52 protein-coding genes (2 of these 52 only partly in view) are annotated in these 57,671 nt (G+C 48.7%); 28 read left to right on the forward strand and 24 right to left on the reverse strand.

Features of this window, described 5'->3' with window-relative positions:
* Both leuC and leuD read left to right on the forward strand, forming a co-directional pair.
* Positions 1-304, forward strand: the 3' portion of a protein-coding gene (leuC, locus tag YWE_RS0104145; RefSeq protein ID WP_029093377.1) for a 3-isopropylmalate dehydratase large subunit. Its footprint begins 1,121 nt before the window's first position; 304 of the gene's 1,425 nt are visible here — the last part of the coding sequence; its start codon lies beyond the left edge, outside the window; it ends in the stop codon at positions 302-304.
* A complete protein-coding gene (gene leuD / locus YWE_RS0104150; RefSeq protein WP_029093378.1) occupies positions 304-921 on the forward strand; it encodes a 3-isopropylmalate dehydratase small subunit in 618 nt (205 codons plus the stop codon). Before leuC ends, leuD begins: the two co-directional genes overlap by 1 nt.
* Before the next feature lie 382 nt (positions 922-1,303).
* Here leuD and YWE_RS0104155 read toward each other — a convergent pair whose 3' ends face one another.
* Positions 1,304-2,212: a LysR substrate-binding domain-containing protein gene (locus YWE_RS0104155; RefSeq protein WP_029093379.1), complete on the reverse strand. Its 909-nt coding sequence runs from the start codon at positions 2,210-2,212 to the stop codon at positions 1,304-1,306.
* Between the two features lie 344 nt (positions 2,213-2,556).
* Here YWE_RS0104155 and YWE_RS26585 point away from each other — a divergent pair, with 344 nt between their 5' ends.
* Positions 2,557-3,159 carry a YgjV family protein gene (locus tag YWE_RS26585; RefSeq protein ID WP_051323183.1) on the forward strand — a complete coding sequence of 201 codons (603 nt, stop codon included), beginning with the start codon at positions 2,557-2,559 and terminating at the stop codon, positions 3,157-3,159.
* A 75-nt stretch (positions 3,160-3,234) separates the two neighbouring features.
* Here the strand turns inward: YWE_RS26585 and selB are convergent, their stop codons facing one another.
* A complete protein-coding gene (selB, locus tag YWE_RS0104165) occupies positions 3,235-5,115 on the reverse strand; it encodes a selenocysteine-specific translation elongation factor (RefSeq protein WP_029093380.1) in 1,881 nt (626 codons plus the stop codon).
* Positions 5,112-6,503, reverse strand: coding sequence for an L-seryl-tRNA(Sec) selenium transferase (selA, locus tag YWE_RS0104170; protein ID WP_029093381.1), 1,392 nt, complete (start codon positions 6,501-6,503; stop codon positions 5,112-5,114). Before selA ends, selB begins: the two co-directional genes overlap by 4 nt.
* Before the next feature lie 222 nt (positions 6,504-6,725).
* On the opposite strand from selA, the gene YWE_RS0104175 reads away from it, so the two are divergent.
* The 4 genes from YWE_RS0104175 to YWE_RS0104190 all read left to right on the forward strand — a co-directional run bounded on the left by YWE_RS0104175 (position 6,726) and on the right by YWE_RS0104190 (position 12,072).
* The gene (locus YWE_RS0104175) at positions 6,726-7,793 is read left to right on the forward strand and encodes an NAD(P)-dependent alcohol dehydrogenase (protein ID WP_029093382.1); all 1,068 of its coding nucleotides are present in this window, start codon (positions 6,726-6,728) and stop codon (positions 7,791-7,793) included.
* 284 nt (positions 7,794-8,077) lie between these two features.
* Positions 8,078-9,151 (forward strand): ABC transporter substrate-binding protein, encoded by a 1,074-nt coding sequence (locus YWE_RS0104180; protein WP_407641191.1) that lies wholly within the window; start codon positions 8,078-8,080, stop codon positions 9,149-9,151.
* Between the two features lie 85 nt (positions 9,152-9,236).
* Positions 9,237-11,006: an ABC transporter permease gene (locus YWE_RS0104185; protein WP_029093384.1), complete on the forward strand. Its 1,770-nt coding sequence runs from the start codon at positions 9,237-9,239 to the stop codon at positions 11,004-11,006.
* The gene (locus tag YWE_RS0104190) at positions 10,999-12,072 is read left to right on the forward strand and encodes an ABC transporter ATP-binding protein (protein ID WP_029093385.1); all 1,074 of its coding nucleotides are present in this window, start codon (positions 10,999-11,001) and stop codon (positions 12,070-12,072) included. The genes YWE_RS0104185 and YWE_RS0104190 overlap by 8 nt, the downstream gene beginning before the upstream one ends.
* A gap of 120 nt (positions 12,073-12,192) precedes the next feature.
* Here YWE_RS0104190 and fdhE (YWE_RS0104195) read toward each other — a convergent pair whose 3' ends face one another.
* From fdhE (YWE_RS0104195) to fdnG (YWE_RS0104210), 4 genes are read right to left on the reverse strand one after another with little or no spacing between them, the layout of a single operon-like run.
* Positions 12,193-13,110, reverse strand: coding sequence for a formate dehydrogenase accessory protein FdhE (gene fdhE, locus YWE_RS0104195; RefSeq protein WP_036014988.1), 918 nt, complete (start codon positions 13,108-13,110; stop codon positions 12,193-12,195).
* Positions 13,103-13,753, reverse strand: coding sequence for a formate dehydrogenase-N subunit gamma (fdnI, locus tag YWE_RS0104200; protein WP_321572721.1), 651 nt, complete (start codon positions 13,751-13,753; stop codon positions 13,103-13,105). Before fdnI (YWE_RS0104200) ends, fdhE (YWE_RS0104195) begins: the two co-directional genes overlap by 8 nt.
* Entirely contained in the window at positions 13,740-14,633 is an 894-nt protein-coding gene (fdxH, locus tag YWE_RS0104205; RefSeq protein ID WP_029093388.1) for a formate dehydrogenase subunit beta, read from the reverse strand. Before fdxH (YWE_RS0104205) ends, fdnI (YWE_RS0104200) begins: the two co-directional genes overlap by 14 nt.
* Before the next feature lie 12 nt (positions 14,634-14,645).
* A complete protein-coding gene (fdnG, locus tag YWE_RS0104210) occupies positions 14,646-17,699 on the reverse strand; it encodes a formate dehydrogenase-N subunit alpha (protein WP_084166973.1) in 3,054 nt (1,017 codons plus the stop codon).
* Between the two features lie 400 nt (positions 17,700-18,099).
* Here fdnG (YWE_RS0104210) and fdhD point away from each other — a divergent pair, with 400 nt between their 5' ends.
* Both fdhD and YWE_RS0104225 read left to right on the forward strand, forming a co-directional pair.
* Positions 18,100-18,888 carry a formate dehydrogenase accessory sulfurtransferase FdhD gene (gene fdhD / locus YWE_RS0104220; protein ID WP_407641192.1) on the forward strand — a complete coding sequence of 263 codons (789 nt, stop codon included), beginning with the start codon at positions 18,100-18,102 and terminating at the stop codon, positions 18,886-18,888.
* Positions 18,889-19,230: 342 nt separating this feature from the next.
* The gene (locus YWE_RS0104225) at positions 19,231-19,800 is read left to right on the forward strand and encodes a hypothetical protein (protein WP_029093392.1); all 570 of its coding nucleotides are present in this window, start codon (positions 19,231-19,233) and stop codon (positions 19,798-19,800) included.
* Here YWE_RS0104225 and YWE_RS0104230 read toward each other — a convergent pair.
* The 8 genes from YWE_RS0104230 to fdnG (YWE_RS0104265) all read right to left on the reverse strand — a co-directional run bounded on the left by YWE_RS0104230 (position 19,773) and on the right by fdnG (YWE_RS0104265) (position 28,441).
* On the reverse strand, positions 19,773-20,486 hold the full coding sequence (locus tag YWE_RS0104230; protein ID WP_029093393.1) for an ABC transporter ATP-binding protein: 714 nt from the start codon (positions 20,484-20,486) through the stop codon (positions 19,773-19,775). The two genes, YWE_RS0104225 and YWE_RS0104230, sit on opposite strands and share 28 nt — an antisense overlap.
* On the reverse strand, positions 20,483-21,697 hold the full coding sequence (locus YWE_RS0104235) for an ABC transporter permease (RefSeq protein ID WP_051323184.1): 1,215 nt from the start codon (positions 21,695-21,697) through the stop codon (positions 20,483-20,485). The genes YWE_RS0104230 and YWE_RS0104235 overlap by 4 nt, the downstream gene beginning before the upstream one ends.
* A 3-nt stretch (positions 21,698-21,700) precedes the next feature.
* Positions 21,701-22,120: a DUF4418 family protein gene (locus YWE_RS26590; protein WP_051323185.1), complete on the reverse strand. Its 420-nt coding sequence runs from the start codon at positions 22,118-22,120 to the stop codon at positions 21,701-21,703.
* An 18-nt stretch (positions 22,121-22,138) separates the two neighbouring features.
* Complete coding sequence (locus YWE_RS0104245; RefSeq protein WP_036014990.1) at positions 22,139-22,549, reverse strand: rhodanese-like domain-containing protein; 411 nt, start codon at positions 22,547-22,549, stop codon at positions 22,139-22,141.
* A gap of 382 nt (positions 22,550-22,931) precedes the next feature.
* The gene (fdhE, locus tag YWE_RS0104250) at positions 22,932-23,849 is read right to left on the reverse strand and encodes a formate dehydrogenase accessory protein FdhE (protein ID WP_036014992.1); all 918 of its coding nucleotides are present in this window, start codon (positions 23,847-23,849) and stop codon (positions 22,932-22,934) included.
* Positions 23,842-24,501, reverse strand: a complete 660-nt coding sequence (fdnI, locus tag YWE_RS0104255; protein WP_029093397.1) for a formate dehydrogenase-N subunit gamma — start codon at positions 24,499-24,501, stop codon at positions 23,842-23,844. The genes fdhE (YWE_RS0104250) and fdnI (YWE_RS0104255) overlap by 8 nt, the downstream gene beginning before the upstream one ends.
* A complete protein-coding gene (gene fdxH, locus YWE_RS0104260) occupies positions 24,485-25,378 on the reverse strand; it encodes a formate dehydrogenase subunit beta (protein ID WP_029093398.1) in 894 nt (297 codons plus the stop codon). The genes fdnI (YWE_RS0104255) and fdxH (YWE_RS0104260) overlap by 17 nt, the downstream gene beginning before the upstream one ends.
* A 12-nt stretch (positions 25,379-25,390) precedes the next feature.
* The gene (fdnG, locus tag YWE_RS0104265; RefSeq protein ID WP_099044005.1) at positions 25,391-28,441 is read right to left on the reverse strand and encodes a formate dehydrogenase-N subunit alpha; all 3,051 of its coding nucleotides are present in this window, start codon (positions 28,439-28,441) and stop codon (positions 25,391-25,393) included.
* 553 nt (positions 28,442-28,994) lie between these two features.
* Here fdnG (YWE_RS0104265) and sodA point away from each other — a divergent pair.
* From sodA to YWE_RS0104335, 12 genes are all read left to right on the forward strand, one after another.
* Positions 28,995-29,621, forward strand: a complete 627-nt coding sequence (sodA, locus tag YWE_RS0104275) for a superoxide dismutase [Mn] (RefSeq protein ID WP_029093401.1) — start codon at positions 28,995-28,997, stop codon at positions 29,619-29,621.
* 359 nt (positions 29,622-29,980) lie between these two features.
* Positions 29,981-30,319, forward strand: a complete 339-nt coding sequence (locus YWE_RS0104285) for a zinc ribbon domain-containing protein YjdM (protein ID WP_029093402.1) — start codon at positions 29,981-29,983, stop codon at positions 30,317-30,319.
* A 189-nt stretch (positions 30,320-30,508) separates the two neighbouring features.
* Positions 30,509-31,177 (forward strand): 6-hydroxyaminopurine reductase, encoded by a 669-nt coding sequence (gene yiiM / locus YWE_RS0104290; protein ID WP_029093403.1) that lies wholly within the window; start codon positions 30,509-30,511, stop codon positions 31,175-31,177.
* 59 nt (positions 31,178-31,236) lie between these two features.
* The gene (locus YWE_RS0104295; protein ID WP_227659903.1) at positions 31,237-32,025 is read left to right on the forward strand and encodes a FadR/GntR family transcriptional regulator; all 789 of its coding nucleotides are present in this window, start codon (positions 31,237-31,239) and stop codon (positions 32,023-32,025) included.
* A 161-nt stretch (positions 32,026-32,186) separates the two neighbouring features.
* A complete protein-coding gene (locus YWE_RS0104300) occupies positions 32,187-33,086 on the forward strand; it encodes a 2-dehydro-3-deoxygalactonokinase (protein WP_029093405.1) in 900 nt (299 codons plus the stop codon).
* Positions 33,083-33,733 (forward strand): 2-dehydro-3-deoxy-6-phosphogalactonate aldolase, encoded by a 651-nt coding sequence (locus YWE_RS0104305; protein WP_029093406.1) that lies wholly within the window; start codon positions 33,083-33,085, stop codon positions 33,731-33,733. The genes YWE_RS0104300 and YWE_RS0104305 overlap by 4 nt, the downstream gene beginning before the upstream one ends.
* Entirely contained in the window at positions 33,733-34,614 is an 882-nt protein-coding gene (locus tag YWE_RS26595; protein WP_051323186.1) for an SMP-30/gluconolactonase/LRE family protein, read from the forward strand. The genes YWE_RS0104305 and YWE_RS26595 overlap by 1 nt, the downstream gene beginning before the upstream one ends.
* A 29-nt stretch (positions 34,615-34,643) precedes the next feature.
* Positions 34,644-36,053, forward strand: a complete 1,410-nt coding sequence (locus YWE_RS0104315; protein ID WP_407641166.1) for a sugar porter family MFS transporter — start codon at positions 34,644-34,646, stop codon at positions 36,051-36,053.
* A 97-nt stretch (positions 36,054-36,150) separates the two neighbouring features.
* Positions 36,151-37,497 carry an MFS transporter gene (locus tag YWE_RS0104320; RefSeq protein ID WP_029093408.1) on the forward strand — a complete coding sequence of 449 codons (1,347 nt, stop codon included), beginning with the start codon at positions 36,151-36,153 and terminating at the stop codon, positions 37,495-37,497.
* An 81-nt stretch (positions 37,498-37,578) separates the two neighbouring features.
* Positions 37,579-39,285: a dihydroxy-acid dehydratase gene (ilvD, locus tag YWE_RS0104325; RefSeq protein ID WP_029093409.1), complete on the forward strand. Its 1,707-nt coding sequence runs from the start codon at positions 37,579-37,581 to the stop codon at positions 39,283-39,285.
* Positions 39,286-39,287: 2 nt separating this feature from the next.
* Positions 39,288-40,190, forward strand: coding sequence for a dihydrodipicolinate synthase family protein (locus YWE_RS0104330; RefSeq protein ID WP_036014995.1), 903 nt, complete (start codon positions 39,288-39,290; stop codon positions 40,188-40,190).
* A gap of 39 nt (positions 40,191-40,229) precedes the next feature.
* On the forward strand, positions 40,230-41,006 hold the full coding sequence (locus tag YWE_RS0104335) for an SDR family NAD(P)-dependent oxidoreductase (protein WP_029093411.1): 777 nt from the start codon (positions 40,230-40,232) through the stop codon (positions 41,004-41,006).
* A 101-nt stretch (positions 41,007-41,107) separates the two neighbouring features.
* On the opposite strand, the gene YWE_RS0104340 is transcribed toward YWE_RS0104335, so the two are convergent.
* From YWE_RS0104340 to glyQ, 5 genes are all read right to left on the reverse strand, one after another.
* Positions 41,108-41,467, reverse strand: coding sequence for a YibL family ribosome-associated protein (locus YWE_RS0104340; protein ID WP_029093412.1), 360 nt, complete (start codon positions 41,465-41,467; stop codon positions 41,108-41,110).
* Positions 41,468-41,672: 205 nt separating this feature from the next.
* Complete coding sequence (locus YWE_RS26600) at positions 41,673-42,389, reverse strand: DUF3053 family protein (protein ID WP_051323187.1); 717 nt, start codon at positions 42,387-42,389, stop codon at positions 41,673-41,675.
* A gap of 279 nt (positions 42,390-42,668) precedes the next feature.
* Entirely contained in the window at positions 42,669-44,459 is a 1,791-nt protein-coding gene (locus tag YWE_RS0104350; protein WP_029093413.1) for an aryl-sulfate sulfotransferase, read from the reverse strand.
* A 580-nt stretch (positions 44,460-45,039) separates the two neighbouring features.
* On the reverse strand, positions 45,040-47,109 hold the full coding sequence (glyS, locus tag YWE_RS0104355) for a glycine--tRNA ligase subunit beta (RefSeq protein WP_029093414.1): 2,070 nt from the start codon (positions 47,107-47,109) through the stop codon (positions 45,040-45,042).
* A gap of 9 nt (positions 47,110-47,118) precedes the next feature.
* On the reverse strand, positions 47,119-48,042 hold the full coding sequence (gene glyQ / locus YWE_RS0104360) for a glycine--tRNA ligase subunit alpha (protein ID WP_029093415.1): 924 nt from the start codon (positions 48,040-48,042) through the stop codon (positions 47,119-47,121).
* 122 nt (positions 48,043-48,164) lie between these two features.
* Here glyQ and YWE_RS0104365 point away from each other — a divergent pair, with 122 nt between their 5' ends.
* Both YWE_RS0104365 and YWE_RS0104370 read left to right on the forward strand, forming a co-directional pair.
* Positions 48,165-48,734, forward strand: coding sequence for a DNA-3-methyladenine glycosylase I (locus YWE_RS0104365; RefSeq protein WP_029093416.1), 570 nt, complete (start codon positions 48,165-48,167; stop codon positions 48,732-48,734).
* The gene (locus YWE_RS0104370; RefSeq protein WP_029093417.1) at positions 48,731-49,186 is read left to right on the forward strand and encodes an N-acetyltransferase; all 456 of its coding nucleotides are present in this window, start codon (positions 48,731-48,733) and stop codon (positions 49,184-49,186) included. Before YWE_RS0104365 ends, YWE_RS0104370 begins: the two co-directional genes overlap by 4 nt.
* A gap of 36 nt (positions 49,187-49,222) precedes the next feature.
* Here the strand turns inward: YWE_RS0104370 and YWE_RS0104375 are convergent, their stop codons facing one another.
* Positions 49,223-50,224, reverse strand: a complete 1,002-nt coding sequence (locus YWE_RS0104375) for a hypothetical protein (RefSeq protein ID WP_029093418.1) — start codon at positions 50,222-50,224, stop codon at positions 49,223-49,225.
* A 340-nt stretch (positions 50,225-50,564) separates the two neighbouring features.
* Between YWE_RS0104375 and YWE_RS0104380 the strand changes: the two genes are divergently transcribed.
* Positions 50,565-50,843, forward strand: a complete 279-nt coding sequence (locus YWE_RS0104380; RefSeq protein ID WP_029093419.1) for a glycine zipper 2TM domain-containing protein — start codon at positions 50,565-50,567, stop codon at positions 50,841-50,843.
* 9 nt (positions 50,844-50,852) lie between these two features.
* Complete coding sequence (locus tag YWE_RS0104385) at positions 50,853-51,512, forward strand: OmpA family lipoprotein (protein WP_029093420.1); 660 nt, start codon at positions 50,853-50,855, stop codon at positions 51,510-51,512.
* Between the two features lie 130 nt (positions 51,513-51,642).
* On the opposite strand, the gene YWE_RS0104390 is transcribed toward YWE_RS0104385, so the two are convergent.
* Both YWE_RS0104390 and YWE_RS0104395 read right to left on the reverse strand, forming a co-directional pair.
* Complete coding sequence (locus YWE_RS0104390; RefSeq protein ID WP_029093421.1) at positions 51,643-52,263, reverse strand: cysteine hydrolase family protein; 621 nt, start codon at positions 52,261-52,263, stop codon at positions 51,643-51,645.
* Positions 52,264-52,374: 111 nt separating this feature from the next.
* Positions 52,375-53,748: an MFS transporter gene (locus YWE_RS0104395; protein ID WP_029093422.1), complete on the reverse strand. Its 1,374-nt coding sequence runs from the start codon at positions 53,746-53,748 to the stop codon at positions 52,375-52,377.
* Between the two features lie 151 nt (positions 53,749-53,899).
* Here YWE_RS0104395 and YWE_RS0104400 point away from each other — a divergent pair, with 151 nt between their 5' ends.
* The 3 genes from YWE_RS0104400 (at position 53,900) to YWE_RS0104410 (ending at position 57,545) form a co-directional block, all read left to right on the forward strand.
* On the forward strand, positions 53,900-54,883 hold the full coding sequence (locus tag YWE_RS0104400; protein WP_036014999.1) for a GlxA family transcriptional regulator: 984 nt from the start codon (positions 53,900-53,902) through the stop codon (positions 54,881-54,883).
* A gap of 130 nt (positions 54,884-55,013) precedes the next feature.
* Entirely contained in the window at positions 55,014-55,988 is a 975-nt protein-coding gene (gene ghrB, locus YWE_RS0104405) for a glyoxylate/hydroxypyruvate reductase GhrB (RefSeq protein ID WP_029093424.1), read from the forward strand.
* 306 nt (positions 55,989-56,294) lie between these two features.
* A complete protein-coding gene (locus YWE_RS0104410) occupies positions 56,295-57,545 on the forward strand; it encodes a valine--pyruvate transaminase (RefSeq protein ID WP_029093425.1) in 1,251 nt (416 codons plus the stop codon).
* Positions 57,546-57,628: 83 nt separating this feature from the next.
* Here the strand turns inward: YWE_RS0104410 and ibpB are convergent, their stop codons facing one another.
* Positions 57,629-57,671, reverse strand: partial view of a small heat shock chaperone IbpB gene (ibpB, locus tag YWE_RS0104415; protein ID WP_029093426.1) — the end only. The gene runs 407 nt beyond the window's last position; the window shows 43 of its 450 coding nt (coding positions 408-450); its start codon lies beyond the right edge, outside the window; it ends in the stop codon at positions 57,629-57,631.

Consider the following 57,671-nt stretch of genomic DNA (forward strand, 5'->3'; position numbering starts at 1 on the left):
CGTCAGAGCCATGATTATTCCCGGCTCAACCTTAGTCAGACAGCAGGCTGAGCGGGAAGGTTTGGCAAAAATATTCACCGATGCCGGATTTGAGTGGCGTCAGTCAGGGTGTTCGATGTGTCTGGCGATGAACGAAGACGTACTCCAACCGGGCGACCGCTGTGCCTCCAGCACCAACCGCAACTTTGCCGGACGCCAAGGTGCCGGTTCTAAAACCCATCTGATGAGCCCGTCAATGGTGGCAGCCGCCGCAATCGCCGGCCATTTAGCCGACGTTCGCTTAATTAACGGTGGAGCAAAATAATGCACACATTTACCCGAGTACAAGCAAAGGCGGCACCAATGCTGGACGCCAATATCGATACAGACGTTATTATGCCAAAGCAGTTTCTGAAAGGCATTGACCGGCAAAACCTCGATCGCGGCCTGTTCTTCGATCAACGCACCCTGGCCGACGGCAGCCTTAACCCTGACTTTATTCTTAACCGCCCAGACTGGCAGGGCAGCCAATTCTTAGTGGTTGGTCCCAACTTCGGCTGCGGCTCAAGCCGTGAGCATGCGGTATGGGGTATGCAACAATCGGGCATCCGCGCGCTGATTGGCACTTCATTTGCCGGTATCTTTGGTGATAACTGCCAGCGCAACGGCGTATTGCTAATCCGATTATCTGAAGAACAGCTGGCCGAAATCGGCCGGGCGGCAAGCCAGCCACAAACCAATACGCTCACCATCGACCTACCGGAACAAAAAATCATCCTCAGCGAGGGTAAAACCATCGCCTTCCAGATCGATGACCGCAATAAAGAAGCCCTAATAAAAGGCCTCGACGCCATCGGCGTTACGATGGAATACAAACAGGATATAACAGAGTTCGAGAAAAATTACTTAGCGCAGAATCCGTGGCTGGTAGTGAATCAATAGCCTCCTTGGTCTTGTCCTTTTCAGTTGATCTTCTAATCGAGCGTACGAATATTGCCGAAAGAAGCACAAAAGTAGCACGGCCCGCATGGATGCGGGTCGAGGTACGGCTTCGTCGGAAAAAATTGTAGGAACAATTTTGAACAGCACTTCTGTGCTGGCCCTGAAAGGGCGAGTCTCATGGATGAGGCGAGTAAACCAATCCGTACCGGTGCGTTAAGCCTTTTTGCTGACTGAGGTTGCCGCTGCAAAGCAGCGGTCAATATTCGGGGCGGGGCCGCGGGGTGCGGGGTGCGGGGTGCGGGGTGCGGGGACTTAGTCTTACACTTCACCACTGACGGACGAAACCTATAGGCAAATCTATGCAGACAGACCGGCATCACCTTTATTTTTTGAAATATTCCTCTAAAAACTCCACACACACCTTCAACTTGGCCGAATTCGATAACCGCACCGGATACACCGCCCAAACATCCGCATCCTGCGCATAATCAGGTAATACCCTCACCAGCCTTCCCTCATCAATATGAGGCTTAGCATCCCAGTCAGAACGCAGAAATATACCGTGACCATCCAACCCCCATTTCATCACAATGGCACCGCTGTTAGATGAAAGCCGCCCGTCAACCCGCACGACCTGCTCTTTGTCACCTTTGGCGCTGAGCCGCCAGCTTCCAAACGGCGTATCCCGCTCTTTGATCACCAGACAATCGTGGTGAACTAAGTCATCCAGATTCTGCGGCATTCCCTTTTCGGCTAAATAGGCCGGTGAAGCACAGAGTATTCGGTTGTTATCCAGCAGCTTTTTAGCCCGATAGTGATTGGGTAAATCACTGCCGACCCGAATTTCCAGATCGTAACCTTCAGCCACCAGATCGACGACGTTGTCAGAGGTTACCAGCTGAATCGCTAACTGTGGGTAGCGTTTTGCCAACAGTGAAATCGCCGGAGCCACATAATGGCGACCAAAACCGAAAGAGCAGACAATTCGCAACGTTCCCTGAGGTGCACGACGGCTAGCAGACACGTCACTCAAGAAATCATCAACGTCATCTAAGATTCGGTCAGCCCAGCGTCGGGCCTTCTCGCCGTCTTCGGTCAGCACGATACTGCGCGTACTACGGTGAAACAGACGAACGTCTAACACCGCTTCCAGAATATTAATCCGCTTACTGATATAGGCCGGAGAAACGCCGAGTTCTACCGCTGCTTTAGCAAAACTGTGCTTTCTTACCACGGTAAGAAATACGCGTAAGTCTTCATTCAGAGGAAGCTGAGAGCGATTAATCCCCATATGGCGATGCCTTGCGTTCAGATAATTGTTTTAGCTTAACGATTTTCATTCCATACTCCGGTTTATTATCGGTTATGATTTCAGAATAAAGAAAACGGAAACACTATATAATCCAGAAACAGCCTGATATTTGACTTTATTTCCACCCTTCAACAGTCGGGTTATAGTCGGGTCAGATAAAGCATGATAAATTACCATACAAGTTGTCCTTCAATACAGCCACTCCCCATAATGACCTAATAGAGCATATTCTTTCCTAGCCTAGATGAATCGATTCATCTACCTCGTTACGCGTCTATAATCTATACAGAACGACACATCATTTACTACAAGGACATTTTGTCATGACAGTTTATTGGATTGCTCAGTCTCTTGGTGGCTTAGCATTTCTGGTCGGTATTACTATGTTTTTTAACCGCAACGAACGTGGTTTTAAATACCAGCTTTCAGGCTATTCGACCATTATGAGCATCCATTTTTTTATGATGGGCGCCAACGCCGCCGGCATGAGCGTATTACTCAGCGCAATCCGCACCGTCACATCAATTTGGTGGCGCAGTATTTGGGTCATGATGGTGTTTATCACCCTGACGCTGATCTTAGCCACGATTAACATCAAACATCCGATTGAAATTCTACCGATCGCCGGCACTATCGCCAGTACCTGGGCAATGTTTCGTACCCACGGTTTAAAAATGCGCAGCATCATGTGGTGTTCTACTGCCTGCTGGGTTACCCACAATATCTGGATTGGCTCCATCGGCGGTTCACTGATCGAGTCCAGCTTTTTAGTCATGAACGGCTTTAATATCATACGCTTCTATCGCATGCAAAAACGCGGCATTGATCCATTTGCGGTAGAAAGCCGGATAGTTAAAGCCAAAGAGGCTGAGGGGAAAGAAAGCGCTACGGCAGAGATAAAAGAAAATTCACAGGGTCAAAAATAGATAAATCCAGAGTCGCTGTCACATGTCCGGCAAGAATACCGGACATGACTGAAAATTCAGACTAATTGTGCTTCCTCAGTCCATAAATAGCCCGCTGTCTCGTAATACATGGTCATTGCCGCGCCGCCGGGTAAATCCGCTGCGGTCAAAAAACTCCAGTACCTGAATAGCCAGCTTACGCCCTACGCCGAGGCGATCGCGGAAGTCTGCGGCGCTGGTACTCCCCTGAGTTGCATGCATGGTGCGGATTAAGTCGGCAAATTGACGAATCCGACTGCTCAGATAGTAGCGATCCCGAACGACGGCGGTCACGTGCCCTAGCTGAGCCCCTTTGCGCAATACCGCCCTAACCTGTTGCTCATCCAGCCCCAGTTCAGTGGCCAGATCGCGAACCCAATAGGGGTCATCACCAAACTGCGCTTGCAGACGATCCCATACGGCCTGTTCGTCAGCGCTAAACGCCAGGCTGAACTCAGGCAGATGCAACCAGCCCCGACTGTTATTAATCAGCGAGTCACTGAGTAAACTATCAATCAGCGCAAAAACCAGCCCTTCCGGTTCAGAAGGCAATGCCATGCGCCGCAATCGGGCACGCCCTAAGCCAAGCTGGTCCAGATGCTGTTGATGGAATGTTCTTAGGGTGGCAATCAGATGTTGCCTAAACGCCTCAACGTTGCCCGGAGCCAGAGCCGTATCACCGACCACTTTAGCCTGCGCTCCGGCCAATAGATCGTTCAAACCGCTGTCGGTAAGCTGGCGCGCCCAGCCAAACTCGCTAAGAGACAGGCAGCCTTCGGCCAGACGTAAATCCAGCACCTGAGAATCCAGCGTTGCTTCACTTAATTGATGCAGCTTGCCCAAATATTCAGGCTGACGCTTGCCCCGGCGCGGAGGCTGAAGAGACAGAACCCGGGCTCCGCCTAAGGTTTCACGCGCATTGATATCGCGGACAATAATTCGATCGTTTTCAACTAACAGCAGAGGCTCATCAAGCACCAGTTCGACCAGCACATCACTACCGGCGCTGATAGCCCCTTCCTGTAACTGAGAAACACGGCCGGTGATATGATTGACTGAGTGATGAAGGTGCACCGACTGCCAGTGGCGTAAGGGTTTATCACAATGAAGCAGTGCCAGCACGCGATCGCTGCTTTCCGGCGGACGTTGCTCAAGCAGCCAATCGCCGCGATTCACTTCTTGTTTACTGATATCACCGGCAATATTCAACGCAATACGATCGCCGGCTCCCGCCTGTTCCGACGGCTGGTTCTGGGCGTGAATTCCCCTGACCCGTACCGGTCGGTTTGCGCCGGTCATCCACAGGGAATCTCCGACGCTGACCTTTCCGCTAAAGGCGGTACCGGTTACCACTAACCCACTGCCTTTGATGGTAAAAACCCGGTCGACCGCTAAGCGGAAACGGCTGCCGGTCGCCTGAATATCTTCAACTCGCTGTTGATAGAGAGCAATAAGATGGTCACGCAGCTCGTCAATACCGGTTCCTGCCGGAGCTGCGGTCACGAAGATCGGGCAATGGTGCCAGTTCTGAGCGGCCAGCTCATCGTTAATCTGTTGCCTGACCTGATCAACTCTTTCTGCCGTAACGCGGTCGGCTTTTGTCAGGGCAACGGTAATAGCCGGAATGCCAACCAGACGAAGAATAGCCAGATGCTCACGGGTCTGAGCCATAATGCCGTCATCGCAGGCAACCACTAATAAAGCATGTTGAACGCCGTCGACACCGGCCAGCATATTGGCTAAGAATTTTTCATGGCCGGGAACGTCGATAAAGCCTAAGACCTGACCGTCGGCCAATGGAAGATAGGCGTAGCCCAAATCGATAGTCATTCCCCGGCGTTTCTCTTCCGGTAGTCGATCTGTTTCTCCGCTGCCGGTAAGCGCCTGTAGCAAGGTAGATTTACCGTGGTCAACGTGTCCGGCGGTAGCAATAATCATGCGAGTAACATCTCCAGCAGCGAGCGTTCATCCTGAAGGCAGCGTAAATCCAGCCACAGTTTACCTTCCTGTAAGCGGCCAATCACCGGCACCGGCAATCCACGCCACCGTTCGGCCAGCGCTTCCAGCGTCCGACCGCGCCCGTCTTTAGGCGAGAAAGTTAAGGCGTAGCTCGGCAGACGGTCGACCGGCAAAGAACCACTGCCAATTTGTGACAGGCAAGGTTCCGCAGAAACATTGAATTCTTCGCCATATCTTTGCTGCAGCGGAGACAGCATGTCTGCCGCCATCCGTTTCATTTCTGATGTATCTCGGCTGAGCAAGCGCAGGGTCGGCAGGGCTGACTGTAATCGTTCTGGTTGCTGATAGAGCCTGAGCGTTGCCTCTAAAGCCGCCAACGTAATTTTGCCCGCGCGTAATGCCCGTTTCAGCGGATGGCGCTGTATTTTTTCAATCCAATGCTTAGCACCGACAATAATTCCCGCCTGAGGGCCACCGAGCAGTTTGTCACCGGAGAAGGTGACTAAATCTACGCCTGCAGCAATCAAGTTCTGAGGCATCGGTTCGGCCGGTAATCCGTACTGTTGTAAATCAATCAGCGAGCCACTGCCAAGATCGGTGGCAACCGGAAGATTGAGCTCACGACCTAACGCCACCAGCTCTTTTTCATCAACCGCCGCAGTAAACCCCTCAATGCTGTAGTTGCTGGTATGAACCTTCATTAACAGACCGGTATTGTCATTGGCAGCGTCGCGATAATCACGTAAATGAGTGCGATTGGTGGTGCCGACTTCAACCAGTTTGCAACCGGCCTGGCGCATAACGTCCGGCACGCGGAATGCACCACCAATCTCAACCAGTTCTCCACGCGAGACCACCACTTCTTTATCCGGCGCAACGGCGGCTAACATAAGCAGTACGGCCGCCGCATTATTATTAACGATGCAGGCGGCTTGCGCGCCGGTCAGCTCACACAACAGTTCAGAAATGACGTTATCCCGATGACCGCGCCCTGCGCCGTCCAGATCGTATTCCAACGTCACCGCGTTGCGCATAGCACTGGCAACGGCATCGATGGCCTCTTCGGCCAGCAATGCACGACCTAGATTAGTATGTAACACCGTACCGCTAAGATTAAACACCGGTTGCAGGCCGGCACGCTGTTTGATCATCAGATAACGACTAACTTCACTGGCCCAGTCGTGGCACCATTCCGGCAGGCTGGCACTGTGAGTAATTTGCTGTCGGGCCTGCTGTTGTAAATAACGCAGTGACTCAACCACTAAATGCTGACCGTACTCTACAACCAGCGCTGACATCGCAGGTTCATTAAGCAGGCGATCCACTGAGGGTATCTGGCTATAAAGAGATTGAGCTTGGTTATTCATTATCGGAGACCTGTTAAAAATCATGGTGCTAATATATCGGCAACCGGCCTTAAGGTGAAGTACGAGGTGCGCAGGTCGCGGCTGATATCAAGAAAATGGTGAAAATAAATAACACCGACTAAACTTAAAGGATGTAAATGCATTAGCCATCGTTGCCAACCTAGCCATTTTTATTATCCCCCATTCGTTAAATTTCATAAAAACCATAAGGTGAGTCTCATTATGTCTATCAACATTCGCAGCTTTGCTGCCACTTCTGAAACCACGCCGGTTGCCTTACACCATATTATCCGCCGGGATCCGCGTGAAAATGACGTCGTGATTAACATTGCCTACTGTGGCGTTTGCCACTCCGATATCCATCAGGCCCGCAACGAATGGCATAACACCATTTATCCGGTGGTACCGGGGCATGAGATTATCGGTCAGGTGACCTCCGTGGGCAAAAGCGTGACTAAATTTAAGCCGGGTGACTGGGTGGGCGTCGGCTGTATGGTTGATTCCTGCCAGCACTGTGCATCCTGTACTGAAGGGCTTGAACAGTTCTGTGAAAATGGCGCAACCTTTACTTATAACGGCAAAGACCGCCACGACGGCACCGTGACTTACGGTGGCTACTCTGAACAAATCGTCGTTTCAGATAAGTTTGTCTTATCCCTGCCGGAAAAACTCGATCCTAAATCTGCAGCACCGCTGCTGTGCGCCGGTATTACAACCTATTCCCCGCTTCGCCACTGGAATATTGGTCAAGGCCATAAAGTCGCGGTGGTTGGCCTGGGCGGCCTAGGTCATATGGGACTGAAATTTGCCAAAGCGATGGGCGCTGACGTTACCCTATTCACCCGCTCCGCCGGAAAAGAGCAAGAAGCATTGCGCTTAGGTGCCGACCATGTGGTGCTATCTACCAATCCAGACCAAATGAAGGCGGTTGCAAATCACTTCGATTTTATTCTCGATACCGTCCCTCAACAGCACGACCTCAATCCGTATATTGCCACGCTAAAACGCGATGGTGCACTGGTGCTGGTCGGGTTACTGGAACCGATTGAGCCTACGTTCCACAGCGGGCCATTGGTATTGGGCCGAAAAACTCTGGCGGGTTCACTGATTGGCGGAATTCCTGAGACCCAAGAAATGCTCGACTTTTGTGCGCAACACGGCATTACCTGTGATGTAGAGATGATTAATATTCAGGAAATTAATCAGGCCTATACCCGCATGCTAAACAGCGATGTGAGATACCGGTTTGTTATTGATATGAAGTCGATTGAAACGGAAGAGAAAGCCTAGTTCTCAACGTTATCAGCCCGAATGCTGCCATCCGTTCTCTATCGTGATGGCAGTATTATCCCTCCGCCTCGAACAAGATTAAGCCGCGTCTCCATTTGCTTCCCATAACGGTCATAACTTTGAATAATGTCACAATTAATTAACATTTTGTTATCATTTTCTTGTCATTGGTTGTTTTGTAATCATACTTACTGATCTACGGGTTGATAAACGTCCAAAATACCTGAGGCCACAACTTCAGGTACCAACGATATAAAAATGGGAACAAAAGCATGTCAAAAAAAATGAATCTCCTGATGATCAGTATGCTAGCCCTCAATATCGGTGCTGCAAGTGCTGCTCCTGACAACTATCCGGCCGACTACCAAAAAATTATCGATGCGGCTAAAAAAGAAGGCAAAGTGGTTATCTATTCCACCACAGATACCGCAGCAGCAGCCCCTATCATTAAAGGCTTTGAAGCGCTCTATCCGGGAATTTCAGTCGAATATAATGATATGAACAGTACTGAGTTATATAACCGCTATATCAGCGAGCAGGCATCGTCCAGCGGCAGCGGCGATGTAGTCTGGAGCTCAGCCATGGATACCGGGTTAAAGCTCGCCAAAGACTACGCTATGCCCTATAAATCACCGGAAGCTGACAAACTCCCTTCCTGGGCCGTCTGGAAAGAAACCGCCTACGGAACCACCTACGAACCGCTGGTCTTTATCTACAATAAACGCCTGATAAAAGAAGATGAAGTACCGAAATCTCACGCCGATTTAGCCACATTAATCAAATCACAGCCCGACCGATTCAAAAATAAAGTTACCACCTATGATATCGAAAAATCTGCTCTGGGCTTTATGCTGTCGGTCGAAGATATGAAAAACGATCCTAAATACTTTGATCACCTCAAAGATATCGCCAGTGCAGGCATGGTGGTTCAGTCATCGACCGGCACCATGCTAGAGCGCGTCTCTTCCGGTGAGAATCTGATTGGTTACAACATACTCGAGCCTTATGCCAAAAGCCGTGCGGTAAAAGATCCTTCTCTCGGCATTGCCTATCCTGAGGATTACACCTTAGTACTGTCGCGGGTAAGCTTTATCAGCGATCAGGCGGCCCATCCTAATGCGGCCAAGCTATGGCTGGACTATTTACTCTCGCAAAAAGGGCAGGATATTTTAGCCAATCAGGCCAATATCACCTCTATTCGTGACGATATCACCGGAGATAACGACGTAGCAGGTACAACAAAACTGCTCGGCAATGCATTAAAACCAATCCCGGTTAATGAAAGCCTGTTGGAATATCTGGAACAGAATAAGCGTCTGGATTACCTGAAAAAATGGCGGGCGACCACCGGAAAATAACCGCAAGCTGCTTTAGCCATAAAGGCTGTGGCCTTTATGGCTAACATCTTCCTTCTCAATTGGATTGAATAGGATTGGTTCGACTATGTATTCATTGCGCAAAATAAAGCAGAGCTTACCGCGCGGTGTCGTAGTGCTGCTAACGGCATTATTTATCTACGGACCACTGGCGCTTATTGTCACCCAGAGCTTTCTGTCCGCTCCATTTTTTGTGGCGGATAAAACCTTTAGCCTGGATGCCTACCGATTTGTTTTTGACGATCCTGATTTCTATAAAGCGTTAAAAAGCAGCTTTATCTTAGCAACCGGCCTGGTGGTTATTGTGATCCCTCTTGGCGGTATTCTGGCGTTTCTGATCGTCAGATGTGACCTTCCCGGTCGGCGCTGGATTGAACCGATGATATTGGTGCCGGTATTTGTTTCACCGATGGTTTTAGGTTTTGGCTATGTGGTCGCCGCCGGCCCGGTAGGATTTTTCTCACTGTGGGTACAGGATATTATTGGCTTTGTGCCATGGAATATCTATTCAATGACCAGCATTGTGATTATTGCCGGGCTGATGCACGTTCCTCATGCTTATCTGTATATCTCATCGGCACTGCGCAATATGGGGTCCGACGTTGAAGAAGCGGCCCGTATTTCCGGCGCATCACCGCTGCAGGTAATGGTGGCGGTCAGCCTGCCGATGGTCAGGCCGGCTATCTTATATGCCACCGTATTGCTGTTTTTCCTCGGGCTGGAAGTTTTCGGTTTAATGCTGGTATTAGGAGACCCGGAAGGCAATCTGGTACTGGCGACCTATTTATATAAATTAACCAATAAGCTGGGTATACCCTCTTACCACCTGATGGCGGTTGTCGCCGTGGTCTTAATCAGCATCACCGTGCCGTTAATTATGATTCAGCGCCGTTTAATGCGGACCAGCAACCGGTTTGTCACGGTAAAAGGCAAAGCATCAAAATCCCACGTATTGCCGCTAGGGAAGTGGCGTTGGGTCTCTTCCGGCATCGTTGTGTTTTGGCTGATTATTACCATATTTATTCCTCTGACCGGCATATTGCTGCGCGCATTTGTCTCTAATTGGGGGATCGGTGTTTCACTGTTTGACCATCTTTCTCTTGATACCTTCCGCACGGTATTCTCCCAGCCGAACTTAATCAGGGCGATTGTCAACTCGGTCGCTATCGGCGTGGTCGGTGGAGCCCTTGCGGTTATCTGCTACACCTTTATCGGCCTGGCCATGCATCGTAAACCGGACCGCGTAACTCAGTTCTTAGATTACAGCGTTTTGGTTCCGCGGGCCGTTCCGGGCATTCTGGCCGGTCTGGCATTTTTATGGGTATTCCTGTTCACCCCAATGTGGATGGATAAGTCTCTGGCTAATGGCTATATGTCGATCATTCCGGGCTCTGAATGGATACGGGAGAACGTTATTGTCTGGATGCGCAGCATACGTAACACCATCTTCAGCGTATGGCTGGCCTATACCGTGGTGTGGCTGGCTTACGGCCTGCGGCTTATTTCATCGGCGCTGTTACAGGTTGGCGCAGAGCTGGAAGAAGCGGCGCGCAGCACCGGCGCGCAGCGTGGTCAGGTTACCCGCCACATTACCGTTCCGCTGGCGCGCTATGGGCTAATCGGCTCGTGGTTACTGATGTTTCTCATCTTTGAGCGGGAATACTCTACCGGCGTCTATCTGTTATCTCCCGGCACGGAAACCATCGGCTCGATGTTGGTTTCCCTGTGGGCTACCGGCGCGGTAGATATCGTTGCTGCACTGTCGTTTATTAATATTGTGTTGGTTATGCTCGGATTAGGCATCGCCCTGCGTTTTGGAGTAAAACTTAATGACTGAACTTACTGTAGAGAACCTGCATCTGGACTACGGCACCAACCCGGTGCTGAAAGGGGTTTCGATGCAGTTGCACAAAGGCGAAGTTGTCACCTTATTGGGGCCTTCCGGTAGCGGAAAAACCACATTGTTACGCGCGGTAGCCGGGTTGGAAGGCCCGAGCAAAGGGCGTATCACTATCGGCAACCGCGTAGTATATGAAGGCACTACCGGCGAAGAGGTGCCGGTAGAAGAGCGTAACTTAGGCCTGGTATTCCAGTCTTATGCCCTTTGGCCCCATATGACGATTTCTGACAATATCGGTTACCCGCTAAAGCTGCGTAAAGTGCCGTCGGCAGAAATAAAACAGCGGGTTCAGGCAGTATTAGATCAATTGGGATTGGGCCATTTAGGCCAGCGTTATCCTCATCAGCTATCCGGCGGGCAGCAGCAACGGGTGGCTATCGGTCGCGGACTGGTCTATAACCCGCCCGTCCTGCTACTGGATGAACCGCTGTCTAATCTGGATGCCAAACTGCGCGAAGAGGCCAGAGTGTTTTTACGCCGTCTGATCGTCGATCTGGGGCTATCGGCGCTGATGGTCACGCACGACCAAAACGAAGCGATGGCGATTTCCGATCGAATTCTGCTGTTGAATAACGGAGTTATTGAGCAACAGGGCACGCCTCAGGAGATGTACGGCACGCCAAAGTCTCTGTTTACCGCCGAGTTTATGGGCAGCAACAATCGGCTTAATGGCCAGATTAGCGAATTAAAAGACGGCTATGCTCGCATTCAGGGCTCTAGCTGGACGCTATGGGGAAAACCGGTAGGTGATTTAAGCATTGGCCAAGAGGTCACCGCTATTATTCGGGTAGAACAGGTAAAACTTAACGAGACTAGTGAAGAGAATTATCTGGAACTACCGCTGTTGACCAAAATGTACCTTGGCAGCCACTGGGAATATCTGTTCCGCGAGTCTGATGATAACTCCCCGGTGCTGCGCGCGTTTGGTAGCCACCAACAGCACGACGGGCAGTGTCGATTATCGATGCCGATGGATCAGGTTTGGGTGTTTGCCAAGGAGTAATTCCTTGCTCGATGGTGTCACGCTCTGGTTATCCACGGGAGAAACAGAGCGTGACACCATCACCCCCTCAAGGCCGTCATCCCCGTGAAAACGGAGATGACGGAGAGTGACAGTAACGCTCTACTCACCGGACGGAAACAGGAAAGGATTCACGCCGCTTCTGGCGAAGTTTTCCCCTTCCATTTTAGCGTCCAGCACCAGCGAGGCTAGGTCATCGGCCACGGGTTCGACGTACTGGTCTTTATCCTGATACAAAATCTTCAGATAACTCCCACAGTCACCACAGCTTTCAGCTTTTATTGCGGCTTGTTCAGTATCCAGCGACCAGTAATCTAACTTACCGGTTTGCTCACAGTTACTGCACTTCACCCGTACCATATGCCATTCACTTTCACACAGGCTGCAATGCAAATAGCGAAGCCCGGTTTCGGTACCGATGTGCACCACGCTGGCAACCGGGGGGCTATCGCACACCGGACAGTTATGGCGCTCTTCGCCGTATTCAGCGCGCGCTTTTCCGGGAATCTGTGTCGCCATTTGTGCCCAGTAAAGAGACAGCGCAGCCCACAGGAACGGCGCCTTATCACTGCCCACTTTGGCAATATCACCGCTTAACAGCGCCGTGGCTAAATCTTCCAGTTCCTGAGAACCGGCCTTTTTCAGCACTTCAAGCACTGGTGCAACGTGTTCAGGCGCATCAGGCTCCAGCTCAGCAATGATAGACGTTAACAGCGTTTGCCAGTGCTTACTGCGGGGTAAATATTTGACGGACAGCGGTGCATGGTCGGTAACCGAAGAGGCCTTTAACACTTCGGCTAAATCAATAACTAGCGGATGGTCATGATGGGCATTCTGCTGAGCATCCACTACCGTAGCGGCAAATGTCAGATAATCACCCAGTGCGTGCTCTTTCGCCAACTGACGTAAACGTTCAGCACGGCGGGAATATAAGCTTTTTAAGTTGGCAAATAACAACGGCGGGATCGCTCCCGCCGTTTTTGCCACTTCGCCCGGAGGGACGATGCGGATACTACTCATCTTTTTTAGCTTCCTCAGCTTCTTCGGCGACAACTTCGCGATACCAGCGAGGGTGGTGGCGTTTAGCCCACTTACGGCTAACTTTACCCTCAACCATACCGGTAATCGATCCCTTCACCCAGAATGCCATATACATATGGATCAGGATGGCGTGAATCAACACAATCGCGGCTACCGCATGAACCATCAGCCCTAAGCGAATGGCCCAGATCGGGAAGAACTCGGCAAAGTACGGGCGCCAGATAATCACGCCGCTCACCAGCAGTACGAGAATTAAACTCATAATGCTCCAGAACATCGCTTTCTGACCCGGGTTATATTTGCCCACGTCAGCCACTTTATGTTCGTTGCCTTTCAGGACTTCAACAATGTGTACAAACCAGCCGATATCATCCCGTTTCGGGATGTTATGGCTAACAAAGCGGAAGAACATCACTACCAGCACACAGAAAATCAATACGCCAAAGAACGGGTGAAGAATACGTCCCATTTGTGGTGTACCGAAAGTCTGAGTCAGCCAGCTTAAGGTCGGGAAAAACATCGCAATGCCGGACAGCGCAACTAAAAAGAAGCAGATTACCACGGTCCAGTGGCAAGCCCGGTCAACAAACGAGTAACGCTTAATCATCTTATTTTGTTTCATGATGATCCTCCTCGTCATCGTCTTCATCCACTTTGTTCGGACCAACGCCGATATAGTGGTAGATCAGACCGGCGAAGCTGACAACAAATGCCGCGGCTGACAGTGGTTTTAATACGCCTTTCCAGAAGCCAACCACCGGACTGATGGATGGATCTTTCGGTAGGCCATGATAAAGCTCAGGGCGATCCGCATGATGCAGAACGTACATAACGTGAGTACCGCCAACGCCAGCCGGATTATACAGGCCTGCATTGGTGTAACCGCGCGTGTTCAGTTCAGCGACGCGTCCTTCCGCCAGTTCAATCATGTCTGCCTTAGTACCAAAATGAATGGCACCGGTCGGACAGGTTTTCACACAGGCGGGTTCCTGGCCTACGCTGACACGGTCAACGCACAGGGTGCACTTGTAAACCCGGTTGTCCTCTTTGTTCAGACGCGGAACGTCGAACGGACAGCCGGCGATACAATAGCCACAGCCGATACAGTGTTCCGACTGGAAATCAACGATACCGTTGGCATACTGAACGATAGCACCGGCAGACGGACAGGCCTTTAAGCAGCCCGGATCCGCACAGTGCATACAGCCGTCTTTACGGATCAGCCATTCCAGCTTGCCGTTCTCTTCAACTTCAGAGAAGCGCATGACGGTCCATGACTTGGCGGTCAGATCCGCCGGGTTGTCATACACCCCGACGTTGTGACCAATTTCATCACGAATATCATTCCACTCTGAACAGGCCACCTGACAGGCTTTACAGCCGATACAGGTGGTCACGTCAATCAGCTTTGCCACTTCTTCCTGATGATGACGCACCTGTGGAGGTGGCGTCAGGGCGTTGGTGGCGGAACTCTTGATAATGTCTTGAGATTGCATTGACATAATTTATCTCCGTTACACCTTTTCCACGTTAACCAGGAACGCCTTATATTCCGGCGTTTGCGTATTGGCATCACCGACAAACGGCGTCAGCGTATTGGCCAGATAGCCTTTACGGGCTACCCCTTCGTATCCCCAGTGAATAGGAATACCAATGGTTTCTACGTCCTGACCGTTGACCTTGAGCGTACGAATACGCTTAGTGACCACGGCTTTGGCTTCAATATAACCACGGTGGGAGCTCACTTTAACCGTATCACCGTTCTGGATGCCTTTTGCTTTAGCCAGGTTTTCGCCCATTTCAATGAACTGTTCCGGCTGAGTAATCGCATTCAGTACTGAGTGTTTAGTCCAGAAGTGGAAGTGCTCCGTTAAGCGGTAAGTGGTACCGACATAAGGGAAGTCTTTGGCATTGCCCAGATTAGCAATATCCGCTTTAAACATGCGCGCGGCAGGGTTAGAGATCACCTTGCTGTGCAGCGGGTTAGTGCTGATCGGCGTTTCAAAGGGTTCATAATGCTCAGGGAACGGACCTTCAGCCATTTTATCGGTAGCAAACAGGCGGCCCATGCCTTCGTTTTGCATGATAAACGGACCGACATCGCTACCCGGAGGGGCTGCGCCGTAGTCAGGAACATCAACACCGGTCCACTTGGTTCCATCCCACTCAATCAGAGTACGTTTTGGATCCCAAGGTTTACCCTGAACGTCAGCCGATGCACGGTTATACAGGATTCGACGGTTTAGAGGCCATGCCCATGCCCACGCCAGCGTATTACCCAGACCGGACGGGTCAGAGTTATCACGACGGGCCATTTGGTTACCGGCCTGAGTCCAGCTACCGGTAAAGATCCAGCAGGCGCTGGAGGTTGTACCGTCATCGCGCAACTGTGCGAAACTGTCCAAAAGCTGACCTTTCTTCAGAATCACTTTACCGGTGGCGTCAGTGATATCTTCCAGCGCATAGCCGTTAGACTCTTTAGCCATCTCTTCTGAAGCCGGATGCATTGGCACCAGATAATCCCAGCTCATGTTCATCAGCGGTTCTCTGCCAACGGCGTTATCGCCGTCCTGAGCGTAAAGCTCACGGATTTTGAACAGCAGACCTGCCAGAATTTGGCCATCGGTAATCGCATCACCCGGGCCATCAGCGCCCTTCCAGTGCCACTGTAACCAACGTCCTGAGTTGACGATAGAGCCGTCTTCTTCAGCAAAACAGGTACAAGGCAGGCGGAAGACTTCAGTCTGGATAGACGCCGTATCCACATCATTCTGTTTACCGTGATTTTGCCAGAAAGTCGCGGTTTCAGTATTCAGCGGATCGATAGTCACCAAGAACTTCAGTTTCGACAGTGAACGAACGATCTTGTTTTTATCCGGGAACGATGCAACCGGGTTAAAGCCCTGGCAGATATAGCCATTCACTTTGCCCTGATCCATCATTTCGAAGTATCTCAGAACGTCATAGCCCTGATCCCACTTCGGTAACCAGTCATAACCCCAGTCATTGCTTTTCTGAGCTTTATCACCGTAGAAGCTCTTCATCATGCTGACGAAGAATTTCGGGTAGTTACCCCAGTAGTTAACCTGATCGGCCAGCGCTTTTTTCGGCGTATTGGCATTCAGATAGGTTTCCAGCGTGGTTTGTTTTTCTGACGGTAAGGTCATATATCCCGGCAGAGACTGAGACAACAGGCCAAGGTCGGTTAACCCTTGAATATTGGAGTGTCCGCGCAGGGCGTTAACACCACCACCGGCCATACCCATGTTACCCAGCAGAAGCTGAATCATGGCCATAGTACGGATATTCTGAGCGCCGACTGAGTGTTGAGTCCAGCCAAGGGCATACAGGAATGAAGTGGTTTTATCCGGGGCGCTGGTTTCAGCAATCATTTCGCACACTTTCAGGAAGTCGTCCTGAGGTGTACCACAAATGTTACTAACAACTTCCGGAGTATAACGACTAACGTGTTTCTTCAATAAATTCCACACGCAGTTAGGATCGGTCAGAGTCGGATCGCGCTTGGCGAAGCCGTCTTCACCAACCTGATAGTTCCAGGTGGTTTTATCATATACACGTTTTTCTTCGTCATAGCCGCTGAACAGGCCATCATCGAAGGCAAAATCTTCGCGTACTAACAGGCTGGCGTTGGTATACGCTTTAACGTATTCAGCGTTAACCTTATTATTTTCCATCAGGTACAGAATAACCCCTGACAGGAAGGCAATGTCAGTACCGGAACGAATCGGGGTATAGAAATCGGCAACGGATGCCGTACGGGTAAATCGAGGATCGACTACCAGTAGCTTGGCATTGTTATGAATTTTAGCTTCCATCGCCCAGCGGAATCCCACCGGATGCGCTTCTGCCGCATTACCACCCATAACAACAACTAAGTTAGCGTTTTTGATGTCAACCCAATGGTTGGTCATCGCACCGCGGCCAAATGTTGGAGCAAGACTTGCTACCGTTGGTCCGTGTCAAACACGTGCTTGGTTGTCTACCGCGAGCATACCGAGCGCACGGGAGAATTTTTGAGTCAGTAAGCCATTTTCATTACTGGAAGCCGATGCGGCTAAAAGACCGGTGGTTAACCAACGGTTAACGGTGACGCCTTCAGCGGTGGTCTGCTGGAAGTTGGCATCACGGTCAGCCTTCATCAGCTTAGCGATACGGGTAAATGCTTCATCCCAGCTTAAACGTTGCCATTTATCTGAACCCGGCGCGCGGTATTCAGGATATTTGAGTCGACTGGCGCTATTAACATAATCGATGAGTCCTGCACCTTTAGGGCAAAGAGCACCGCGGTTTACCGGATGATCCGGATCCCCTTCGATATGAAAAATGCTAGCTTTGGCGTTTTTGGCGCCATCACCCATGCTGTACATTAACAGCCCACAACCTACGGAACAGTAAGTACAAGTATTACGGACTTCGCTTGCACGGAGTAGTTTATAACTCCGTGTCTCAGCCAGTGCTAATGAGGGAGCGAATCCCAACACTGCCGCCGTTGTACCTGCCATACCGCCAGCGCAGATTTTAAAAAACTGCCTTCTGCTGACCTGCATGGTTTTCTCCTTCTTATTATTAACTATCACATTGCTCGAAACTAAACGCGTGTGCCCTGTTACTCTTTTAATACCTTTAAATACTTTGTTTCTTAATTCATTTCTCAATAACGGAAAAATAAGGTTTATAATTCAAACAACTAAAAACTCACCTTTTTTACTGTTTGATAAGCCTGCTATTTATCACCGTTGAGTTAAAGACTTTGCAATTGTACGGATATAATATACCGATTAAATTGATCTTGATCCAAATGTTACAAAAATTAACTGATTGTTGGCGGTTTTTACCAGATTTGTACCTCTAATGTTAACGCGAAAAAAATAATCATCAAGAGTAGGTTTGCAAGGGTCTATAAACGTGAAAGAAATAACTTGTTCAGATAGCGATCGTAACCCATCGATTACCGGCGTTAAGCAGCTGACTATCCGGCGCCACAACGCTTTAAATTCACCAGAACAAGACTGGGTTGCTGAAGAAGTTCCCGTAGCCTTAAGCTACAACGGCATTTCTCACGTGGTGATGATGGCCACACCCAAAGAGTTGGAGGAGTTCGCCATTGGCTTCTCTTTGGCGGAAGGTATTATCGAATCGCCCAAAGAAATTTACGGTATTGATGTCCGTGAAAACTGCAACGGAATTGAAGTTGAAATCGAACTGGCGACCCGTCGTTTTGTCGGTCTGAAAGAGCGTCGCAGAGCGATGGAAGGCAGAACCGGCTGCGGGGTGTGCGGCGTTGAACAATTAGGTGAAGTTCTACGGCCAATTAAGCCTCTGCCGTTTACCCAAACCTTTGATCTCAGCCTGTTAGACGGTGTATTACCTCAGCTTAACCATGTACAAATCGTCGGCCAGCTCACCGGCTGTACTCATGCCGCAGGCTGGATATCCCCTGAAGGAAAAATGCTCGGCGGGTGCGAAGACGTAGGCCGTCACGTGGCATTAGATAAACTCCTTGGCGTGCGGGCACAGCAAGGCTGGCAGCAGGGAGCGGTGTTAGTCTCCAGCCGCGCCAGCTATGAGATGGTACAGAAAGCAGCAATGTGCGGCGTTGAGATACTGTTTGCCGTTTCGGCCACCACCACGCTGGCGGTGCAGGTGGCAGAGAAGTGTAACCTGACGCTGGTCGGGTTTAGTAAACCGGGCAGAGCGACGGTGTATACCCATCCGCAGCGGATTATTGGGGGTTAGGCATAATACCCCGCCGCCTGTTCGTCATCCCCGCGAAAGCGGGGACCCAGGTTTGAGCTCACAAATTATCGCTTAGCCCAAGGCCCGGAGCCCATTGAGCTTAAAAACATCGCCCCTCGGCCGCTAGAAAAAGATTATATTTCGACATTCTTTTTGCGGACGAAATTGACGATAAAACTAAATTGAATCATTTTGTCATCAATTGGTTGAAGTGGACTCTATTTATCCCGGACAGCAGTGGTTTTTCAACGGGATGACGGCCGGGGAAATTTCCTTACGCGATTACTGGCGTAGATGACATCGCTATACAATCCTATTCATAATATTTAACAATGGCTTACCATGGACGAAAGACAACAAAAATTAACCGACGAATTTCTCTATAGCAACTCAGGTCAACTCTCTGAGAAAACGTTTTTACAGCAGTTTCCTCAAGGGGAACAAAGCCTTTCTGAATGGGTATCAACCATACTGAATAACGCAGCCACTCAGTGTGTTTCCGGCTCACCAGCCGACTCTGAACGAGTGGAGACAGCGCTAAACCTTGGCTTTCGCTTTGGCTTTGCCCCGGCAGATAAAGGAACATTGATCAATCTATTAGATAATCCGTTGCATACCCGCCATGAAGACGTTATTTGGGCGCTGGAATCGCTTAAACTGGGAAAAGATGACGACCTGACTGAGGCATTTTACCGCTGTGCCTTATCTGAATTTGATTATCTGGATGATGAAAGAGGTGAAGACGGCAGCTATATGCTCAACTCAAACTCAATTTACGGACTGGCTAAAATTGCCACGTCGCTGGCGATTGAAAAACTGGCGTTAATATCTGCTTCAGAGATCCCGCAGATTCGGTCAAAGGTCGAAGAAGTGACAAAAATCTATCATCTTCCCTTAACCTGGCCGGATTGATTTCGCTCATAGGCCAGCGGAATCTCTTTCAATCTGCCGCCGGCCATCGTACATAGCCGGTTCCCCAGCGCAGCACTGTATTTTTCATGGGTTACCATCAGTACTGTCGCTCCCTGCTTTTGCAGGTCTTTCATCTGCCCGAGTATTTCTCCGGTGGTTTCAATATCCAGATCGCTGGTCGGCTCATCGGCAATCAGCAGCACCGGCTGGTTAATCATCGCTCTGGCGATCGCCACCCGGCGCATTTCCCCGCCGGAAAGGTGAGCCGGATACTGATGGTGGTAATTCGGTAAACCAACCCGCTCCAGTAATTCATAGGCTCGGTCCGTAGGGTCACCCTGCCTATCGGCCAAAAACCAAGGCAGGCGAACGTTATCCAATACCGTCAGGTTACTCAGCAGGCTGGCCCCTTGCGGAATATAACCGATGCAGCCATTTCGCAGCGCAGAAAGGTCAGAATCGTTTAAGGAAAATATATCGATACCGTTGAAGAATACCCGACCGGAAGTCGGTTTTAATAATCCGATAATCATATTCAGCAAGGTACTTTTTCCGCTGCCAGAGCGCCCTTCAATGCGTAAGAAGTCGCCGGTTTTAAGCGACAGGCTAACGTCCGATACCGCAACGAACCGACGCGTACCTCGCTGGTACTCTTTGCTTAGCTCTTTTATCTCCAGCAGCATCATTCATTCTCCCGTATCATCATATAAATATCGGAGCGCCCGAGGCGTATGGCTGAATAGACGCTGGCGATCGGCCCGACCAACAGCGATAACAAGCTACTGGTACCGGCAATCATCAGAATGGTTGATAGCGGAGGGTGCAGATAAGGCAGGCCGATCGCGGAGCCAATCAGCGTGCTGAATGAGAACACCACCAGCCCCGACATTCCGATGCCAATCAACGTGCCAAGCGTACTCACCATCAACGATTCACATAGTACCAGCGCCACCAGCTTACGTCGGGTTGCCCCCATGACTCTGAGCAGGCTGAACTCGCGTTTTCGTTCGTTAAACGAAACCGAGAACATAATGACTAATACCCCGACGGCAATGATCCAGAACACCAGCGACAGCCCGTAGATTAAATAGGTTAAGCGGCTCAATTTGGTTGAGATATCTCTCATGATGTTTTTCGCAATCACCACTCGAATATCAAACTCACTGGCGTACTTTTTAAGAATGCTGTAGGCGACAGCATCCACATCTTGGTCTTTAGGCACTTTGACCATCACGCTGGAGATCCAACTGTCGGAGGGTTCTGACGGGAAAGGTTTAATCTTATGGGCAGCCTGCATCATATGCAGCGCGGTAGACTGAGTCATAAATATCGAGGTATCAAACCCCATGCCCGTTCTGTCGAGCACCCCGACCACTTTAACCGGGCGACCAAAGAACGTCAGAGTTTCACCGGGCTTGCTCAGAATGTAACTGCCAACAATTACTTCATCCTCTTCAAGCGGGCGATTGATCTGCTTAGGCAACCATGAATGAATAACGAAGTCAGTACTCTGCTCATAGCCGATAAACTGGACCGGAAACACACAGCATTCAGCATCAATAGACGCCACAAATAGCTGACCGGAAGCCTGTTGAACCCCGGGTAAGGTGCGTATTTTTTCCGTTAAAGCACCGTCAAGATAGAAGGTGCTGGGTTCACCGCGCAGCAAAGCCCCTTCCATATTTTTAGTAAAGCCGCCGGGAACCACCAAAATATCGGCCCCCAGGCGTTTTGACAGGCTCTCAATTCCATTACTGAGGTTCTGTGCCAGCATCGAACCGCCAAACAGTGTAAAAGCAAACATTGCCACCATCATCGCCAGCCCGAAAGTGCGAAAAGGCCGGCGTTTTAAATTGCCAAGAGAAATAGTCACAATGGTAAGAGGCTTGTGCTGCATCATTTATTCCTTATGCCTTTTGGACAGAAAAAATAGATTTCCCAGCGAGAGTGCGGCAGTAAATGAACTGAGTATGACGAGCGCGGGCAAAGTACCTGCATGGCATGGCATTAGCGGTGACGGACATACTCCAATTAACCAGACCGGAAATAACAGGGCCAGAATGGCCGAAAACAGCGTCATCAGGCTGATACCTAAGCGGATGCCTGAATCTTTGAAAATCATTAACGATATTCCGCCAAGGCTAATCAGCCCGCCGGTACCCAGCTCTGCGATAGCCGTCCAGTGGCACTTCATCGGAATATGCTTACCGCTTATCGTTTCCAGCGTGCCATCACAAACCGGAAAAATGTACTGAGGAACAATGGCTATCAGAAACCCCAGCAGCAATATGCCGCCGCCGGGCCAGCGTTGCGGGTTCATTCCACTTCCCAAGGCACGTTATTCACCCCGCTCGACCGGCCGCCCGGAGGTGATCCAACCGTATACGCCTTCAGGCATCTGAAGAACATTGGTATAGCCTAAGCGAATAGCTTCTGTACCGGCCTCAATGCTGGCGTAGCACAGTCGGTTGACACAGTAGAACACCAGCGTTGCCGCTTTATTTTCCGGCAGCAGTGATTGCCAATCAGGCTTGTTGATAAATATCGCCCCCGGCAGATGACCTGAAGCCCAGATATCCGGGGTATTAGCATCAAAGAAATAAACGTCTTTTTGACCAAGCAGTTTATCGGCATATGACATGCTAATAGCGGTAGGTCCTACAGTCTCAGGTGATTCAGCCATTGCCGGGCCAGAGCCGATAAGAAAAACGCTTATAGCAAGGACGATGTAGATCAAAAATCTGCGCATAACTCTTTTTCCTATAAAGCTACACAACCGATGGTTATCGTTATCGAACCGGGATTCAGCGCGAAATATCACACTGACAACGGCTTTTGGGCTGTGTGTAATAGCTAATAGCCATAAAAAATTAATGGGTATGATTTAAGACAATACGTCAGAATGGCGGCAGAAAATGTGACCCTTCCCTGAAAAATCAATATGGTAGCTTTCAGGGCTATCATATTTCAGATTGTGGGAGTGTTGGTTTGATGCCTGTAGTTAAGGGGGGAGGCTAAGCGATAATTTGTTAGCTAAAACCGTGGATCCCCGCTTTCGCGGGGATAACAAAGAAATTAGAGGATGCGGGTGCCGGGACCAAAGGATGGCAAGGCGTAGCTAGAGGTAGCCATTACTCTCCGGATGGAAACAGAAAAGGATTTACACCGCTTCTGGCGAAGTTTTCCCCTTCCATCTTGGCATCTAATATCAGCGAGGCTAAGTCGTCAGCCACCGGCTCAACGTTTTGATCTTTATCCTGATACAGAATCTTCAGATAGCTGCCACAATCACCACAGCTCTCCGCTTTTACCGCGGCGTGTTCAGTATCCAGCGACCAGTAATTAAGATGACCGGTTTGTTCACAGTTACTGCACTTAACTCTCACCATGTGCCATTCGCTTTCACACAGGCTGCAATGTAAATAGCGCAGGCCGGTTTCAGTACCAATATGCACCACGCTGGCGACCGGCGGGCTGTCACACACCGGGCAGTTATAGCGTTCTTCCCCATACTCAGCGCGCGCCTTGCCGGGAATCTGAGTGGCTATTTGCGCCCAATAAATGGAGAGAGCAGCCCACAAGAACGGCGCTTTATCGCTACCGACCTGAGCAATTTCACCGGCCAGTAAGGCAGTTGCCAAGTCTTCCAGCTCCTGAGCGCTGGCTTTGCTCAATGACTCCAGAACCGGCTGAACATGTTCAGGTGCGTTAGGTTCCAGCTCAGCAATAATCGCCGCTAACAGCGTTTGCCAGTGGGGGCTGCGAGAGAAATACTTCACCGCCAGCGGAGCACGCCCCGATGAAGCCGAAGCCTCAAGTACGCCGGTTAAGTCGATAGTCAGCGGGTGGTCATGGTGAGCATTCTGCTGGGCTTCAACCACCGAAGCGGCGAACAGCAGGTAATCGCCTAACGGATGGCTTTCTGCCAGTTGGCGTAAGCGCTCAGCACGGCGGGAATATAAACTTTTTAAGTTGGCAAATAACAACGGCGGGATCGCTCCCGCCGTTTTTGCCACTTCGCCCGGAGGGACGATGCGGATGCTACTCATCTTTTTTGGCTTCCTCAGCTTTGGCTTCTTCAGCTTCAACCTGACGGGCCCAGCGCGGGTGATGCTTTCTGGCCCATTTACGGCTGACTTTACCTTCAATCATACCGGAAATTGATCCTTTCACCCAGAACGCCATATACATATGGATCAGGATGGCATGGATCAGCACGATAGCTGCCACGGCATGAACCAACAGGCTCAGGCGGATCGACCACATCGGGAAGAAGTGAGCAAAGTACGGGCGCCAGATAATTACACCGGTCACCAGCAATACCAGCGTTAAGCTCATAATGCTCCAGAACATCATCTTCTGACCCGGATTGTATTTACCCACGTCAGCGACTTTATGTTCGTTGCCTTTTAACACTTCAACAATGTGCAGGAACCAGCCAATATCGTTACGTTTCGGAATGTTATGTCCGACGAAGCGGAAGAACATCACGATCAGAACAAAGAAGATCACTACACCGAAGAACGGGTGCAGAATACGCCCCATTTGCGGTGTACCGAAAGTCTGAGTCAGCCAGTGCAGCGACGGGAAAAACATCGCAATACCGGACAGCGCAACCATAAAAAAGCAAATAACCACTGTCCAGTGACAGGCCCGATCGATAAACGAGTTCCGTTTAATCATCTTACTTTTCTTCATGATGATCTCCCTCGTCATCGTCTTCATCCACTTTATTCGGACCAACGCCCACATAGTGGAAAATAAGCCCGGTAAAGGTCGCCACGAAACCAATCGCGGATAACGGCTTCAGAATACCTTTCCAGAAGCCAACCACTGGATTAATCGCCGGATCTTTTGGTAATCCGTGATACAACTCAGGGCGGTCCGCATGATGCAGAACATACATTACGTGGGTACCACCGACGCCTTCCGGATTGTACAGGCCGGCATTGGCGTAACCGCGGGTATTCAGTTCAGCAACGCGTTCTTCCGCCATTTGAATCATGTCTTTCTTGGTGCCGAAATGAATAGCACCGGTAGGACAGGTTTTCACGCAGGCGGGTTCTTGGCCGACACTGACACGGTCTACGCACAGCGTACATTTGTAGACCCGGTTGTCTTCACTGTTCAGACGCGGAACGTCGAACGGGCAGCCAGCGATACAATAGCCACAACCGATACAGTGCTCTGACTGGAAATCAACGATACCGTTGGCATACTGAACAATAGCGCCGGCTGAAGGGCACGCCTTCAGACAGCCCGGTTCAGCACAGTGCATACAACCATCTTTGCGGATCAGCCATTCCAGCTTGCCGTTCTCTTCAACTTCAGAGAAGCGCATGACGGTCCATGACTTGGCGGTCAGGTCCGCCGGGTTGTCATACACCCCGACGTTGTGACCGATTTCATCACGCAGGTTGTTCCACTCTGAGCAAGCCACCTGACAGGCTTTACAGCCGATACAGGTGGTTACATCAATCAGCTTTGCCACTTCTTCCTGATGGTGACGTACCTGTGGAGGTGGCGTCAGGGCGTTGGTGGCGGAACTCTTGATAATGTCTTGAGATTGCATTGACATAATTTCTCTCCGTTACACCTTTTCCACGTTAACCAGGAACGCCTTAAACTCTGGCGTTTGTGAGTTAGCATCACCCACGGCCGGCGTCAGCGTATTGGCAATAAAGCCATTACGGGCAGTGCCTTTAAAGCCCCAGTGAATCGGAATACCCACGGTTTCCACATCCTGTCCGTTTACTTTCAGGGTACGGATACGCTTGGTCACCACCACTTTGGTTTTAATCTCGCCGCGCTTAGAGCTGACCTTAACCGTATCACCGTTCTGTACACCCACTTTCGCAGCCAGACCTTCACTGATTTCAATGAATTGCTCTGGCTGAGTAATCGCATTTAGCTTCGAGTGCTTAGTCCAGGTATGGAAATGCTCAGTTAACCGATAAGTTGTTCCCACATAAGGGAATTCCTCACTGGTACCCATCTGTTTCCTATCGCTTTCAAACAGGCGAATAACCGGGTTGGATATCACGTTAGGGTGCAGTGGGTTAGTACCGATCGGTGTTTCAACCGGTTCATAGTGCTCAGGGAACGGACCTTCAGCCAGTTTATTCAGTGCAAACAGGCGGCCAACGCCTTCCGGTTGCATAATAAACGGACCGGTTTCCGAGCCCGGAGCCGCCGTCAGGTTAAAGTCAGGCACGTCATTGCCGCCCCACTTTTTACCGTCCCACTCAATCAGCATCCGCTTCGGATCCCACGGCTTACCCTGCACATCGGCCGATGCGCGGTTATAGATAATGCGGCGGTTAACCGGCCATGCCCAGGTCCATTTTGGCGTTAAGCCTAAACCTGATGGGTCAGCATTATCCCGCAACGCCATTTGGTTACCGGCTTCGGTCCAGCTACCGGCATAAATCCAGCAGGCGCTTGCCGTAGTACCATCATCTTTAAGCTGAGCAAAAGTAGATAGCTGCTGGCCTTTCTTAAGGATAACGTTGCCATTGGCATCGATCACATCCTCAACGGCCCAACCATTCAGCTCTTTAGCCACTTCTTCTGAATCAGGATGCTTCGGACGACTGTAGTTCCACGTCATACTCATCAGAGGTTCAGGGGTATTTCCGCCCTCGGCCTGATAAAGCTCACGTAGCTTAAACAGTAATGCTGATAGCATTTCGCCGTCGGTTTTAGCTTCACCCGGTGGCTCTGCGCCTTTCCAGTGCCACTGTAGCCAGCGGCCTGAGTTGGCGATGGTTCCATCTTCTTCCGCAAAGCAGCTCGACGGTAAACGGAAGACCTCAGTTTGAATCGATGCGGTATCGACATCGTTAAACTCACCGTGGTTTTCCCAGAAACTGGCGGTTTCGGTCGCCAATGGATCCATGACCACCAGAAACTTCAGTTTTGCTAACGCACGCGCGGTCTTATTTCTGTTCGGTGATGACGCAAGGACGTTCACACCCTGACAAATAAAACCACCGACCAGGCCCTGTTCCATACGCTCGATATAGTTCATCCAGTCGTAAGGCTGATCCCATTTTGGTAACCAGTCATAGCCCCAGTCGTTGTCTTTTTGCGCTTTATCACCGTAGAAACTCTTCATCAGACTAACGAAGAATTTCGGATAGTTGCTCCAGTAGTTGACCTGACCCGGCAACATGCTTTTCGGCGTGCTGGCAGCCAGATAACTTTCCAGAGAGGTATGTTTCTCTGAAGGCAGCGTTAAGTATCCCGGCAGACTCTGGGATAACAATCCGATATCCGTGGTGCCCTGTACGTTAGAGTGACCGCGCAATGCATTCACGCCGCCGCCGGCCATACCAATATTGCCCAGCAATAGCTGGATCATCGCCATGGTGCGGATATTCTGTGAACCGACCGTATGTTCAGTCCAGCCTAACGCATATAAGAACGTTGTGGTTAAATCTGCGGCGCTGGTTTCAGCCAAGACTTCACACACCTTAGCGAAATCTTCCTGAGGCGTACCACAGATGTTTTCCACCACGTCAGGTGTATAGCGGCTAACGTGCTCTTTTAACAAATTCCACACGCAGCGCGGGTGAGTCAGGGTCGGGTCACGCAGTGGTTGACCTTGTTCATCAAACTGATAGTTCCAACTGGATTTATCATATTGACGTTTTTCTTCATCAAAGCCGCTGAATAAGCCGTCTTCAAAGCCGTAATCTTCCCGAATTAAATAACTGGCATTGGTGTAATGCTTAACGTACTCAGCATTAATCTTGTTGTTATTAATCAGGTGCAGGATAACGCCCGACAGGAAGGTAATGTCGGTACCGGAACGAATAGGGGCATAAATATCAGCCACCGCAGCCGTACGGGTGAAGCGCGGATCGACAACCACGATTTTCGCGTTGTTGTGCTTTTTCGCTTCAAGTGCCCAGCGGAACCCAACCGGATGTGCTTCAGCGGCGTTACCGCCCATCACCACAACAACGTTGGCGTTCTTTATATCAACCCAGTGGTTGGTCATCGCACCGCGACCAAATGTTGGAGCAAGACTTGCTACCGTTGGTCCGTGTCAGATACGCGCTACTTGGTCAATACCGAGCATGCCGAGCGCTCGGGTAAATTTTTGGGTTAATAAACCGGTTTCATTACTGGCCGCAGAGCCACACAACATACCGGTGCTCAGCCAGCGGTTAACCACGGTGCCATTGGCATTGATATGCTCGAAATTAGCATCGCGATCGTCTTTCATCAGTTTGGCAATGCGATTTAATGCATCATCCCAACTCAGACGCTGCCATTTATCGGAACCCGGCGCGCGGTATTCCGGATACTGCAGACGACCTTCACTATGGATATAGTCGATAAGGCCAGCCCCTTTAGGGCAAAGCGCACCGCGGTTTACCGGATGATCCGGATCCCCTTCAATATGAAAAATACTGCTTTTGGCATTTTTAGCTCCGTCGCCAAGGCTGTACATTAACAGCCCACAACCGACAGAACAGTAAGTGCAGGTATTACGCGTTTCACGGGCGTGTAATAATTTATAATTACGCGTCTGTGCCAGCGCCATCGCTGGCGCAAAGCCAAGTGCCGCTACTGTTGTACCCGCCATACCGCCAGCGCAGATTTTAAAAAACTGCCTTCTGCTGACCTGCATGGATTTCTCCTCTCCGTTATGCATTAGCTAAAATTTCTACGCGCGAATTATAGGGCCAACACATTGGAGAGATCTTGATCTCGATCCTATTGGTATCAATTTGTTTTTAATATTGATTTTACCCACTTATAGGTATAAATTTTAACAATTGACTATTTAATAGCATTATTATTTATGTGGTTATTATTCAATTTAGATATGCTTAGCATGATGGCTAATATCCAGCTGCAACGGTCAAAATTGGTTATTTTAAAGACATATAACCCTGATTAGGTAGTCTCATTACTTGCTGATAAAACGGTTATTTTTTTAAACAAAACAGATAACTACCTTTAATTCATTACAAAAAATAGCCAATTCGATATATTCATCTGACTCAGCAATTCAAATAACGTTATCTCAATGATCTTATTATTAATAATATGTTACAGAACGACTGATTAACCACACTAATGATAATGATTATCAATCTAGATTAGGTGTTATACTCTGGGGTGAAAAGAAAATGACCTATCGTTTATATAATTAGAATCGTTCATTGAGGAGTAATAATATGAGCTACACACTTCCTTCCCTGCCTTATGCTTACGACGCGCTAGAACCTCATTTTGATAAACAAACTATGGAAATCCACCATAGTAAGCACCACCAGGCTTATGTGAATAATTCCAACGCTGCGCTGGAAACTCTGTCTGACGATCTGAAAAACCTGTCGGCTGAAGAGCTGATTGCACAGTTAGATAAAGTACCTGCTGAAAAGCGCACCGTGTTAAGAAACAACGCCGGTGGTCATGCTAACCATAGCTTTTTCTGGAAAGGCCTGAAAAAGGGCACCACGTTAGCCGGCGACCTGAAAGCAGCGATTGAACGCGACTTCGGTAGCGTTGACAGCTTCAAAGAGAAATTTGAACAGGCTGCGGCAACCCGTTTTGGTTCAGGTTGGGCATGGCTAGTGATTAAAGATGGTAAGCTGGCGGTCGTTTCTACTGCAAACCAAGACAGCCCGTTGATGGGTGAAAGCGTTTCTGGTGCATCAGGCTTGCCGATTGTAGGCCTCGACGTGTGGGAACATGCTTACTACCTGAAGTTCCAAAACCGTCGCCCGGACTACATTAAAGAGTTCTGGAACGTGGTGAACTGGGACGAAGCCGCTAAGCATTTTGCCGAAGCGAATAAATAATACCGCGGATTAAACTTAATCCACATAACGGAGACAATCCGGCTACCGGCCTTGTCTCCGTGATAAATATCCATTTATCTTCCGTTCATTGTTTTTTATCCATTCTTTGAGTGAAAACACCACTATTCTTGCGATATATAGCCAAATTTCCGCCACCAAAAATGTAATTATTCTTGGTGAACATCATCGTTTATCCCTATCGTATTCATAACCCGACGGTTTATCCCTGTGATAAAAGTGGCTATTTGTAGTAGAATAGCGGCTTAACTTTATTTATGTTCTATACCCAATAGATTTTAATGGCGGCGAGTCATCATCGCTATTAGAAAGATAAAGGGTATATTTTTAGGGAAATTGACATGCATACTATTCCAGCTTGCCCGGTCTGTTCATCAGAGAATACCTACCCGGATGAATCGATGATCATCTGTCCTGATTGCGCCCACGAGTGGAATCCTGCAGAAGCAGCAAGCGCAGACAGTGAAGAAAGAGTCGTCAAAGACAGCAACGGTAACATCTTGGCCGACGGCGACTGCGTAACCCTGATTAAAGACCTTAAGCTAAAAGGTTCTTCAACCGTTCTGAAAGTGGGCAGCAAGAGCAAGCCAATCCGCTTAGTCGACGGTGACCATGAAATCGACTGCAAAATCGATAACACCAGCATCATGCTGAAGGCTTGCTTCGTTAAAAAAGCCTGATAACTGATTTCAGTAGTGACAAAGCCACGGGTTAAGCAATTAGCCGGTGGCTTTGTTTTATCTGCTGTTCGAAAACGCTTACGCGTCATAGTGAATAATCACCGATTGGTGGCATGACATCTGCTAGATTAACCCCTTAACTCCCAGTATGCTAAAACACCGATCTTCCATTCGTTATGCGAGGCTGCCATGCACTATCCAGAGGTTTATATCGGTAAAATTACGCCCTATGCCGGGCATTCACCCAGCGCAATTGAGAAGCGGGCTGTAAACGGTGAACTGATGCTGACTAGCCTGGGATTTGAAGGTGATGAGCAAGCGGAAACTCGCCACCACGGCGGGCCGGACCGCGCACTATGCCATTACCCGCGTGAACATTATGAATACTGGCGTCATCAATTCCCGGAACAGGCCGATCAATTTATTGCCCCGCTGTTCGGAGAGAATATTTCGACCACCGGCCTGACTGAACATGATGCATATATCGGTGATATTTATCGCTGGGGCAAAACCCTTATTCAAATAACTCAGCCGCGCTCTCCCTGCTACAAGCTTAATTTTCACTGCGATATCGATGACTTTGCCCGCACGATGCAGAATAACGGCCGCTGTGGCTGGTTATACCGAGTTATTGTTGCCGGTAATATTCATACCAAACAACCTCTGGAGCTGGTCAGCCGTAACAGTGATGTTTCGGTTGCAGAAGCAATATCGATTGCCTTCAACGCCCCCTTTGATGAAGAGCAGTATCGCCGACTGCTTGCCGCAGCAGGGCTCTCTGCCAGTTGGAGTAAGAATATGCAAATGCGCTTGCTGACTAAATCCATTGAAGACTTTGAGCGGCGGCTGGTTGGTTAGCTTAAAAAGCGATCGCCATGATTCGGCGCTGGCAGGATACGTGTTAAGATATCAGGCAGATGAATAACAGCAAAGCTGTTGCCCGAAACCTTGCCTCTATGATGGACATGTTGATGACAAAAACCACCGCGCCTTCTATAGCTGAATCCCTAACTCACGATCTGGCAATACGTATTATGCACGGTGACTTATCTGAGCATCAGTCGCTGCCGGGTGAGAATGAGCTGGCTTTGCAATATCAGGTATCGCGGACCTCCGTCAGGAATGCGCTACAGGCACTGGGTGCCAAAGGTATGCTGTCGATTCAGGCAAAGCGTCGTAGCGTCGTCACGCCGCGGGAGCAGTGGAACTTTCTCGACTCAGAAGTATTGCTGTGGCTAACCGAAAGCGGTATGGAAGAGAAGATGGTTGAGCAGCTGATTGTCGCCCGTCTGATTTTTGAACCTAACGTTGCCGCACTGGCTGCAGTTAACGCAACCGGCCACGATTTAGCCGCACTGGAAGATGCCTATCAATTGATGGCAGAAGGCCAGAGTCATAATCAGCGTGAGCTGTTTGAGCGCGGAGACCTGGCCTTTCACCTCGCGCTATTACGCGCCAGCCATAATCCATTTCTGCTTTCTTTAAGCAACGCATTGTCCTCTGCCATGTCATTGTCATTCAAGCAAACCCTTGAAGATGACGTGCGCCTGACCAAAGAAGCTCTCCAGCAGCACTTTGTCTTGCTGGATGCGATCCGCCTTAAGCAGGTTGATACGGCCCGCCAGCGAATGCGTGAAATACTGCTGAAAGCCGCCCAGAAGCGCTTACAAAACTATCAGCCGGAAATATTTAATCATATCGATTAACCTCGATATCCGCCATCTATGCGGCTTCAGGCCGGTTAACTACGCCTGCGGCTAAACATCGGTTAAATACAATTTTTGCATAATTCGATCTCCTTCACAGATCGAGGGCATTTTTTACCTTAGGATTCTTGTATTACAAGATACATAAGGTTGTATGACTAATGAATAATTGGATTGCTGTTGACTGGGGAACCACCAACTTTCGCGCGTTCCTGATGCAAGGTAAGCACTGCATCGAACAACAGTCTGAAGGGCTGGGATTATTGCAGGTAGAACCTCATCGATATCAAGAGACCCTTTACCAACAGCTAGAAACATGGCTAAAAGCGGGCCCGCTACCCATCGTCATGGCAGGAATGGTTGGTTCTCAACAAGGCTGGAAAGAAGCCCCTTATGTCAGCGCTCCTTGTTCTTTTGCCGATCTGGCTCAAAAGGCCATCTCATTGACCACATCCTGGCTAAGCCCGGTTTGGATTATTCCCGGCGTTAGCTGCCAGAGCCCATATCATCAGCCCGACGTTATGCGCGGTGAAGAAGTTCAGCTCGCCGGGCTTATTGCATTGAACGCTATTGAAAACTGTCGGGTAATTCTTCCCGGCACTCACAGCAAGCACGTCACCATCAGCCAGGGGGCGATTACCGGCTATGCCACCTATATGACCGGAGAGCTTTACTCTCTGCTGATTGAGCGCTCAATTTTAGGTAAGGCTCTGCCAGAGCAGCAAGAGAGCCAAAGCGCTTTCCTTTCCGGCGTTAGCATGGCCCAAAACGGAACGCCGCTTAGCCATTTGATCTTTTCTGCCCGCACCCGCCGCCTGAATAAACAGATCCCTGAAGCACATATTGCTGACTACTTGTCCGGTCTGATGATTGGGTCAGAAATGGCTGCGCTGACCGGTTGTACACACCCACTTTGGTGCGTCGGCTCACCAAAGCTGACACAGCGTTATATTCAGGCGGCTGAATATATTGGCCTCAAGCTCAATATAACCAACGGCGATGGCTGCTTTATTCACGGAATCACCCACCTGTATCAACACCTGTCCGGAGAAATCGCATGAACGCTGAAATATTTCTCAATCAACTGAAGCAAAGCCAGTTGCCACTCATCGCAATTCTTCGAGGAATTACGCCGAAGGATGCACAAGAAGCCGCACTGTTGCTGGTTGAATCAGGCTTCCGCTTTCTGGAAGTACCGCTTAACAGTCCAGAACCGTTAAAAACGTTACGCATTATGGCCGATACCGTTGGCGATCGGGCTCAGGTCGGAGCTGGCACCGTATTAACGACAACCCAAGTCAGTCAGGTTCGGGACGCCGGCGGCCAATTAATCATTTCTCCGAACTATTCTGAAGCGGTGGTAAAGGCCAGCGTGGCATTAGGGCTGACCAGCCTGCCGGGCATTGCTACACCGTCTGAAGCATTCGCAGCAATCCACGCCGGTGCCTGTGGGCTTAAGCTCTACCCGGCAGAAATGATTACGCCAGCGGCGACTAAAGCGATGCGCGCAGTATTACCCGCAACCATTGCTTGTTTACCGGTTGGCGGCATACAACCAAGTGCAGACCAAATGCGCGAATATTGCAATGCCGGAGCGTCCGGATTCGGTCTGGGTGGCGGCTTATATCAGGCAGGGATGTCGATGAAAACCTTGCATTCTAACGCATTACGCTATCGTGAGGCATGGCTGCAAAGCCTGTTAGCTTAATGAACACACTGCCATTAGCGTCAGGCACACCGATCGGCGACTATCGCGCTGAATTGGGAGAAACTCCAGTTTGGTGTCCGCGTAGCCAGTCATTGCTGTGGGTCGATATTCTGAACCATCGATTATTACGCTATTGGCCCGGGCAAGACAGAGCTATTGATATCCGGCCACTTCCGATATTCACCAGTGCTGTTTTGCTAACGGATAGGGCTGAGTCATTTCTTGTTGTCTCACAGCAGGGAATATTTGTTTATGACTATACGCACCAAACTCAGAAATTAATCTGTGATTATCCCGATGACAGTAACCAAACCAGAACCAATGAAGCTGCTATAGCGCCAGACGGTTCATTATGGTTTAGCACCATGGAACTGAATGCTCTGCACTCCGTGGGTAGCTGGTACAGGTATACCAGCGGTTCAGCACAACCCTCGCTATTACTGTCGGGAGTGAAAATCCCTAATACGCTCATTTGGTCCTCAGGAAAGGTCTGGTTTTCTGATAGCGCACTGTCTTCGCTTTTCAGCGCAGATTACTTTCCAAATGATGACCGACCACTATCTGATATTGATATTTATCCGTTACCCAAAACGACGCCTGACGGATCGGCGCTCAGCACCCAGCAGATCCTGATTAATGCCTGTTGGGGAGATAGTCGTTTAGCCTGCTATCAACTGGGAGCAGGAGGCCCCCGGCATATAAAAGACATTGCCCTACCCGTAACACAGCCAAGCAACTGTGTGTTTGGCGGTAAGAAACTTTCTGAACTTTATATCACTTCTGCAAAAACCGGTTTGACGTCCGGCAGCAGTTTGGAAGGAGCATTACTTCATATAGATATCGGTTGCTCTGGACCTGAACCCGACGAATTCAAACTATAAATCCTACTGAAAATAACAATAAAGGCTACATGATGAATACTCTTAATAGTTCATTAATCGATCGTTTGCCTCAAAAAACCAACCAGAAAACGCTACTTATTTGTTTTCTGGCTGCACTGGCCGGGCTATTGTTTGGTCTGGATATGGGCGTGATTGCCGGCGCGCTCCCTTTTCTTGCTCAAGAGTTTTCACTCACCAGCCACCAGCAAGAGATCGTCGTCAGCGTTATGATGTTAGGTGCAACGGTCGGTGCAATATGTACCGGACCAATGTCAACCCGCTTTGGGCGGAAAAAGAGCCTGCTGTTATCAGCCATACTGTTTGTTGCCGGCTCAATTGGCTGTGCCTTTGCCTACTCTCTAGAAATTTTAGTTATTTCTCGCTGGTTGCTCGGTATTGCCGTTGGCGTAGCATCGTTTACTGCCCCGCTCTACCTGTCAGAAATAGCGCCTGAGCGCATTCGTGGCAGTATGATTTCGCTTTACCAGTTGATGATCACTATTGGTATTCTGGCGGCATTTCTCTCTGATACGGCTTTCAGCGCCTCCGGGAACTGGCGGTGGATGTTAGGCATCATTACTTTTCCCGCGCTGATCCTATTCTTCGGCGTATTAACACTCCCCGAAAGTCCACGCTGGCTGGCGATGAAAGGGCATACGGTTAATGCTGAAAAAGTCTTAATATTATTACGCTCTAACGATGCTGAAGCTAAACGTGAACTCAATGAGATTCGGGAGAGCATTAAAGAAAAGCAGAAAGGATGGCAACTTTTCCGAGGTAACCATAATTTCAGACGTTCGGTATATCTCGGTGTTCTATTGCAGTTTATGCAGCAGTTCACCGGTATGACCGTTATTATGTACTATGCTCCAAAAATATTTGAGATTGCCGGCTTCGCGACCACCAGTGAACAAATGTGGGGCACCGTTATTGCCGGACTAACCAATGTATTAGCCACCTTTATTGCTATTGGCTTAGTCGACCGTTGGGGACGTAAACCTATTTTAAAGTTGGGCTTTTGCGTCATGGCTATTTGTATGGGCATTCTCAGCTATATGTTCTACACCGGAATTACCACCCCGGCTGAACAATATTTTTCCGTCAGTATATTATTGGTCTTTATCACCGGCTTCGCGATGAGCGCTGGACCACTAATCTGGGTTTTATGTTCAGAAATCCAACCCCTATCTGGCCGTGATTTTGGTATTACCTGTTCAACATCAGCCAACTGGATCGCCAATATGATTATTGGCGCCACCTTCCTGACGTTGATTGACTCTATTGGTAGCGCAAATACGTTTGCGCTATACGGATTATTAAATATTGGTTGTCTAATATTAACGCTGCTATTTATTCCTGAAACTAAGAATATTTCATTGGAACGAATAGAACATAACTTAATGAAAGGCCAGCCTTTGCGCTTAATTGGTCACTCTTAATCATTATTTATCCACTTCCGGTTATTTCTCAGCAAATAACCGGCTCTGACTGGTGGAATTATCATAGTTAACTTGGTTACATAGGATAATAATAACAATGTCTGAAATAATAATCGAACACAGCAAAGCCACTCAGGCAGAAAATAAGGTTTATAAAAAAATAACCACCAGGCTAATTCCATTTCTTATCCTATGTTATTTCTTTGCCTATCTTGATCGGGTAAATGTCGGCTTTGCTAAGCTGCATATGCAGGATGCATTAGGCTTTAGTAATACCGTTTATGGTTTAGGCGCCGGTATATTCTTTATTGGCTATTTTATTTTTGAATTACCCAGCAACCTGTTAATGCAGAAATTTGGCCCGCGCTTTTGGATTGCCCGAATTATGGTCACCTGGGCGGCATTATCAGCGGCGATGATGTTTGTTACCACGCCAACCTCATTTTACGTTTTGCGTTTTTTATTAGGCGTGGCCGAAGCGGGTTTCTTCCCTGGTATCGTGTTTTACCTCACGCTATGGTTTCCGTCATGGCGCTCAGCCAGAACTCTGGGCTTATTTATTCTGGTCACGCCGCTTTCCACCATTATTGGCAGCCCGCTATCCGGCCTGATTCTTAAACTTTTTGAAGACGTTGGCGGATTACATAACTGGCAATGGCTATTTCTAATTGAAGCGATTCCTTCATTTATTCTGGCGTTTGTGGTTCTTCGTTATCTGGATAATGATGTGAAATCAGCCAAATGGCTGACCGATGCAGAGAAAGATATTGTTATTCGCGATTTGGCTAAAGATTTAGAAAATAAGCGACTGGCCAATAACGGAAAAATTGACGGTAGCCTTAAAAGCATGCTGCGTAATCCTTATGTTTGGCTGCTATCGCTAATATTCTTCTGCTTTAACATCGGTTATTACGGCATTAACTTCTGGCTGCCGTCAATTATTAAAACCTCCGGCGTCAATGATGACTTCTTAATTGGTTTATTAGCCGCGCTACCCTATGTTTTCGGTGCTGCCGTAATGGTATGGAACAGTCGACATTCAGACTTAAAGCAAGAGCGCCGCTGGCATATTGCGATTCCGGCAATCATTGGCTGTATCGGGTTAGTGCTTAGCGCCTACTGTAGCGGTTCCACCTTCTGGATGATGGCTTGGATCTGTCTGGCGATGTGCGGCACCTTAGCCTTAATCCCAACCTATATCAGCCTGCCCGGCGCAATATTATCCGGCACCGCCGCCGCCGCGGGTATTGCCGTAGTGAACTCGATAGGTAACCTTGCGGGCTTCTTCGGCCCCACGGTACTTGGCTGGTTAAAAGACCAGACGGGTCGCACAGATATGGGGCTGTATATTCTAGCCGGCTTTATTTTGCTGTGCGCCCCGCTAATTTTCACGATACCGGCACGTTTAGCTAACCCACAAAAAAGCCCTGATTTAAAACAGTAAATATGACACGGCGGCACGCCGGTAAGGGCGTGCCTTTACCATCGCCATCGCGGTGAAATAAGTTAATACAGAGAGTTTGCTATGAGTGAATGTGGTGGATGTTCCAATTGTGGTTCCCATTTTAATCCGGTGCTGGAAGGTGATGACGGAGCACTAAAACGGGCACTGTATAAATCCATGGGCCATACCGATGAGCAATTACGTAAGCCCGTGATTGCCGTGGTCAATAGCTATACCAATGCAACGGCAGGTCATGCCAACCTTAACGAGCTGACTGCCAAAGTATTGGAAGGCATTGAGCAAGCGGGCGGTATTGGTATGGTTTTCGGTACTATTGCCCCGTGCGATGGTATTGCTGAAGGCCATTTAGGCATGCGCTATATTCTGGCAGCACGCGAAATTATCTGTGCCTCAATTGAAGTCATGATGCGCGCTCATCGTTTTGACGGCATGGTATTACTCGGTTCCTGCGATAAAATTGTTCCGGCGATGCTGATGGCCGCAGCCCGCTTAGATTTGCCCGCCATTCTGGTCAGCGGTGGGCCAATGTATCCGGCTGAGTACAAAGGCAAGCACTGGGACGGCAATATTGTCACTGAAGCCATCGGCTGGAAAAAACGCGGTGAGATCAGTGAAGAAGAGTTTGCCCATATTGAGAATATCGCCGAGCCGGGCGTAGGTTCATGCACCATGTACGGTACGGCAAACACCATGTGCTGCATTTCTGAAGTGCTTGGTATGAGCCTGCCGGGTAACGGGACTCATCCAGCCATATCACCGGCCCGTCGCGATATTTCAGTACAAACGGGCAAAACCATTGTTGATTTGGTTAAACGCGGAGTCAACGCCCGTCAGATTATTACCCCTGAATCAATCCGTAATGCCATGGTTTATCTGCTGGCTACCGGCGGCTCAACTAATGCCATTTTACATCTTCAGGCTATTTATTATGAAGCTGAACTGGGCCACCTGCCGCTGTCAGACTTTGACAAACTGAGTCATCATGTTCCGCTGGTCACCTCGCTCTATCCTGCCTCTGAATATGACATGATAGATTTTTGGGAAGCCGGTGGCGTACAGGCCGTCGAGTATGAAATTCGCCAGTTGCTAAACCAGAATACGCTGACCGTTAACGGCCAGACCAAAGAGCAAATATTGAGTGCAGCCAGTCGCAGCACGCGCCCGGAAGTCATTCACACGCTGGCAATACCGGTGCGAAATGAGGCGGGTATTGCCGTACTGCACGGTAATCTTTCTCCTCTCGGCTGCGTCGTTAAGCCTGCCGCCGTACCTGAAAACTTAATGACCTTCACAGGCCCCGCGGTGGTGTTTAACAGCGAACAAGAATCCGTTGATGCCATTATGTCCGGCGAAATTCATCCGGGCAGCGTTCTGGTTCTACGCTATGAAGGTCCTAAAGGCGGACCGGGCATGCCGGAGATGTATAAGCCAATGAAATCGCTGGAAGGAATGGGTTTATCTGATAGCTGTGCATTAATTACCGATGGCCGGTTCTCCGGTTCTAACCGTGGTTTATTTGTCGGCCATATCTCGCCGGAAGCCGTAGACGGTGGCGAACTGGCACTGGTGGAAAATGGCGACAAGATTTCGATCGATATTCCTCAGCGCACGCTCACTCTGCACGTTGAACAAGCCGTTTTAGACCAGCGTCAAAAGAGCTGGAAACCGGTCGAAAAACAGGTTCCACGCGGATTCTTACGCCTTTATCGCCGTTGGGCGCTTCCTGCTGCCCAAGGTGCCGTATTAGCCGACCGGGAGGATGACTAACGATGTCCATACTAAGCGCACAAGATATTTATGGTGTTAACCCCATCGCAGCGATGCCATTTACCGCTAGCGGCGAGGTTGATGAGGCTAGTTTTATCCGGATGCTGGAACATTTAGCCACGACCGGAGCACAGGGGCTGACGCTGTTTGGTATCGCCAGTGAATTTCCCAAACTGGAAGATGGTGAGCGCCAACGGGTTGCAGAGATATTTGTTTCAACGCTCAACGGCAGCCCGGTCTACCGGGCCATGTCAGTCACAGATCATTCAACAGAGGTGGCGGTTAAACGCGCCCGTGGGTATCAAAAACTGGGTGCCGATGCATTGATGCTGCTGCCGCCGTTCTTTTTACAGCCATCACCACAGGCTATACAGCACCATATTTTCAGCGTACTTGAAGCGGTAGATATTCCAGTATTAGTTCAATATGCTCCCGGAGAAACCGGCCTGGCGATTACCCCTCAGCAGCTGGCAGACGTTTGCGAACGTTATCCTCATGCGGTGTTTAAAATTGAATGTAATCCGCCGGTTGACTACACCAAACAGTTTCTACAGCTAGCTCCTCAGGCGTCAGTGCTTAACGGCTATGCCGGTTTATATATGCTAAACATGCTGGCCGCCGGAGGAAAAGGGGTTATGCCGGGGTGCTCATTTACTGAGGTTTATGTCCGTATTTATCAGCACTGGATTCAGGGCGAAATAGATAAAGCCGAAGCCCTGCACGGTGCATTACTGCCTTATATTCAGGTTTGGATGACGCACTGCGAATATATTATTCAGGCAGAAAAAACCCTTCTGAAGCAGAGAGGCATTATTGACAGTGATTATTGTCGACATCCCGGCTGGGCGCTGTCTGAAACAGACCACAGTTTAATAACTCAGTTTATCCAGCAATTTGAATTATAAGCCTATTTTTTCTCAAGCAACCTTGAGTGGAGTACTTTTATGCTAAATATAAAAACCGGGCGAATCGTCATCGTTACCGGAGCAAGTCAAGGAATTGGGTTGGCAATTGCCACTACGTTCTTAAACCATGGTGACACCGTGATTGGCTGTGCTTATTCTGATATTCAAAAAGCACCGCAAGCCCAGCAACTGTTACAACAATTCCCAGACCGCTTTGTTTACCATTCAGTTGATGTGACAAAAACCGAAGACATCAGCCGATTTGTTGAACTTGCCGAACATCAATTTGGCCGGATCGATATTGTGGTTTCCAACGCGGGAAAAAACGTATTTAAAGGGATTGATTGCGACGAAGAAGATTGGCAGCACAACTTCAATTTGAATCTGCGTTCCCACTGGCATTTGGCTAAGTGCTGCAGGCCAGCACTGACAAAAAGTCAGGGGGTTATTATTGTGATTACGTCTAATCACGCCTTTTCGACTATGCCTGGCTGCGCACCTTACAATATCAGCAAGCGAGCGTTATTATCATTAGTGCAAAGCCTGACCATTGAATGGGGGCCAGAGATTCGTACTGTCGGCATTGCACCAGGATTTATTGATACTGCGGGCAATCAGGCTTGGTTCGATTCACATCCAGATGCTGCGCTTAGCCGGGCTAAAACCATCGCCAAACATCCGGTGGGCCGTTTAGGTCGCTCAGAAGAAGTCGGGGATTTGTGTCTGTTTTTATCCAGTGATGCGGCTGGCTTTATTGCAGGAACAACTATCGTGATGGACGGCGGACGCAGCGCAATTATGCAAGATCCTGATTAAGCGTTGAGTTGTTCAATAATAAAATACCCGCAAAAGCGGGTATTTTAAACGGCCTGCCGATCGACCCTGTTTAAGGTCAGCACATTCAGCCAATTAAACTATCAGAACTTGCTGCGAGCAAATCCGGTCACTTCTTTCAGCCCCATTTCACGACCCAGGGCGGTCATTGGGTGTACCACTTCAAGGCCACGTACGGTTTTCTTCAGCGCACCCATATCGGCCTGCTCTGCTTTAGTAATCGGGCGGCTAAAGGCTAATTTCTGAATTTTTTGAGCCTGAGCGCTTAATACTTTGCTCTTTTCTTTTCTCAGTCTTTCAATTTCAGTGGTGATCGTTAACTTCTCAGCATCGATAGCGGCTAGGTCACCCTCAATACCGGTATTAATAATCTCTTTCTCTTTACGATTTAACGCATCAAGCTTATCACTTAAACGTTTAATTTCTGCTGTTTGCTGTTTCATAAACCTGACCTTAAAGAGGGAAGCGGCTCCCAAAAAACAAATTGTCTGCCTAAAGTATAAACGTAACGCAACCTCAGTACTAATGAAGAGAGCGCTTTACAGGAAAAGAGTTCCGGTATGGGTAAATCAGAGATAAAAAAAACGGGCCACATCGAATGATGCAGCCCGTTCTGTTATCTCTATTTCTAACGTAAACGTTAGGATATTACATTAGTTGAGCAATCTTCTGAGCAACGGCCATCAGCTGCTGTTGGTTGTTCTGTAGAGATTTGTTCATTTCGTTGAACTTGTCCAGAGCATCTTGCTCAGTGAACTGTACAACTTGTCCTTGATACTCAATCTTATCGCCCTGCGCTTTCAGGAAGTCAGAGATTTTTAGAATGTCATCAAAGGTTGAATCCAGCAGAACCAGAGTTTGCTTAGCTAAGTCACCCTGTTGAGTAACAATTTTGCCATATGCCTGCGCATAAACCGCTTTTAAATCGTCAGGTTGCTTAAGTGCGGCATAGCTGTCAGCCGTTTTCTTGATGATTTCATCCAGTTTAGTCTGAACCGCTTTAACTTCAGTCTGTGCTTTTTCTACTTTCTCACGACCATCAACCATCGCTTTCATGCTGTTCAGCGATCTTAATTCATTCATAGAAGACTGCATGGATTCTGAAAACGCAGTATTCAGTTGGTCGGAAAAGCCGGTTAATAACTCATAGTCTTTGGTGTAGTTACCGAAAGCTTTCTTCTGCTCTTCGGTCAGGGCAGGTAACTTAACCTTGGTGCCGTTGATAATAGAAGTCTGAAGATATTCAGTGAACGCTTTACGCTGTTCCGGTTCATTATCACCACAGCCTGCTAACTGAAATACCAGACCAAGTACAAATAAAGGCGCTAAAAAACGAGCCCATACTTTTTTGCTAGTTAAAAACATACTTACTCCAAAAGTGAGGTTCACTAAATCCATTAATGTTTGGCGTTAAAACAGACCAACCCGCGCTGCCACGCCACAGGAAAACACCGCATACGTTAACATTCAGCGTTAGCCGAATAAAGGCTTCAGTGAATAAATGAGGTATTTATAAAACTATAGACTAAATAATCGGGGAAACAATCGTTGAAAACTAATCAATACGTTGTTAATGATAAAAGTGCGCCTCAGCGGCGCACTTTTTAGTGGGTTAAAACGATTAAGGTGTAGTTTTAGTTTTGACTATTTTTTAAACATCACCGTAGGATCGATAATCGATGCGCGGTATCCCAGCATCGTAGCCCGGTTACTGTGTACTTTAAGCTCTAGCATAACGTCCTGAGTACCGTCTTTAACTTCATTGAGTACTGAGGTTAAAGGCGTGGTACCGCTCATGCCGGCCGTTGCCGAATACATAAACATGGTTTTTGTTTCAGGGCGGAATTGAGTCACCGATGTAATCGGGCTATACCACTCAAAGCCACGCTCTTTACCATATTCCCAGTTCTGTTGAACCGTCATATTTTTCTCATCGACCGTATACTCAACGCCGCGGGAATATTTCATGGTGGGTAACGCAGGTTGCTCCATGCCGCGAGCGTCGCCATTATCAAATACGCTGACTATCGATTTACCATTGGTGCTCTTAGACGGAACCAGATAGGCGGTATGTTGAGTCCAGGTCCAATCAAAATCACCTTCACACTGATGATTTTCACAGGTCAGTTTCTTGCCTGATTTATCTACCGGCGTCAGGACTTTCTTAGCTAACTCGCCCTTCCATCCGGTAGGATCGGAGATAATCCACTTAACCTGCTTATCACGACCAATCTTGATTACCGCAGACTGGTGGCGAGAACTGAGAATAATGCTGTCATCGCGCGGGTCATAGCTAATCGAGTTAACGTGCGCCCAGTTACGACCCGGACCGGATCCGGTCACATCACCAAATGGTAATCTGGCCAGCTCTTCCTTAGTAATGGTTTTACCCGAGCTGGCTTCATCAACGCTCAGACAAACGGCCCCTTGGTCCATGGCTAAAATCACATTATCCCGGAATGGATCGAGAATGGTGTTCAAATCCCAATAGTCGACGGTGTTACCATTTTTATCTACTTCAAGAATATGGTCACGTACGGTGTTAATGGTGTAGTTATCTTTTAGCGGGTAATCCTCTTTAGCCACCCGCAATAAATAGGTGTCATTCGGGGTTTCAATAATTTCATGGGAAAAATCGATAAAACCTTTAGGCAGGCGTTTTTCTGACAGTACGCGGCCCAGGAAGTCATATTTGAAATAACGCTGCCCCTGACCAAAAATCATATTGCCATCGCCAGTCTGATGAAAACTCATCATTGAGCCAATGCGGGTGATATCGGTCGGATTGCGCAGTTTGTCGATATTCATATACCAGCGAACGTCACCGTTAGTATCGCTTATCCAGTTAATGCTGGTGTAGTCCCAGTTCGCCGCCCCGCCTTTAACGTGCATCACATGGCCATTTTTTGGCGTGCCGACAATATGGTTGAACAGGTACAGCCGGTTAGCGAGAGACTTGTCGACTTTTACCGGCTCGACGTTGGGTAGAATGGAGGTTTGTCCGGCGGTTACAGGTAGCGAAACCGGCGGTGCATAAATAGACCAGGTATACGTCTGCGGCTTACCGCCTTCGGTCCAGTCGATTTTCACTTTATTCACATAATCCGGGTACAGCCCGAAGACCGGAATGCCGTTATGCGTATTCAACGCCTGAGGGCCGACATCATAACTAATAGTGACGCCTTTCTCCCCTTTGGGTAAAACGGTGACTTTTACCTTGCTGATATCATGATTAGCTTTATAGATAATGGCGGTTAGCGGAAATATACCGCTATATGCACCAACCTCCGTTACGCCTAATGGCCCTTCTTTAAACGGTACAATATCGGTGGTAGCGACTAGCGGGCGGTCTTGGTCTAACCCCCCGGCAGCCATAACTGAGCCCGATAGACATAAACCACAGAGCAAGGATAAAACCGTACGGGTTGCTTTCATAACCACTACCTCCTTGGTAGCAAAAAAGAAAAATGCATCATGCCGGTTATTAACAAAGATCTTAGTGGTACTTATGTAGTCGAGAGCCGCTGTTATTATTTAATAGGCCTTTCAGCTTTGTTCTACGCCGGCAAAGATTAAATACGGGGCACTACGAAAGTAAATTAACCCAGAAGCAAGGCATATATTAAAGCCCCGCTGGTTAATATAACTGCTCGCAATTAACTCTAATTAGTTAGGTTATTTAACCAATCTAAAGCAACGCTATCAGCAATTACTTGATCCGGTTCATATTTAGAAACATCCATTAATATCTGAACAAATATCAAGAAGGGATTAACACCAATAAAAAACAATAATGAATTGATATATAAAGAAATAATAATAACTTAATTACAATATCCCACCGTTATTCGATAAGTGGATTTAATTATTCCAGATTTGCATCCTAAATAATTTGAGGAACAAGAAAGCGACTAATTCATCTGTAATTGAATGAATAACGGGCCTATCATAATATAAAAAAAAGCCCACTAAGTGGGCTTCTAAATAGGGTTAAAATAACGCAGAAATATCGCTATCAGTGCAGTAAAGAAATATCCGCCACTTTCAAGAACAGATCGCGTAATTTACTCAGCAACGTTAAACGGTTAACCCGCAGGTTAACATCTTCGTCCATAACCATGACCTGATCGAAGAAGGCTTTAATGTGCTCATGCAGTTCAGCCAGCTCCATTAACCCTTCCTGATAGCGGCCTTCAGCAAAGATTGGCGCCAGCTTGTCACGCAGAACAACAATATGCGTTGCCAAGCGAACTTCTGCCGGTTCTTTCAGTAATGCGGCATTAATGGCATCATGCAGCCGATCTTCGGACTTAGACAGAATATTCGCTACCCGCTTATTGGCCTCAGCCAAAGCAGATGATTCGGCCAGGGTACGGAAGTGAGATACCGCCTTAACTCGGGCATCAAAGTCAGCAGGCTTGGTCGGGCGACGGGCCAGAACAGACAGAATCACGTCGATGCTGTAGCCTTCATCTAAATACCATGCGCGGAAGCGGCCGAGCATAAACTCAACAACCTCGTCAACAACCTTGGTATTAGTCAGCTTCTCACCATACAGACGAACGGCTTCTTCGGTTAAGGTGGTTAAATCTAATGGCAGATTCTTTTCAACGATAATACGTAGCACGCCAAGAGCCGCACGGCGCAGGGCAAACGGGTCTTTATCGCCTTTAGGGTGCTGACCGATACCAAAAATACCCGCGAGGGTATCCATCTTATCGGCAATAGCAACACAGCAAGAAACCAATGAGTCAGGTAAGTTATCACCGGCAAAACGCGGCATATACTGCTCGTTCAGGGCCAGTGCAACCTCTTCGTCTTCACCATCAAAGCGCGCATAGTGCATGCCCATCACGCCCTGAGTATCGGTGAATTCGAACACCATATTGGTCATCAGATCGCATTTAGACAGCAGGCCGGCACGCGTCGCTTTATTGACGTCTGCACCGATCTGACCGGCAACCCAACCCGCCAGTGCTTCAATACGATCGGTTTTATCACGCAGCGAACCCAGTTGCTGTTGGAACAGGACGGTATCTAAACGTGGTAAACGATCTTCCAGGCGGAGCTTGCGGTCAGTCTTGAAGAAAAATTCGGCATCAGCCAGACGAGGGCGAACAACTTTTTCATTGCCGGAAATAATCTGCTGAGGATCTTTAGAGACAATATTGGTCACAAAGATAAAGTTCGGCATCAGGTTGCCTTGCTTATCGTACACCGGGAAATACTTCTGATCCCCTTTCATGGTGTACACCAGCGCTTCAGAAGGCACGGCCAAGAACTTCTCTTCGAAGGTCGCGGTTAATACCACCGGCCATTCAACCAGAGACGTCACCTCTTCCAGCAGGCTATCACTGATATCAGCCACGCCGCCCAGCTTCTCGGCAGCGGCTTCTGCATCACGTTTGATCAGTAACTTACGCGAGTCGTAATCAGCAATAACCTTACCGCGCTCAATCAGAATTTGTGGGTACTGATCGGCATTATCAATAGTGAATTCCTGCTCGCCCATAAAGCGATGGCCGCGAATGGTGCGGGCAGACTCAATACCTAAAATAGTTCCGGCAATCAGCTCGCTACCAAACAGCATAGTCACCGTATGGACAGGTCGAATAAACTGAGTCTCTTTGTCACCCCAGCGCATTGGCTTTGGAATAGGCAGTTTAGCCAGTGACTGAGCGACTAAATCAGCAAGCAGAGCCTGAACCGGCTGGCCTTTAACGTTAGCACGGTATAAAAGCCATTCGCCTTTATCGGTAGCTAAACGTTCAGCCTGATCGACGGTAATACCACAGCCACGCGCCCAACCTTCGGCGGCTTTACTTGGTTTACCTTCTGCATCAAATGCTTGAGATACGGCAGGGCCGCGCTTTTCGACTTCACGATCGGGCTGAGAATCGTTTAATCCGACAACTTTAAGTGCCAGACGACGCGGCGCGGCAAACCATTCAACGCCACCGTAAACCAAATTAGCGCTGTCTAATTCAGCCTTGAAATTCGCAGCAAAAGATTCAGCAAGAGAACGAAGCGCCTTCGGTGGCAGCTCTTCCGTGCCGATTTCCACGAGGAAAGTTTGTTGAGTCATGGCGTCCTCTTAAACCTTTTTCTTATCTGATGAGTGACACATAGGGAAACCTAATGCTTCACGCGAAGCATAGTAAGCTTCGGCCACGCCTTTAGTCAGCGTACGAATACGCAGAATATAGCGCTGGCGCTCCGTTACAGAGATGGCTTTACGGGCATCCAGTAAGTTGAAGCTGTGTGCCGCTTTTAAAATACGCTCATAGGCAGGCAGAGGAAGCGGGGTTTCTAATGCCAGTAACTTCTGGGCTTCTTTTTCATACTGATCAAAGCAGGTGAACAAGAAGTCAGTGTCAGCATATTCAAAGTTATAGGTCGACTGTTCCACTTCATTTTGATGATAAATATCACCGTAAGTGGTTTTGCCCAGCGGGCCATCACACCATACCAGATCGTAAACGCTGTCTACGCCCTGAATGTACATAGCTAAGCGCTCAAGCCCGTAAGTGATCTCACCGGTAACCGGTTTACACTCAAGGCCACCAACCTGTTGGAAATAGGTGAACTGAGTGACTTCCATCCCGTTCAGCCAAACTTCCCAGCCAAGACCCCAGGCACCCAGCGTTGGGTTTTCCCAGTTATCTTCAACAAAGCGAATATCATGAATGGTCGGATCCACACCCAACTCTTTCAGGGAACCTAAATAAAGCTCCTGAATATTGTCCGGAGAGGGTTTGATAATCACCTGAAACTGGTAATAGTGCTGTAGGCGGTTAGGGTTTTCACCATATCGGCCATCCGTCGGACGACGAGAAGGCTGCACATAAGCAGCTGCAATAGGTTCAGGCCCTAAAGCCCGTAAACAGGTAATCGGGTGTGACGTACCGGCACCGACTTCCATATCCAATGGTTGGATAATGGTACAGCCCTGACGCGCCCAATAATCCTGTAGTGTTAGGATTAATCCTTGAAAGGTTTTATTATCGAACTTCTGCATGTTGGATCCGCACGCGATATTAAGTGGATTTAAATGTAGTGGATCAGTATACCTATAGACGGCTAGATATACAGCTCAAATCCATATTAGACGTAGGATTTCTTACATACCGGGGTGAAAAAATGCAGCGTTGTAGTTGGGTAAATCAGGATCCTCTTTATATTGATTACCATGATACTGAGTGGGGTAAACCTATTCACGATGGGCAAAAGCTATTTGAAAAGATTTGTCTTGAAGGCCAGCAGGCCGGCTTATCGTGGATTACCGTACTCAAAAAACGCGAAACCTATCGCCAGTGTTTCCACCACTTTGATCCGATAAAAGTGGCAGCGATGACGCCCGAAGATATCGATACGCTGATGCTAAACGCCGGATTAATCCGCCATAGAGGTAAGCTGGAAGCTATTGTAAATAATGCCAAAGCCTACCTCGCTATGCAGGAACAAGGCGACGATTTTGCTGAATTTATTTGGTCATTTGTCGATAACAAGCCGGTGATTAACCACCACTCGCTGAAAACGCCGGAAACGTTTCCGACCTCAACGCCCGCATCAGATGCTATGGCCAAGGCGCTAAAAAAACGCGGCTTTAAATTTGTCGGCACCACTATCTGTTACGCCTATATGCAATCAATGGGGTTAATCAATGACCATATGATTGAATGTTTCTGCCATCCGGATAACCTTAAATGATTCGTCTTTATCAACCGCAGGATCTCGAACCGCTGATGAGCCTGTGGTTAACCACCACCACTGAAGCCCATCCGTTTATTGACCAAAGCTATTGGCTGGACAGCGAGCCCTTAGTGCGCAACGTCTATATTCCTGATGCGACAACTTGGGTTTATAGCCGCAGCGGTGATATCGATGGATTTATCAGCGTGATGGAGCAGCAATTTATTGGCGCGCTGTTTGTCCGACAGTCAGAACAGGGAAAGGGAGTGGGAAAGACGCTGATGGCTCAAGCTCAAGAGCACTACCCTAAGCTACTGCTGGAAGTCTATCAGCAGAACCTGACTGCGGTCAGTTTTTATCAAAAAATGGGATTCACCACGGCCAGTGAACAGCCCCATCCTGAAACCAATCAAATCACATTAATTATGCAGTGGATGGCAGATTTATCGGGGTATAGTTCATCAGCCTAAAAAGAGAGTCCTTGCAGGCTGATGAACGGCTGATATTTAAATCACCGGCTTCCATTCTGGGTTAAGCGTTAGTTTGCCGATATTTTTATAACCTAATGAATTAGCTCTTTTTGCGTCCAACTCAGGCATCTTTTCTTTAACGATGCTTTCACATTGGCTGTGCAGCAAGCCACCTAAGTCATTGCCGCTAATCGGACCGGACTTAGCATCAGGAATGGCGCCAAAGCCTATCGTAATGCTGTCGGTTTCCAGATAATAGGCCTCAGACGCGCGCCTGCTGTATGGAATATGACGCATAAACTCATCACTAAACGTGATTTGGTTCGGGTAGTCCGGCTCCATCATCCTTAAGCCAATATTCAGAGATTCCCGAGAGTCATTTTCGGTTTCAATCAACTGGGCCAGCTGTTCTTTTGACATCTGACTGCGTTTATCATCAGGAATATCGGCCTCGGTCATTCTCGGCAATGGGCCTTTGATGACCAAGTCAGGCAAATCCTGAGTTAAAGGCACCTTAATCTGGCAATAAACCGTGTTATCACCATATGGCTTTTTTACCCCGGGAATATTCAGCGTCTGGGTATAAACCTGAACCTCTGTTCTTGCCCAATCTATTTGCGACGAATAGCTGCCTTGCTGACCCATACCCACCTGTTTAAGGGTCTCAAGTATCGACTTTTCATCTTCATCAGTCACATCATTGACATCAATGAAATTCACCGTCACGGTGGTGTTGAATGATGCCTGATATTCCTGAGTTTTAGCTAAAACCGTCTCTACCCACTCTTTAGAAGTGTCGTTGCTACCCAGCGTTACCTGAAAAACTTTATTACCGACAGGCCCGCTCAGACCAGAAACAGACACCGTTTGCCCGTTAAGTTCTTTTTGTGCACCGGAGAATAATGCCGCAACAGCGCTGGGTTTGAAGCTACTGTCCGATCCGTTCCATGTCCCCTGAATCTCGGGTTCTTTACAACCGGCGAGCAAAAATAATGTGGCCAACGGTAATATTACGCGTCTGACCCTAATGAATTCCATTTACCCATGTCCCTATAGCTTATCAACAGAAAATAGACGTTGAGTCTATTACATTAAACCCGATACAGAGAGCGTTTTTATTGGGAGATGAAACCCATCAAAAGCAGCAGAAACAACTGGTAACAGCATTATTTACCCTACTTTCCCTAGATGGGCTGTTATAATCAGTGCCGAAGTATGGCTTATAGCCGCATAAACACGGGTACAGAGAGGATTAACCACCGATTTTTTCGTTGTTAAAGAACTGTACCTCAAGTGAAAAATTTGTGTAAAGGAACTTCCATTCTGCCGTATTTGGTCTTTAATCTGCGTTATCGGACAGACGACGAATGAGGGTTTTATGATGAAAAAATTTATTGCTGTAATGACCATTGTTACTGCCTCGGCGATGACGCTGGCTGGTTGTTCAAACCCCTACGGTGGAAATTCCCAGTCAAGTAATCAGGCCGGAAATGTGGGTGTTGGGGCAGGCGTTGGTGCCGTAGTGGGAGCTGGCATTGGCGCACTATCGTCTTCACACAAAGATTACAAGAAAGGCGCACTGATTGGCGCTGCTGCTGGCGCAGCCGTTGGTGCAGCCTCCGGAGCTGCTTTGGGTAGTTCCGGTTCGCAACAGTAAGGAAATAGTATGAAAAAGCATATGATCGCCATCGCTCTGGTTATTAGCGGTACGTTGGCAGTATCCGGTTGTACCACTAACCCTTATACCGGTGAATCTGAAGCAGGAAAAGCAGGTATTGGTGCCGGAATTGGCGCCGCTGTAGGCGCCGGTATCGGAGCCCTGTCTTCATCTAAAAAAGACCGCGGTAAAGGTGCACTGATTGGTGCAGCGGCCGGTGCCGCATTAGGCGGTGGTGCTGGTTATTATATGGACGTACAAGAAGCTAAGTTACGTGAAAAAATGTCCGGAACGGGCGTCAGCGTAACCCGCCAGGGCGATCAAATCATTTTGAATATGCCAAACAATGTGACCTTCGACAGCAGCAGCAGCACGCTGAAACCTGCCGGAGCAAACACGCTGACTGGCGTCGCTATGGTACTCAAAGAGTACAATAAAACGGCGGTAAATATCGTTGGTCATACCGATAATACCGGTACCCGGGCACTGAATATGAATCTGTCTCAGCAACGTGCTGACAGCGTAGCCAGCTCATTAATTACTCAGGGTGTTGGCGCTAACCGCATTCGTACCGTGGGCGCAGGTCCGGACCAGCCAATAGCCTCTAACAGCACAGAGCAAGGCAAAGCACAGAACCGCCGGGTCACCATCACCTTAAGCCCGCTGTAATTCTGCGGCGCTATAACGTGAATTAAAAAAACAGAAAGCTGAAATACGTGGATCATATTGAAAAGCCGAAGCGATAAAACGCTTCGGCTTTTTTATGTTATCGCTCATTTTTCACCGCTAAGCCTGGGTACTAGATATGCGCCCGGCAATAAGAACGCCAAATACTATCCCGCTCAATGGCCTGATTGACGTTTACCGCATCAACCCACTCTTTAGTTGACACCACGCTGGCGAAACGGGAATGAAACACCACGCTGAATACCCGATGAATCTCTTCTGCACTGGCACTTCCGGCCTGATTCTTATAGCTAAGGCTCCCGCTGGCGTCAGCCAAAAACTCAACCTTAAACCCGGCATGGGCCGCATGATTAATCGTTGAAGCATCACAGTTATGAGTCATATAGCCCACTACGGTTAGCGTATCTATCTGACGTTCAGTTAACCATTCCATCAAATCCGTGGCGCTAAAAGCGCTGGGTAGCATTTTCTCAACATAATGCTGACAAGAACGGCTGGCGACTAAAGGGTGTAGCGCCCAACCATCGCTGCCTTTAGCAAAGATTGGTGACTCCTCCGGGGCGCTGTTCTGAACGATAACAACCGGAATTCCGCTGGCACTGGCCGTATCCATGGCCAGTAGAATATTACTCAGTGACCGTTCTGTCGGTGGATATTCAATGGGTAAACTTCCGATGAAATACTCATTTTGTACATCAATCACGATCAGGGCGCGTTTAGGTGATATTGGCATAATTTAATCCGGTGCGTTATTGAGTGTTTTTATTGTGCAGATCTGCGGAAAGTAAAAAAAGTGGCCTGAAATACCATTAACGAAAGTATCAGGCCAAAACATCATCCAACCTTATAGCCAGAAAATCGCAATTAACGCCCCCACAAAGCGGAGTATGGCCGAAATGCCAAAAGCGCCGGCAGCACCGGTCGCAATATCAATAACTTCGCCGCTGATAAATGAACCAAATACCGCAACGCCTATTGCGCTCCCCACCTGACGCGCCGTATTCAATATTGCCGATGCCGTCGCCGAACGTTGAGGCTCAACGCTCCCTATAATCATCGAAATCAGGGTCGGTGTGCCAATACCTGCGCCAAAGGCAAGTAATAGCAATGCTGGAAGAATCTGCCAGTAGGTGGTTGTGGCATTAATACCGTATAACATCACAAAAGCGAATGCCGACAGCATAAAGCCAACTAATACCGTGACTCTCGGGGTAAATCGCAGAGACAGCCGGGCACTAATTAAATTAGCCAGCATAATGATAGTAAAGGGTAAAAGTGCGAATCCGGCCATTACCGGCGTGTAATCTCTGGCCCGCTGAAAATAAATACTTAGCACAAAGATTGAGCCATAAAATGTCATATTCATGATCCCACCGAGCACAATGGTGGCGGTGAACCTCTTACGGCGAAATAACCCCAAGGGCAGCATCGGCTCGGTTACCAGCATTTCGTTAGCCATAAAGGCAACGACCAATATCGCGGCAAGTGCAAAACTCAATATAACCATTCGGTTATCCCAGCCCAGCGAGCCAGCCTCAATGATTGACCGGGTCAGAAAAAACAACGCCAATACGGCCAGAATCTGACCGGATAGATCGAATCTTCGGGACGACACCTTTACCGTTTCAGAAACATAAGTCCGACAAGCCCACAGCCCGAACAGGCAAATAGGTACATTGACCAGAAAAATAGCCCGCCAGCCAAACCAATCGGTTAGCGCCCCGCCAATAACCGGTCCCATAGCACTGACGACGCCCCCAATAGCGCTCCACCATCCGATAGCATGATGACGGGCATTCGCGTCGCCCGCGCTGGCATGAGAAAGCAATGAAAGTGAAGTGGGAAAGATAAGCGCAGCGCCAATACCTTGTAGTGCTCTGGCAATAACGAGTATCAGTATGTTAGGTGCAAAGGCACAGGCCGCAGAGGCGAAACCAAACAAGATTAATCCATAACAAAATATGCGCCGGCTACCAAAATAATCCCCCAGCGTACCCGCGGTCAGTAAAAAAGAGGCAAAGGTTAACGTATAAGCATTTACTAGCCATTGAAGACCCGCCATATCAGAATCCATACTGATACCGATTTGCGGCATCGCCACATTTACGATGGTGACATCCAGTTGTACAACCACAAAGCCAAAGCTGGTGGCGGCCAATGTCCATAAAGCTCTTGAAGCCTGATTATTACCAGCTTGCGATCGCACGATGTCTTTCATAAGGTCATTCCCCGTCGAAGAACTCTCGACAATAACGTTTCTCTGGCGGTAATTTTGCGGATTAATCGACCAACAAAAAAGTGACCCGAATGACCTTTATAGATAGAATCGGGCCATTAGTCTGATTTAATGGTCTGCGATGGAGATAACAATGGCTGTATGTGAAAAAATCGTCACTATTGCGGTTGCTGCCTATGACGGTATCAATCCGTTTCACCTTTCCATTCCCTCGATGGTATTTGAAAGCAGTCGTGATAAGGATGACGGTGCACCACGATTAAAGGTGATGATTTGCGGCACCAGAAAAGGGGAAATTAAAACGTCGATGGGATTTAGCATTACCCCGCAACATACCATTGCAGATTTCAGTCAGGCACAGATTGTTATCGTGCCTTCATGGCAAAACGTTGAAGCCGCGGTGCCTCCTCCGCTGATTGAAGCATTAAAGATTGCTCATCAAAGGGGAGCAAAAGTTGTTGGCTTATGTCTGGGTACCTTTGTATTGGCTGAAGCTGGCCTGCTGGATGGAAAACTGGCTACCACACACTGGAAATGGGCCGATACCTTTATTCAACGCTATCCGGCGGTGCGACTTGACGCCGCTCAGCTCTATATCGATCAGGGTGATGTCGTCACCTCCGCCGGCGTTGCCGCAGCCATCGACTGCTGCCTGCACTTACTCAGACAGATCTGCGGGGCTGAAGTCGCCAATCAGGTCGCGCGCAAGATGGTGGTTGCCCCCCATCGGCAGGGCGGGCAGGCACAGTTCATTGATAAACCGCTGCCAGTATCCCGTCAGGACGACCGTTTGTCTCAGTTATTACAATGGATAACCCTGCACCCTGAACTCCCCCACACTATCGATAGCCTGGCAGAAAAGGCCATGATGAGCCGTCGGACGTTTACTCGCCACATCCGCCAAATAACCGGCACAACGGTCATGCAATGGTTACTCGATCAGCGCCTTGCTAAGGCCCGGCGGATGCTGGAATCCGGCAGCCAGCCTGTTGAAACTATCGCCGTGGAGTCCGGTTTTGGCTCCGCCACGTCATTACGTCAGCATTTTGCTAAAACGCTCAATATTTCGCCGTCATTATATCGCAGGCAATTTCGCATTAAGAGCCTATCCCAATAGGCGTCACTGTTGCCCCAGTTTGGGATTGACTCTACGCCAACTTTATCGCTGAACTAACCCATTATTTATGCTTAAAGTTGTGCTACTGTTTTAGATTCAAAACACATATCTCAATCGCAGAGGAAAGGAAATGAAGCCATCGGTCATCGCCTATAAGACACTTCCCGCGGACCTCCATGCCAAGCTGGAGCAGCACTTTACCGTTACCGCCTTTGACAGTATTACCGACCAGAACCGCCCGGCATTTATTAAAGCGCTGGGCGAGGCAGAAGGGATGGTCGGTTCAGGTATCACCGTTGATAAAAACCTGCTAGATAACGGCCCTAAGCTCAAAGCCGTTTCTACTATTTCTGCCGGTTATGACAACTTTGACGTTGATACTTTGACCCAGCGAAAAATTGTGCTGATGCATACCCCCGGCGCCCTGACAGAAACCGTCGCCGATACTATTATGGCTCTGGTTCTTTCCACCGCCCGCCGCATTGTTAACGTCGCTGAGCGGGTGAAGTCCGGAGAATGGACTGGCAGCGTTGATGAAAACTGGTTTGGCAGCGATGTTCACCATAAAACCATGGGAATTGTCGGCATGGGCCGGATTGGTATGGCCCTTGCTCAACGCGCCCATTTCGGCTTTGGCATGGATATTATTTACAATACCCGCAGCCGTAATCCTGACGCTGAACAGCGGTTCAATGCCGTTCACCATGAGTTAGACTCCCTGTTGGCTAAATCAGATTTTGTCTGCCTGATTCTGCCGCTAACAGATCAAACTCACCACCTGATGAACGCACAACGCTTTGCACTGATGAAGCCATCAGCATTCTTTATTAATGCCGGCCGTGGCCCGGTCGTTGATGAGAAAGCGTTAATTGATGCATTACAGCAAAAGAAAATTGCCGGTGCCGGTTTAGACGTGTTTGAACAAGAACCGATTAATATCGGCTCTCCTTTGTTGGCAATGCCTAACGTTGTTGCTATTCCACATATCGGCTCTGCCACGTTTGAAGCTCGCTACGCTATGGCAGAGAGCGCCGTAGATAACTTAATCGCTGCGCTGAGCGGAAATATTAAAGAGAACTGCGTTAACCCTCAGGTTATCAAGTAATAGCGGACTACGGGGGCCCGATTCACGGCTCCCGTTAAATTGAATCTCGGCGTAACCACCTCAAAGGTGAAAAAACAGTAAACGGGAATATGAATATATCCCCGATTTGATTAGCATAATCAAATCAAAGTAAAACCAATATCATTACAATTATTCCAGTCGATAAGCCCTTCACAGAACATCTCTCCGCAAAACAAAAATAAGCCCGTAATTAGCCAAAACCTCCTTTTTATTATCCCGTTGCACCCGCCGCTATCTGTCGGTATCGTTACTCTACATTTCAGCTTAATACATCAATGCGTTAACATGACATTTTCATCTTTTGGCAATAAGTTTACCCAATTCTCCGGTATCACTCAGTTAATGAGCGATTTGAACGATGGGCTTAGAACGCCCGGTGCCATCATGCTTGGCGGCGGAAACCCGGCAAAAATTCCAGCGATGCAGGATTATTTTACTCAGCTCTGTGCTGAGATGCTGGCGCAAGGAAAATTAACCGACGCATTGTGTAATTACGACGGCCCTCAGGGTAAGAACACTTTTTTAACTGCGCTGGCGGAACTGCTAAGTCACGAATTAGGCTGGCCCATTGAAGCTAAAAATATTGCCCTGACCAACGGCAGCCAAAGCGCCTTTTTCTATCTATTTAATCTGTTTGCCGGACACCAGCCGGACGGGCAGGTCAAGAAAGTGCTATTCCCGCTGACGCCGGAATATATTGGCTACGCCGATACCGGGCTGGAAGACGATATGATGGTTTCTTATAAGCCAACTATCGAGCTACTGCCTGACGGCATGTTTAAGTATCACGTCGACTTTGATCATCTGCATATCGGTGATGATATTGGCCTGATCTGCGTTTCCCGCCCGACCAACCCGACCGGTAACGTTTTAACCGATGAAGAAGTGATGCGTTTAGACGCTATCGCTAACCAAAAAGGGATCCCGCTGATTATTGATAATGCCTATGGCGTACCGTTCCCGGGCATTATTTTCAGTCAGGCAACGCCGTTATGGAACCCGAATACTATCCTGTGCATGAGCCTGTCTAAGCTGGGCTTGCCGGGCACCCGCTGCGGGATTGTCATTGCCAACGATGAGACTATTCAGGCATTGAGCAATATGAACGGTATCATTAGTCTGTCTCCGGGCAGCATTGGTCCAGCCATTGCTTTAGAGATGATCCAACGCGGCGATCTGCTTAAACTTTCAGAACAGGTTATTCGGCCGTTCTACCAACAGCGGGTTGAGCAAACGATGGACATTGTCCGTCGCTATATCCCGGTTGAACGCTGCCTTATTCATAAGCCTGAAGGCGCTATTTTCCTTTGGCTATGGTTTAAAGATTTACCCATCAGTTGCCAGACACTGTACCAGCGGCTAAAAGCCCGCGGAGTACTGATGGTTCCGGGGCACTATTTCTTTCCCGGATTGGAGCAAAGCTGGCCCCATACTCAGCAATGTATGCGAATGAATTATGTTCCTGAACCGGAACTGATTGAGCGGGGAATTGCTATTCTGGCTGAAGAGCTAGAGCGGGCACATCGCGAAGGTTAGCCCTGATAGATCCATACTAAAAAGAGGCCGTAGCGATAAAGCTACGGCCTCTTTTTTTAATCATAATCTCGGTTTAAGCGAAATTATGCCTGGTGCTCCAGTACACCGGCATCCGGAGTCTTACCT

Origin of the sequence: Budvicia aquatica DSM 5075 = ATCC 35567, assembly GCF_000427805.1 — a bacterium.
GTDB classification, from domain to species: Bacteria; Pseudomonadota; Gammaproteobacteria; order Enterobacterales; family Enterobacteriaceae; genus Budvicia; species Budvicia aquatica.

Bases quoted from the DNA above. Each gene is read 5' to 3' on its own strand.
- leuD (WP_029093378.1), top strand. From the start codon at position 304: ATGCACACATTTACCCGAGTACAAGCAAAGGCGGCACCAATGCTGGAC.
- YWE_RS0104155 (WP_029093379.1), bottom strand. From the start codon at position 2,212: ATGGGGATTAATCGCTCTCAGCTTCCTCTGAATGAAGACTTACGCGTA.
- YWE_RS26585 (WP_051323183.1), top strand. From the start codon at position 2,557: ATGACAGTTTATTGGATTGCTCAGTCTCTTGGTGGCTTAGCATTTCTG.
- selB (WP_029093380.1), bottom strand. From the start codon at position 5,115: ATGATTATTGCTACCGCCGGACACGTTGACCACGGTAAATCTACCTTG.
- selA (WP_029093381.1), bottom strand. From the start codon at position 6,503: ATGAATAACCAAGCTCAATCTCTTTATAGCCAGATACCCTCAGTGGAT.
- YWE_RS0104175 (WP_029093382.1), top strand. From the start codon at position 6,726: ATGTCTATCAACATTCGCAGCTTTGCTGCCACTTCTGAAACCACGCCG.
- YWE_RS0104180 (WP_407641191.1), top strand. From the start codon at position 8,078: ATGAATCTCCTGATGATCAGTATGCTAGCCCTCAATATCGGTGCTGCA.
- YWE_RS0104185 (WP_029093384.1), top strand. From the start codon at position 9,237: ATGTATTCATTGCGCAAAATAAAGCAGAGCTTACCGCGCGGTGTCGTA.
- YWE_RS0104190 (WP_029093385.1), top strand. From the start codon at position 10,999: ATGACTGAACTTACTGTAGAGAACCTGCATCTGGACTACGGCACCAAC.
- fdhE (WP_036014988.1), bottom strand. From the start codon at position 13,110: ATGAGTAGTATCCGCATCGTCCCTCCGGGCGAAGTGGCAAAAACGGCG.
- fdnI (WP_321572721.1), bottom strand. From the start codon at position 13,753: ATGAAACAAAATAAGATGATTAAGCGTTACTCGTTTGTTGACCGGGCT.
- fdxH (WP_029093388.1), bottom strand. From the start codon at position 14,633: ATGTCAATGCAATCTCAAGACATTATCAAGAGTTCCGCCACCAACGCC.
- YWE_RS0104225 (WP_029093392.1), top strand. From the start codon at position 19,231: ATGGACGAAAGACAACAAAAATTAACCGACGAATTTCTCTATAGCAAC.
- YWE_RS0104230 (WP_029093393.1), bottom strand. From the start codon at position 20,486: ATGATGCTGCTGGAGATAAAAGAGCTAAGCAAAGAGTACCAGCGAGGT.
- YWE_RS0104235 (WP_051323184.1), bottom strand. From the start codon at position 21,697: ATGCAGCACAAGCCTCTTACCATTGTGACTATTTCTCTTGGCAATTTA.
- YWE_RS26590 (WP_051323185.1), bottom strand. From the start codon at position 22,120: ATGAACCCGCAACGCTGGCCCGGCGGCGGCATATTGCTGCTGGGGTTT.
- YWE_RS0104245 (WP_036014990.1), bottom strand. From the start codon at position 22,549: ATGCGCAGATTTTTGATCTACATCGTCCTTGCTATAAGCGTTTTTCTT.
- fdhE (WP_036014992.1), bottom strand. From the start codon at position 23,849: ATGAGTAGCATCCGCATCGTCCCTCCGGGCGAAGTGGCAAAAACGGCG.
- fdxH (WP_029093398.1), bottom strand. From the start codon at position 25,378: ATGTCAATGCAATCTCAAGACATTATCAAGAGTTCCGCCACCAACGCC.
- sodA (WP_029093401.1), top strand. From the start codon at position 28,995: ATGAGCTACACACTTCCTTCCCTGCCTTATGCTTACGACGCGCTAGAA.
- YWE_RS0104285 (WP_029093402.1), top strand. From the start codon at position 29,981: ATGCATACTATTCCAGCTTGCCCGGTCTGTTCATCAGAGAATACCTAC.
- yiiM (WP_029093403.1), top strand. From the start codon at position 30,509: ATGCACTATCCAGAGGTTTATATCGGTAAAATTACGCCCTATGCCGGG.
- YWE_RS0104295 (WP_227659903.1), top strand. From the start codon at position 31,237: ATGAATAACAGCAAAGCTGTTGCCCGAAACCTTGCCTCTATGATGGAC.
- YWE_RS0104300 (WP_029093405.1), top strand. From the start codon at position 32,187: ATGAATAATTGGATTGCTGTTGACTGGGGAACCACCAACTTTCGCGCG.
- YWE_RS0104305 (WP_029093406.1), top strand. From the start codon at position 33,083: ATGAACGCTGAAATATTTCTCAATCAACTGAAGCAAAGCCAGTTGCCA.
- YWE_RS26595 (WP_051323186.1), top strand. From the start codon at position 33,733: ATGAACACACTGCCATTAGCGTCAGGCACACCGATCGGCGACTATCGC.
- YWE_RS0104315 (WP_407641166.1), top strand. From the start codon at position 34,644: ATGATGAATACTCTTAATAGTTCATTAATCGATCGTTTGCCTCAAAAA.
- YWE_RS0104320 (WP_029093408.1), top strand. From the start codon at position 36,151: ATGTCTGAAATAATAATCGAACACAGCAAAGCCACTCAGGCAGAAAAT.
- ilvD (WP_029093409.1), top strand. From the start codon at position 37,579: ATGAGTGAATGTGGTGGATGTTCCAATTGTGGTTCCCATTTTAATCCG.
- YWE_RS0104330 (WP_036014995.1), top strand. From the start codon at position 39,288: ATGTCCATACTAAGCGCACAAGATATTTATGGTGTTAACCCCATCGCA.
- YWE_RS0104335 (WP_029093411.1), top strand. From the start codon at position 40,230: ATGCTAAATATAAAAACCGGGCGAATCGTCATCGTTACCGGAGCAAGT.
- YWE_RS0104340 (WP_029093412.1), bottom strand. From the start codon at position 41,467: ATGAAACAGCAAACAGCAGAAATTAAACGTTTAAGTGATAAGCTTGAT.
- YWE_RS26600 (WP_051323187.1), bottom strand. From the start codon at position 42,389: ATGTTTTTAACTAGCAAAAAAGTATGGGCTCGTTTTTTAGCGCCTTTA.
- YWE_RS0104350 (WP_029093413.1), bottom strand. From the start codon at position 44,459: ATGAAAGCAACCCGTACGGTTTTATCCTTGCTCTGTGGTTTATGTCTA.
- glyS (WP_029093414.1), bottom strand. From the start codon at position 47,109: ATGACTCAACAAACTTTCCTCGTGGAAATCGGCACGGAAGAGCTGCCA.
- glyQ (WP_029093415.1), bottom strand. From the start codon at position 48,042: ATGCAGAAGTTCGATAATAAAACCTTTCAAGGATTAATCCTAACACTA.
- YWE_RS0104365 (WP_029093416.1), top strand. From the start codon at position 48,165: ATGCAGCGTTGTAGTTGGGTAAATCAGGATCCTCTTTATATTGATTAC.
- YWE_RS0104370 (WP_029093417.1), top strand. From the start codon at position 48,731: ATGATTCGTCTTTATCAACCGCAGGATCTCGAACCGCTGATGAGCCTG.
- YWE_RS0104375 (WP_029093418.1), bottom strand. From the start codon at position 50,224: ATGGAATTCATTAGGGTCAGACGCGTAATATTACCGTTGGCCACATTA.
- YWE_RS0104380 (WP_029093419.1), top strand. From the start codon at position 50,565: ATGATGAAAAAATTTATTGCTGTAATGACCATTGTTACTGCCTCGGCG.
- YWE_RS0104385 (WP_029093420.1), top strand. From the start codon at position 50,853: ATGAAAAAGCATATGATCGCCATCGCTCTGGTTATTAGCGGTACGTTG.
- YWE_RS0104390 (WP_029093421.1), bottom strand. From the start codon at position 52,263: ATGCCAATATCACCTAAACGCGCCCTGATCGTGATTGATGTACAAAAT.
- YWE_RS0104395 (WP_029093422.1), bottom strand. From the start codon at position 53,748: ATGAAAGACATCGTGCGATCGCAAGCTGGTAATAATCAGGCTTCAAGA.
- YWE_RS0104400 (WP_036014999.1), top strand. From the start codon at position 53,900: ATGGCTGTATGTGAAAAAATCGTCACTATTGCGGTTGCTGCCTATGAC.
- ghrB (WP_029093424.1), top strand. From the start codon at position 55,014: ATGAAGCCATCGGTCATCGCCTATAAGACACTTCCCGCGGACCTCCAT.
- YWE_RS0104410 (WP_029093425.1), top strand. From the start codon at position 56,295: ATGACATTTTCATCTTTTGGCAATAAGTTTACCCAATTCTCCGGTATC.